The 57,671-nt window shown below is 62.1% G+C and carries 49 protein-coding genes (1 of these 49 running past the window's edge); 32 read left to right on the plus strand and 17 right to left on the minus strand.

Annotation, left to right across the window (positions count from 1 at the left end; genetic code table 11):
- Positions 1-44: 44 nt before the first annotated feature.
- From KL786_RS12555 to KL786_RS12580, 6 genes are all read right to left on the minus strand, one after another.
- On the minus strand, positions 45-227 hold the full coding sequence (locus KL786_RS12555) for a hypothetical protein (protein ID WP_215517791.1): 183 nt from the start codon (positions 225-227) through the stop codon (positions 45-47).
- Between the two features lie 329 nt (positions 228-556).
- Entirely contained in the window at positions 557-934 is a 378-nt protein-coding gene (locus tag KL786_RS12560; protein WP_215517792.1) for a response regulator, read from the minus strand.
- 78 nt (positions 935-1,012) lie between these two features.
- Complete coding sequence (locus KL786_RS12565) at positions 1,013-2,206, minus strand: hybrid sensor histidine kinase/response regulator (protein WP_215517793.1); 1,194 nt, start codon at positions 2,204-2,206, stop codon at positions 1,013-1,015.
- Positions 2,200-2,805, minus strand: coding sequence for a chemotaxis protein CheB (locus KL786_RS12570; RefSeq protein WP_215517794.1), 606 nt, complete (start codon positions 2,803-2,805; stop codon positions 2,200-2,202). The genes KL786_RS12565 and KL786_RS12570 overlap by 7 nt, the downstream gene beginning before the upstream one ends.
- Positions 2,802-3,617 (minus strand): CheR family methyltransferase, encoded by an 816-nt coding sequence (locus KL786_RS12575; RefSeq protein ID WP_032860542.1) that lies wholly within the window; start codon positions 3,615-3,617, stop codon positions 2,802-2,804. The genes KL786_RS12570 and KL786_RS12575 overlap by 4 nt, the downstream gene beginning before the upstream one ends.
- A 15-nt stretch (positions 3,618-3,632) precedes the next feature.
- Positions 3,633-7,133 carry a response regulator gene (locus KL786_RS12580; protein WP_215517795.1) on the minus strand — a complete coding sequence of 1,167 codons (3,501 nt, stop codon included), beginning with the start codon at positions 7,131-7,133 and terminating at the stop codon, positions 3,633-3,635.
- A 223-nt stretch (positions 7,134-7,356) separates the two neighbouring features.
- Between KL786_RS12580 and KL786_RS12585 the strand changes: the two genes are divergently transcribed.
- The 16 genes from KL786_RS12585 to KL786_RS12660 all read left to right on the plus strand — a co-directional run bounded on the left by KL786_RS12585 (position 7,357) and on the right by KL786_RS12660 (position 25,067).
- Entirely contained in the window at positions 7,357-7,719 is a 363-nt protein-coding gene (locus tag KL786_RS12585; RefSeq protein ID WP_252193711.1) for a response regulator, read from the plus strand.
- A 225-nt stretch (positions 7,720-7,944) separates the two neighbouring features.
- Positions 7,945-8,706, plus strand: coding sequence for a hypothetical protein (locus KL786_RS12590; protein ID WP_215517796.1), 762 nt, complete (start codon positions 7,945-7,947; stop codon positions 8,704-8,706).
- A gap of 11 nt (positions 8,707-8,717) precedes the next feature.
- Positions 8,718-10,169 (plus strand): DUF1254 domain-containing protein, encoded by a 1,452-nt coding sequence (locus KL786_RS12595; RefSeq protein ID WP_215517797.1) that lies wholly within the window; start codon positions 8,718-8,720, stop codon positions 10,167-10,169.
- Between the two features lie 21 nt (positions 10,170-10,190).
- Positions 10,191-11,591: a DUF1254 domain-containing protein gene (locus KL786_RS12600; RefSeq protein ID WP_215517798.1), complete on the plus strand. Its 1,401-nt coding sequence runs from the start codon at positions 10,191-10,193 to the stop codon at positions 11,589-11,591.
- 45 nt (positions 11,592-11,636) lie between these two features.
- A complete protein-coding gene (locus KL786_RS12605) occupies positions 11,637-12,542 on the plus strand; it encodes a transporter (protein WP_032860547.1) in 906 nt (301 codons plus the stop codon).
- A 20-nt stretch (positions 12,543-12,562) separates the two neighbouring features.
- Positions 12,563-13,303 carry a DUF2092 domain-containing protein gene (locus KL786_RS12610; protein WP_215517799.1) on the plus strand — a complete coding sequence of 247 codons (741 nt, stop codon included), beginning with the start codon at positions 12,563-12,565 and terminating at the stop codon, positions 13,301-13,303.
- Complete coding sequence (locus KL786_RS12615; RefSeq protein WP_032860549.1) at positions 13,300-13,851, plus strand: hypothetical protein; 552 nt, start codon at positions 13,300-13,302, stop codon at positions 13,849-13,851. The genes KL786_RS12610 and KL786_RS12615 overlap by 4 nt, the downstream gene beginning before the upstream one ends.
- 24 nt (positions 13,852-13,875) lie before the next feature.
- A complete protein-coding gene (locus KL786_RS12620; RefSeq protein ID WP_215517800.1) occupies positions 13,876-14,850 on the plus strand; it encodes an AAA family ATPase in 975 nt (324 codons plus the stop codon).
- Positions 14,847-15,770: a DUF58 domain-containing protein gene (locus tag KL786_RS12625; RefSeq protein WP_215517801.1), complete on the plus strand. Its 924-nt coding sequence runs from the start codon at positions 14,847-14,849 to the stop codon at positions 15,768-15,770. The genes KL786_RS12620 and KL786_RS12625 overlap by 4 nt, the downstream gene beginning before the upstream one ends.
- Positions 15,767-16,237 carry a DUF4381 domain-containing protein gene (locus KL786_RS12630; protein WP_215517802.1) on the plus strand — a complete coding sequence of 157 codons (471 nt, stop codon included), beginning with the start codon at positions 15,767-15,769 and terminating at the stop codon, positions 16,235-16,237. The genes KL786_RS12625 and KL786_RS12630 overlap by 4 nt, the downstream gene beginning before the upstream one ends.
- Complete coding sequence (locus KL786_RS12635; protein WP_215517803.1) at positions 16,224-17,225, plus strand: vWA domain-containing protein; 1,002 nt, start codon at positions 16,224-16,226, stop codon at positions 17,223-17,225. The genes KL786_RS12630 and KL786_RS12635 overlap by 14 nt, the downstream gene beginning before the upstream one ends.
- The gene (locus tag KL786_RS12640) at positions 17,206-18,717 is read left to right on the plus strand and encodes a VWA domain-containing protein (RefSeq protein ID WP_215517804.1); all 1,512 of its coding nucleotides are present in this window, start codon (positions 17,206-17,208) and stop codon (positions 18,715-18,717) included. The genes KL786_RS12635 and KL786_RS12640 overlap by 20 nt, the downstream gene beginning before the upstream one ends.
- Positions 18,710-19,765 (plus strand): BatD family protein, encoded by a 1,056-nt coding sequence (locus tag KL786_RS12645; protein ID WP_215517805.1) that lies wholly within the window; start codon positions 18,710-18,712, stop codon positions 19,763-19,765. Before KL786_RS12640 ends, KL786_RS12645 begins: the two co-directional genes overlap by 8 nt.
- Positions 19,762-20,763, plus strand: coding sequence for an HAD family hydrolase (locus tag KL786_RS12650; protein WP_215517806.1), 1,002 nt, complete (start codon positions 19,762-19,764; stop codon positions 20,761-20,763). Before KL786_RS12645 ends, KL786_RS12650 begins: the two co-directional genes overlap by 4 nt.
- A 76-nt stretch (positions 20,764-20,839) precedes the next feature.
- Positions 20,840-22,426 carry an arylsulfatase gene (locus KL786_RS12655; protein ID WP_215517807.1) on the plus strand — a complete coding sequence of 529 codons (1,587 nt, stop codon included), beginning with the start codon at positions 20,840-20,842 and terminating at the stop codon, positions 22,424-22,426.
- 154 nt (positions 22,427-22,580) lie between these two features.
- Positions 22,581-25,067: a fused MFS/spermidine synthase gene (locus KL786_RS12660; protein WP_215517808.1), complete on the plus strand. Its 2,487-nt coding sequence runs from the start codon at positions 22,581-22,583 to the stop codon at positions 25,065-25,067.
- A 41-nt stretch (positions 25,068-25,108) separates the two neighbouring features.
- Here the strand turns inward: KL786_RS12660 and KL786_RS12665 are convergent, their stop codons facing one another.
- Positions 25,109-25,780, minus strand: a complete 672-nt coding sequence (locus KL786_RS12665; RefSeq protein WP_215517809.1) for a DUF3313 domain-containing protein — start codon at positions 25,778-25,780, stop codon at positions 25,109-25,111.
- A gap of 193 nt (positions 25,781-25,973) precedes the next feature.
- Here KL786_RS12665 and KL786_RS12670 point away from each other — a divergent pair, with 193 nt between their 5' ends.
- From KL786_RS12670 to KL786_RS12680, 3 genes are all read left to right on the plus strand, one after another.
- The gene (locus KL786_RS12670; RefSeq protein ID WP_215517810.1) at positions 25,974-28,277 is read left to right on the plus strand and encodes a tetratricopeptide repeat protein; all 2,304 of its coding nucleotides are present in this window, start codon (positions 25,974-25,976) and stop codon (positions 28,275-28,277) included.
- A 283-nt stretch (positions 28,278-28,560) separates the two neighbouring features.
- Positions 28,561-29,988 (plus strand): cytochrome-c oxidase, cbb3-type subunit I, encoded by a 1,428-nt coding sequence (ccoN, locus tag KL786_RS12675; protein ID WP_215517811.1) that lies wholly within the window; start codon positions 28,561-28,563, stop codon positions 29,986-29,988.
- Positions 29,988-30,209 carry a cbb3-type cytochrome c oxidase subunit 3 gene (locus tag KL786_RS12680; RefSeq protein WP_215517812.1) on the plus strand — a complete coding sequence of 74 codons (222 nt, stop codon included), beginning with the start codon at positions 29,988-29,990 and terminating at the stop codon, positions 30,207-30,209. The genes ccoN and KL786_RS12680 overlap by 1 nt, the downstream gene beginning before the upstream one ends.
- A 54-nt stretch (positions 30,210-30,263) precedes the next feature.
- Here KL786_RS12680 and KL786_RS12685 read toward each other — a convergent pair whose 3' ends face one another.
- Positions 30,264-30,758, minus strand: coding sequence for a hypothetical protein (locus KL786_RS12685; protein ID WP_032860567.1), 495 nt, complete (start codon positions 30,756-30,758; stop codon positions 30,264-30,266).
- A 119-nt stretch (positions 30,759-30,877) separates the two neighbouring features.
- Here KL786_RS12685 and KL786_RS12690 point away from each other — a divergent pair, with 119 nt between their 5' ends.
- Positions 30,878-31,579, plus strand: a complete 702-nt coding sequence (locus tag KL786_RS12690) for an aspartate/glutamate racemase family protein (protein WP_215517813.1) — start codon at positions 30,878-30,880, stop codon at positions 31,577-31,579.
- Here KL786_RS12690 and KL786_RS12695 read toward each other — a convergent pair.
- The 3 genes from KL786_RS12695 to KL786_RS12705 form a co-directional block, all read right to left on the minus strand.
- On the minus strand, positions 31,567-32,079 hold the full coding sequence (locus KL786_RS12695; protein WP_215517814.1) for a GNAT family N-acetyltransferase: 513 nt from the start codon (positions 32,077-32,079) through the stop codon (positions 31,567-31,569). The two genes, KL786_RS12690 and KL786_RS12695, sit on opposite strands and share 13 nt — an antisense overlap.
- Positions 32,080-32,139: 60 nt before the next feature.
- On the minus strand, positions 32,140-33,288 hold the full coding sequence (locus KL786_RS12700) for a glycerate kinase (protein WP_215517815.1): 1,149 nt from the start codon (positions 33,286-33,288) through the stop codon (positions 32,140-32,142).
- Positions 33,289-33,403: 115 nt separating this feature from the next.
- Positions 33,404-34,504, minus strand: a complete 1,101-nt coding sequence (locus tag KL786_RS12705; RefSeq protein WP_032860574.1) for a sugar diacid recognition domain-containing protein — start codon at positions 34,502-34,504, stop codon at positions 33,404-33,406.
- A 170-nt stretch (positions 34,505-34,674) separates the two neighbouring features.
- On the opposite strand from KL786_RS12705, the gene KL786_RS12710 reads away from it, so the two are divergent.
- The 10 genes from KL786_RS12710 to KL786_RS12755 all read left to right on the plus strand — a co-directional run bounded on the left by KL786_RS12710 (position 34,675) and on the right by KL786_RS12755 (position 48,671).
- A complete protein-coding gene (locus KL786_RS12710) occupies positions 34,675-35,985 on the plus strand; it encodes an MFS transporter (RefSeq protein WP_215517816.1) in 1,311 nt (436 codons plus the stop codon).
- 413 nt (positions 35,986-36,398) lie between these two features.
- Positions 36,399-38,528: a TonB-dependent receptor family protein gene (locus tag KL786_RS12715; RefSeq protein ID WP_252193708.1), complete on the plus strand. Its 2,130-nt coding sequence runs from the start codon at positions 36,399-36,401 to the stop codon at positions 38,526-38,528.
- 16 nt (positions 38,529-38,544) lie between these two features.
- The gene (locus KL786_RS12720; protein ID WP_215517817.1) at positions 38,545-40,257 is read left to right on the plus strand and encodes an ABC transporter substrate-binding protein; all 1,713 of its coding nucleotides are present in this window, start codon (positions 38,545-38,547) and stop codon (positions 40,255-40,257) included.
- A complete protein-coding gene (locus KL786_RS12725; protein ID WP_154841079.1) occupies positions 40,254-41,177 on the plus strand; it encodes an ABC transporter permease in 924 nt (307 codons plus the stop codon). The genes KL786_RS12720 and KL786_RS12725 overlap by 4 nt, the downstream gene beginning before the upstream one ends.
- 178 nt (positions 41,178-41,355) lie before the next feature.
- Positions 41,356-42,597, plus strand: a complete 1,242-nt coding sequence (locus tag KL786_RS12730; protein ID WP_215517818.1) for an acyl-CoA dehydrogenase family protein — start codon at positions 41,356-41,358, stop codon at positions 42,595-42,597.
- Between the two features lie 14 nt (positions 42,598-42,611).
- Positions 42,612-43,940, plus strand: coding sequence for an LLM class flavin-dependent oxidoreductase (locus KL786_RS12735; RefSeq protein ID WP_215517819.1), 1,329 nt, complete (start codon positions 42,612-42,614; stop codon positions 43,938-43,940).
- Positions 43,937-44,788, plus strand: coding sequence for an ABC transporter permease (locus KL786_RS12740; RefSeq protein WP_215517820.1), 852 nt, complete (start codon positions 43,937-43,939; stop codon positions 44,786-44,788). The genes KL786_RS12735 and KL786_RS12740 overlap by 4 nt, the downstream gene beginning before the upstream one ends.
- Positions 44,785-46,425, plus strand: coding sequence for a dipeptide ABC transporter ATP-binding protein (locus KL786_RS12745; protein ID WP_215517821.1), 1,641 nt, complete (start codon positions 44,785-44,787; stop codon positions 46,423-46,425). The genes KL786_RS12740 and KL786_RS12745 overlap by 4 nt, the downstream gene beginning before the upstream one ends.
- 8 nt (positions 46,426-46,433) lie before the next feature.
- A complete protein-coding gene (locus KL786_RS12750) occupies positions 46,434-47,606 on the plus strand; it encodes an acyl-CoA dehydrogenase family protein (RefSeq protein ID WP_215517822.1) in 1,173 nt (390 codons plus the stop codon).
- Positions 47,607-47,660: 54 nt separating this feature from the next.
- Positions 47,661-48,671, plus strand: coding sequence for an aldo/keto reductase (locus tag KL786_RS12755; RefSeq protein WP_215517823.1), 1,011 nt, complete (start codon positions 47,661-47,663; stop codon positions 48,669-48,671).
- Between the two features lie 118 nt (positions 48,672-48,789).
- Here KL786_RS12755 and KL786_RS12760 read toward each other — a convergent pair whose 3' ends face one another.
- Positions 48,790-49,266 carry an Lrp/AsnC family transcriptional regulator gene (locus KL786_RS12760; RefSeq protein ID WP_215517824.1) on the minus strand — a complete coding sequence of 159 codons (477 nt, stop codon included), beginning with the start codon at positions 49,264-49,266 and terminating at the stop codon, positions 48,790-48,792.
- A 133-nt stretch (positions 49,267-49,399) separates the two neighbouring features.
- Between KL786_RS12760 and rarD the strand changes: the two genes are divergently transcribed.
- The gene (rarD, locus tag KL786_RS12765) at positions 49,400-50,281 is read left to right on the plus strand and encodes an EamA family transporter RarD (RefSeq protein ID WP_215517825.1); all 882 of its coding nucleotides are present in this window, start codon (positions 49,400-49,402) and stop codon (positions 50,279-50,281) included.
- Between the two features lie 47 nt (positions 50,282-50,328).
- Here rarD and hppD read toward each other — a convergent pair whose 3' ends face one another.
- The gene (gene hppD, locus KL786_RS12770) at positions 50,329-51,405 is read right to left on the minus strand and encodes a 4-hydroxyphenylpyruvate dioxygenase (RefSeq protein ID WP_032860588.1); all 1,077 of its coding nucleotides are present in this window, start codon (positions 51,403-51,405) and stop codon (positions 50,329-50,331) included.
- A gap of 269 nt (positions 51,406-51,674) precedes the next feature.
- Positions 51,675-52,604 carry a DMT family transporter gene (locus KL786_RS12775; protein WP_215517826.1) on the minus strand — a complete coding sequence of 310 codons (930 nt, stop codon included), beginning with the start codon at positions 52,602-52,604 and terminating at the stop codon, positions 51,675-51,677.
- A 78-nt stretch (positions 52,605-52,682) separates the two neighbouring features.
- Between KL786_RS12775 and KL786_RS12780 the strand changes: the two genes are divergently transcribed.
- On the plus strand, positions 52,683-53,570 hold the full coding sequence (locus KL786_RS12780) for a LysR family transcriptional regulator (protein ID WP_215517827.1): 888 nt from the start codon (positions 52,683-52,685) through the stop codon (positions 53,568-53,570).
- A 61-nt stretch (positions 53,571-53,631) separates the two neighbouring features.
- Here KL786_RS12780 and KL786_RS12785 read toward each other — a convergent pair whose 3' ends face one another.
- The 3 genes in view from KL786_RS12785 to KL786_RS12795 are tightly spaced (each overlapping or abutting the next) and all read right to left on the minus strand, a layout consistent with a single transcriptional unit that may run on beyond the window.
- Positions 53,632-54,354 carry a fimbrial biogenesis chaperone gene (locus tag KL786_RS12785; RefSeq protein ID WP_215517828.1) on the minus strand — a complete coding sequence of 241 codons (723 nt, stop codon included), beginning with the start codon at positions 54,352-54,354 and terminating at the stop codon, positions 53,632-53,634.
- Positions 54,351-55,391, minus strand: a complete 1,041-nt coding sequence (locus KL786_RS12790; protein WP_215517829.1) for a fimbrial protein — start codon at positions 55,389-55,391, stop codon at positions 54,351-54,353. The genes KL786_RS12785 and KL786_RS12790 overlap by 4 nt, the downstream gene beginning before the upstream one ends.
- Positions 55,388-57,671, minus strand: partial view of a fimbria/pilus outer membrane usher protein gene (locus KL786_RS12795; RefSeq protein ID WP_215517830.1) — the 3' portion only. The gene runs 338 nt beyond the window's last position; 2,284 of the gene's 2,622 nt are visible here — the last part of the coding sequence; its start codon lies beyond the right edge, outside the window; its stop codon occupies positions 55,388-55,390. Before KL786_RS12795 ends, KL786_RS12790 begins: the two co-directional genes overlap by 4 nt.

Raw genomic sequence — 57,671 nt, forward strand, 5'->3', positions numbered from 1 at the left:
CGGTGGGTGGGGTCGCGGTATTTTGCCAAATCAGAAAGTCTTTTTCAGAGTTTCCCTTGCGCGTAAAGTTCTGCCATCGCCGTTTCGGCGGGGTTTGTGGCAAGACTCTGAGGGATTCTATCGGGGCTGGCGGGTGCACGCTTTTTACGTAAAGCGTGTTGTACTGGGCCAGCATCTGAGAATAAAGAATAACCTAAAAAGGAAATAGCAGTACTGGAATCAATCATAGATGACCTCAATCATTTAACTGCCTCAAGTATTAAGCCAGGACATCTCCAACACAAAATATCCAATAGAAAAACAATGCACCATGTGAGCCTATCCATCTCCGATAGATAGAACTTTTCCGGACAGCACCGCAAAATCACTTAAGAAAGACTATTTTAAAGAGTTAGTTCTTGAGTCGCCCAGTACAGAAACTTGGTTCAATGAAAAATATAAAAGGATGTAAGTAGTGCCTTACCGTTGACGCGAACTGCGCTGGCCAAGTAGGTCTTGCTCAGGCCGGGGATCAAGCTCTGCAACAGCCTGATCCCCCACGGTTACTGTCAAATGCTCAGGCCAGCAATCTTTGGATATGTTCTTGCAACGTATCCAGATCAAATGGCTTGGCCAGGATCGGTGCATTACGCGTGATCGGGCTGTTGCAGTCGAGGATCTCCTGCGGGTACCCGCTGATAAAGATCACCTTCAACTCAGGCCGCAACTTGATCGCCGGCTCGGCAATCTGCACCCCGGAAATCCCGCCAGGCAGACGATAGTCGGTGACCATCAAGTCCAGGTGCGGCTTGGAGGCGAGGATTTCAAAAGCCTGCTCGCCGTCGACCGCCTTGAGTACCCGATACCCCAGGCCTGCGAGGTACTCGCCCAGCACGAACATGATCGACTCGTCATCCTCGACGATCAGTACAACATCTTGTGCATCTTCACTCATGGGAAGCCTTTGTCCGGTCAATTGCTGCTGTTACGACCATCGGGTCACGCAGAGGTTGCGTCAGGGCGACGATTGATTTCACGCCCCAGGTCCCAGGGGCAGGCACACTCGAAACAATGCGCCCTCGCCTATCCGGCTCTCGACTTCAATAGTGCCACCGTGGGCCGCCACAATCTGCTCGGAAATAAACAGACCCAGGCCAAGCCCTGCCACCGCATGGTTGGCAGACACCCGCTCGAACTGCTGGAAAATTCGCCTCTGATTGTCTTCGCTGATGCCAATCCCGCGGTCCTGCACTTCAACCCGCGCCTCCTCATGTTCAACATACACTCGGACATCCACCGGGCTCTTGGCACCGTAGCGAAGGGCGTTGGTCAACAGGTTGGAAACCACTTGCTCAATGCGAAATTCATCCCAGTTACCCTCTACCGGCTGGGGCGCATCCAGTTGCACCGACGATTCGGCTGCCGCCACTTGCGGGGCAAAGTTCTCCAGCAGGTTGCGCACCAGGTTCGCCAGGTCAAAATGCCCGGGGCGGATCGACAGCTTGCCGGTGCGGATCCGCGACACGTCGAGCATGTCCTCGATCAGGCGGATCAGGCTCTGGATCTGCCGTTCGTCGCGGTCGACCATGGCGTGCATCTTGTCCAGGGTAAAGGCGGCGGCGTTGTCCCGGGCCAGGTGCATCTTGCGCAACTGGGTTTCCAGGATCAGGCCGTTGAGGGGCGTACGCACCTCGTGGGCGACGATAGACATAAAGTCATCGCGCATGCGCACCGCCTGCTCCAGTTGCGCCTGGGTCGCCTGCAGGCGGTTGAGCAACAGTTCCTGCTCGCGCCGACTCTGCTCCAGGGCTTCGACCTGCAACTTCATGGCCTTGCTCTGGCGAAACAGGTCGACAAATACATTGACCTTGCTCTTGACCGCATGGATATCCAGCGGCTTGTGCAGGAAGTCCACCGCGCCGCTCTCGTAGCCCTTGAAGGCATAGTTGAGCTCACGGCCTGCCGCGCTGACAAACACGATCGGGATGTTCTTGGTCTTTTCGGTGCCGCGCATCATTTCGGCCAACTCGAAGCCATTCATGCCGGGCATCTGCACGTCGAGAATCGCCATGGCGAACTCGTGCTCCAGCAGCAGCGACAAGGCCTCGTCGGCACTCAAGGCCTTGTAGACCTGACGGTCCTCGCGCTTGATCAGCGCTTCAAGGGCCAGCAGGTTTTCCGGCAGATCGTCGACGATCAGCAGTTTGGCCTGGATAGTACTTAACATGGGGAAGATTCCAGGGAAGCCAGCAAATCGCCAATGCGGCTCAAGGTAAGGATGTGGTCAGGTGTATGCAGCGCCAGGGCCGCCTTGGGCATTACGTCCACTCGCGCATCCGAAGGGTCCTGCACCACGGTGATGCCGCCACGCTGTTTGACGTGGGCCAGGCCCCGCGCACCGTCCTGGTTGGCACCGGTCAGCAGGATTGCCAGCAGGTTCGGGCCATAGGCGTCGGCAGCAGACTCAAACAGATAATCAATGGCCGGGCGCGAGTGATGAACGCGCTCTTCCTGGCTCAGCGACAGGCTGCGGTCGTGTTCCACTGATAAGTGATAGCCAGGGCCCGCAAAGTAGAGTGTACCGGGCTGGATCTGCTCCTTGTCCCGTGCTTCCACCACCGTCATCGCCACGCGCCGGTCAAACACCTCGGCCAACTGGCTGCGGCGCTCATCCGGCAGGTGCAGCACGGCGATGATCGGCAGGCTGAACCCTGGCGCCAAGGCACCAAAAATGCTCAACAACGCCTCGACCCCTCCGGCTGATGCGCCAACGACAATGGCTTGGACACCCGACACACGCGCCAGGCTGGCAGCAGTTTCATTCATGATTTGCGGTAGATCCGTTCTTGCTTGACCAGGGGTTCGAACTGTTTGCTGTAGGCGGAAAAATCCAGGGTTTCCTTACTGCCCAACACCAGGAATCCGCGATGGCACAGCGACTCATGAAACAGTCCAAACGCTCGATCCTGCAACTTTTTATTGAAATAAATCAGAACGTTACGACATGAAATCAATTGTGTTTCCGAGAACACACTGTCGGTTGCCAGGCTATGGTCGGCAAACGTCACGTTTTCCCGCAGCGTCTTGTCAAAGATCGCGTAATCGTAGGCCGCGGTGTAGTAGTCGGCAAACGACTGTTTCCCACCGGCCTGCTGATAATTGTGGGTATAGGCACGGACGTTTTCCAGGGAAAAAATCCCCTGCTTGGCCTTGTCCAGGGAGTTGGGGTTGATATCGGTGGCATAGATGATAGTGCGTTCGAGCAAACCCTCCTCGCGCAACAAAATGGCCATGGAATACACTTCTTCTCCGGTGCTGCAACCGGCGATCCAGATCTTGATCGACGGGTAAGTCTTGAGCAAAGGCACCACTTCCTGGCGAATCGCCAGGAAGTGCGACGGGTCGCGAAACATCTCGCTGACCGGGATGGTCAGGAACTGCAGCAACTGCATGAACGCCGTGGGATCGTGCAGCACCCGCTCCTGCAACGCCGAAATCGTCTTGCAGTCGAACTGGCGCAAGGCATGGGCCACGCGACGCTTGACCGAAGCCCCGGAATAGTCACGAAAGTCATAGCTGTACTTGAGGTAAATCGCCTCGATCAGCAAGCGCAGTTCAATATCAGTACTTCGATCCACTTAGTGTATTTCCACTTAAATGCGTTCCATCTTGGGCAACCACACTCGAATCAGCGAGAACAGCCGGTCCAGGTCGATGGGCTTGGCCAGGTAATCGTTGGAGCCCGCAGCGAGGCAGCGCTCCTGATCGTCCTTCATCGCCTTGGCCGTCACCGCAATGATCGGCAACTTGCGCCAGCGCGGGTCCTGGCGGATCAAGGCGGTCGCCTCGTAGCCATCCATCTCCGGCATCATCACGTCCATCAACACCAGGTCGATGTCCTCGACTTCATTGAGTCTTTCGATGGCTTCACGACCATTACGGCCAATCACCACAATCGCCCCCTTGTGTTCCAGGGCGCTGGTAAGGGCGAAAATGTTGCGTACATCGTCGTCCACCAGCAACACCTTGCGGCCTTCGAAGACCTTGTCTCGGCTGCGGGCGGTCTTGAGCATCTTCTGCCGCTCCTGGGACAGCTGGGATTCGACTTTGTGCAAAAACAGTGTCACTTCGTCCAGCAACCGTTCAGGTGAGCGGGCACCCTTGATGATGATGGAACGCGAATACTTGCGCAGTTCCGCCTCTTCATCCCGGGTCAGGTTGCGCCCGGTATAGACAATCACCGGCGGGAACGAACAGATGTCCTCGGTGGCCATGCGCTTGAGCAACTCGTTACCGAGCATGTCCGGCAACTTGAGATCGATGATCATGCAGTCGTATACCGTGCTGCGCAGCAGATCCAGGGCCTCCTGGGCGAAACCAACGGCGGTGATTTCGATGTCTTCGTCGCCGATCAGGCGGGCAATGCTGTCGCGCTGCAAATCGTCGTCTTCCACCAGCAGGATGCGTTTGACCTTCTGCGTCAACTTGGCTTCCAGGCGCGCAAACACGTCCTTGAGCTCTTCGCGGGTGGTGGGCTTGACGGCATAACCGATGGCGCCCATGTGCATGGCGGCTTCGACACGGTCCTCGACGGAAATCACATGCACCGGAATATGCCGGGTCTGGGCGTGCTCCTTGAGGCGTTGCAGCACAGTGAGACCAGAGTGGTCCGGCAGGCGCATGTCCAGCAGGATCGCATCGGGCAGGTACTGTTCGGCCAGGGTGTAGCCCTCGTCCGCACCGTGGGCCACCAGGCAGTGATAACCCAGCTCATGGGCCAGGTCGAAGAGGATCCGCGCAAAGTTCGGCTCGTCTTCCACCACCAGGATGCAGCGGGTAGTGAATGGGGCTTGCTCGCGGTCGTCGGCAAAGCGCGGGATCAACGCTTCGTCGGCCACCGGCAATGGCGACACCTTGATTGGCTTCACAGGCGCCGGGGCAATCATGGCTGCGCGCGGACGCTCGATGGCGGGCGCGTCTTCATCGCGTTCAACGTACTGCTCCGGCAGCACCAGGGTAAAGATGCTGCCCTGGCCCGGCTCACTGGTGACGTTGATATAGCCGCCCAGCAAGGTGGCCAAGTCGCGGGAAATGGACAGCCCGAGACCGGTACCGCCATAACGACGGTTGGTGGTGCCATCGGCCTGGCGGAAGGCTTCAAAGATGCTTTCCTGCTGGTCCGGGGCGATACCGATACCCGAGTCGCGCACGGTAAAGGCAATGCCCTCCCCCGGCTGGCGGGAAATGGTCAGGCTGACTTGGCCCTTCTCGGTGAACTTGACTGCATTGGACAGCAGGTTCTTGAGGATCTGCTCCAGGCGCTGGCGGTCGGTGAACAACATCAGCGGCGCACCGGCCTGAACCTCCACCTGGAATCCAAGCTTGCGATCCGCCGCCAATGGCTCGAACATCCCGCGCAAACCATCGGCCAGGCGTGCGACGCTGGTGTTTTCCGGGCGCATATCGAGCTTGCCAGCCTCAACCTTGGCAATATCCAGGATGTCATTGATCAGGTTGAGCAGATCGTTGCCGGCCGAGTAGATCGACTCGGCAAACTTGACTTGTTCGGCGCTGAGGTTTTCCTCGGAGTTCTCCGCCAGCAACTTGGCCAGGATCAGCGAACTGTTGAGCGGCGTGCGCAACTCATGGGACATGTTGGCGAGGAACTCGGACTTGTACTTGCTGGAGCGCTGCAACTCATCGGCGCGGTCCTCCAGCTCGACCTGGGCGCGGTTGAGTTCAACGTTCTTGCGGTCCATGGCATCGCGCTGGTCGGCGAGGACCTGGGTCTGCTCGGCCAATTGCTCGTTGGTCTGTTCCAGCTCCGCCTGCTGGGTTTCCAGGTGAGCCTGGGATTCCTTGAGGATGCGTGACTGCTCTTCCAGTTCCTCGTTGGCGGTCTTGAGCTCTTCCTGCTGCACTTGCAGCTCTTCATTGAGTTGCTGGGTCTCGGCCAGCACTTCCTGCAACCGCTGGCGATAGCGCGCGGCTTCAATGGAGGTGCCGATATTGCCGGCAATCAGTTCCAGCAGTTCCACATCACGCTCGTCCAGCGGGCGCAAGAAGCCCAGCTCAATCACCCCATTGACCCGATCATCATCGCTGGTCGGCACCACCAGCACGCTGCGCGGTGCACCCTCACCCAGGCCGGAGCTGACCTTGAAATAGTCCACCGGCACATCGTCCAGGCGAATCAAGCGGTGCTGCTGAGCGGCCTGGCCAACAATTCCCTCGTCGCGGTAGATCGCCTGTTCCTGCTGCTCCTGCTCCCGGGAGAAGCCATACGCGGCCACGCGCTTGAGACCGCCGTGTTCTTCACGCACATACAGTGCAGCCACCACCGAACCCATGTATTGGGCACAGAATTGCAGGATATTGCGCCCCAGCAGGTTCAGCGTCAGTTGGCCGAGCACCTGTTCAGCCAATTCGGTCTGGCCGTTGCGCAGCCAGGCCTGCTGTTCCAGGCGCTTGGCGATCTTCATTTGCGATGCCAGGTTGGCGCTGTAACTGTCTGAAAGAACAAGTAGATTTTTTCTGCCTGCATAGGCCAGGAAACCACTCAGGCCCAGCACAAACAGCAAGTAAAGCGTCACGCTGAGCACAGTGGTGCGGGTCACGTCCTCATTACGATCGAGCCGGAACTGCTGCTCCATCGCAATCGCTGCATCGTATTCCTTGCGGATCTCATCGGTCAGGCGCTTGCCCCGCCCGGCTTTCACTGCGCCACGGTAATCGCCGTTCTGGCGTTGCAGGTCAATCATCGTCTGGGCGTAGTTGTTCCACTCCAGCTGCAACGACTCCAGACGCTTGAGGCGCTCCACTTGCTGGGGGTTATCCGCCACCAGAGCCTGTAAATTGCGCAAATCGGCAATGATCCGTGGCTTGGCCACTTCGTAGGGATCGAGGAAATGCTCGTCCCCGGTGATCAGGAAACCACGCATGCCGGTTTCCTGGTCAACCGTCAGTTTCGCGGTTTCATTGAGGTTGTTGATCACTCGGTCCGTATGCTCCACCCACTGGATCACCGACAACAGGTAGGTGATCAGGCACACGAAAAACACCGCGCTGAGCACTCCCACACCGAGCGGCAACGCCACGTTGCGGCTCAAGAGTTTGCGGAAGCTGTTTTCATCGACTGACGAAGCGGGAGTCATGGGCGTGCCTTGGCCAAGTACGGAAAAACCGGAAGTTTGCCCCAAAATCGACGACGACGGCTATGTTTCTACCGTATTTCAACGACACACCCAGGACATTGCGCCTGATTATCGGCACAATGCCCGCACCGTTTCGGGAACTTGCCGGGATCGACGCGACTCATTAGAGGATGGTCTTTCAGCTGATCAAGACCTGTACCTCCACTTCTTGGGAACCCTCATTATGTCCGGTGAATCCACCATCCTTGTAGTCGAAGACGATGCCATCGTGCGCATGCTGATCGTCGATGTGCTCGAAGAACTGGAGTTCAAGGTGCTGGAGGCTGAACACGCCGAAGCTGCGCAGGCATTCATAGAAGACAGCGCAAAAGTGATCGACCTGATGATGACCGACTGGGGCTTGCCGGGTATGAATGGCAAGGAACTGGCGGAAAAAACCCGAGAACTGCGCCCAACCCTACCCATCTTGCTTGCCAGTGGCTATGCCGAAAACATCGACTTGCCCGCGGGCGTGCAAATGATTGCCAAGCCATTCTCCATCGATCAACTGCGCGATAAAGTCAAAGGCATGCTGGGGAGTCGCTGATAGCTGCGCCCCTGACACCCCCTCCAAAAAACCGTGATTGCCCCCACACAAAGTCACTAATTCATTCGAATGACTAGCGAGTCTGAATTTAGCTGCTAGCTTCTAACGACACGTCCTACAGATTTTCGAATAAGGACCACCGGCAGCCCATACAAAGCGCTATCGGGTCAGTGACCAAGGAACTGGGGAAGCATGATGTTCACGCCAGCGCGACTTCCAGCATTTATGTTGGCCGCTCTACTGTTGCCCGCGTTTTCTGCCCAGGCCGATAACGCCGACACAGCGAACAAGAGCAATAACCCGCTCAACCTGGCACCGGGGGCCAACCTGCAGGACTACTACACCCCCAAGTTGTACGACAGCGATGCCCATACCAATGACCTGTTGTTGCGCGGCACGCTGCCCATTGCCCCATCAGACTTTATCGGTGTGCCGCAACTGCTGCGCGCCACCCTGCCCCTGAGTACCCGACCTGATCCACACAGTGGCTACAGCACCGGTATCGGCGACCTGAACCTGTTCGATATTTTCCTGCTCAAGACCGATGGCGTGCAGTTGGGCATCGGCCCGCAGATAACCGCGCCCACCGCCGAGCACGATGAACTGGGCACAGGCAAATGGCAGGCAGGCCTGGCCGCCATCGCCATCGACGCGTCGCCCCGTGGCCTGCTGGGCGCACTGGTGCAGTACCAGAGCTCGTTTGCCGGCGATCGGGATCGGGCGCACGTGGAAAGTGCCACTTTCCAACCGTTCATCATCCATAACCTGCCCAAGGGCTGGTACCTGCGCTCCACCGGCACCTGGACCTTTGACCTGAAGAACGACACCCACTACATCCCCATCGGGCTCGGTGCAGGCAAGGCATGGAAAGCCGGCAGCAATATTCTCAACGCATTTATCGAGCCGCAGTGGACGGTAGCGCGCAAAGGCGATGGGTTGCCGCAGTTCACCCTGTTCGCAGGCATCAACGTCACTTTTGGCAAATAAGGATATTGACCATGGGTCTGTTGCTTCGTAGCGCTGTTGTCAGTCTGCTCGCCCTGGCCATCAGCCCGGGTGCGCACGCCCAAACCCTCGACACCCGCATCGGCCCGATCACCATGGAAGGTGAGCTGCCAGCCCACAGTGAGATCGCCAAGCTGTATGGCGAACTGGATTTCCAGCAGGCTACCCAGAGTTTTCTCTGGGCACTGCCACTGGTGTCCTACGCCCAATGGCAGGACGAATTCAGCACCAAGCTGGGGGCGCGAAGTGGCGACCTGATGGTGCTCGACACCTACGAAGACAAACTCGGGGTGATCACCGCCAATGCCACCACCCCGTATATCCTGGGGTTTGTCGACCTCAACGAGACCGGCCCGCTGGTGATCGAGTTGCCCCCAGGGCCGACCGCCGGCGGCATTGGCGACTTCTGGCAACGGGCGATCATCGACATGGGCCAGACCGGTCCGGACCAAGGCAAGGGCGGCAAGTACCTGGTCCTGCCGCCAGGTCACGAACCACCGGCCGATGCGGGTAAGTATTACCTGGCCAAATCTGAAACCATGAATGTGCTGGTGGGTTTTCGCGTCCTCGACCCCGATCCTGCCAAAGGCAAGGCTCTGGTCGAGCAATTCAAGATGTACCCCTACGCCCAGCGTGCCACACCCGGTAAAACCCGCCTGCTGTCGCCCGCAGGCAAATCCTGGTCTGGCACCCAGCCACGCGGTATGGCGTACTGGGAGCGGCTGCACGGGATCATCCAGAAGGAACCGGTCAACGAGCGCGACCGTTTCTACATGGCCATGCTGGCCAGCCTCGGCATCGAAAAGGGCCAGCCGCTCAACCCCAACGAACACCAGCGCCAGGCCCTGGAGCAAGGCGCGCAAATGGGCGAGCTGATAGCCAAGGCCAACACCTTCGCCAAGCGTTTCCCCCAGGCCCAGTACTGGCCTGATCGCCAATGGGACATCGTGCTGAACATCGCCGAGCCATCGCAGCGCGTGGCCTTCTACGACCAATTGTGGGAGCGCACGGCCTGGTTCTATGAAGCCGTGACCAACACCAAGGGCATGGTCTCGAAGACCCCTGGCCTGGGCCAGACCTACCTCGGTGCCTACACCGACCAGAAGGGCCAATGGCTGGACGGCGCCAAGCATTACAAACTCCACGTGGCCGCCAACCCACCGGCCAAGCAGTTCTGGTCAATGACCGTGTACGACATCGACAGCCGCTGCCTGATCGACAACCCACAACGCAAGGCCGACCTGTCCTCACGCCAGGACCTGAAGAAAAATCCCGACGGCTCGGTGGATTTGTACTTTGGCCCCACAGCACCAAAAGATTTCGAGAACAACTGGGTGCAAACTCTGCCGGGTAAACACTGGTTCAGCTACTTCCGCTTGTACGGCCCTACCGAGGCGTACTTTGACAAGCGCTGGAAGCTCGACGACATCACCTTTGTTCCCTGACGTATTAAAGGACGCACCAACATGATTGGAAAACCGACGCGCCTGCTGTTGGCGAGCCTCTCGATAGTGCTGAGCACCGGCGCCTGGGCGGACTTTACCGCCACCCCCAGCGAAGCCCGGGCCATTGCCAAGGAAGCCTATCTGTATGGCTTCCCGGTGGTGGAAATGTACAAGACCCTCTACACCCAGGCGGTGGACAAGGGCGGCGTCAACTTCAAGGCGCTGTTCAATAAAATCGGCAATACCGCCAAGGTTTTCACGCCCAAGGACACGGCATTCGTCACCCCCAATTCGGACACGCCCTACTCCTTTGTCTGGCTGGACCTGCGCCGTGAACCGGTGGTGCTGACCCTGCCGAAAATCGAGGACAGCCGTTACTACTCCGTGCAGTTGATCGACCTCTATACCCAGAACTTCGCCTACCTGGGCACCCGCAGCACCGGCAACAATGGCGGGCACTACATGGTCGCCGGGCCCGACTGGAAGGGCCAGCAGCCGGTGGATGTGGACCGTGTGGTCTACAGTGAAGGCAATATTGCCTATGCGCTGTATCGCACCCAGTTGTTCGACGACAAGGACCTGGCCAAGGTCAAGCAGATCCAGAGCGGCTACAAGGTCCAGCCCCTGAGCAGCTACGTCAAACAGGCCGCACCTGCCAAGGTGCCGAAGATCGAATGGCCCAAGCCGGTCGCCGACATGAGCGACAGCCCGCAACTGTTCCGCTACCTGAACTTCATGCTGGCCTTCGCGGCGCCCCAGGACAGTGAAAAAGACCTGCTGGCACGCTTTGCCAAGATCGGTATCGCCCCCGGTGCGCCGTTCAAGGTCGCGCAGCTCAGCGCCGAACAACGCAAGGCCCTGGAAGATGGCATCGCCGATGGCAAGGCCGAGTTCGCGACTTTTAAAAAGGACAAAGTCGACACCCATCAAATCACCAGCGGCGATCTGTTCGGCAGCCGCGATCACCTGAAAAACAACTACCTGTACCGCTACGCCGGTGCCGACATGGGAATTTTTGGCAACTCCACCGATGAAGCAGCCTACATGGGCTACTTCGTCGACAGTGAGGGCAAGCCGGCCAACGGTGCGAAGCACAGCTACACGCTGCATTTCGCCAAGGACCAGTTGCCGCCCGCCGACGCGTTCTGGTCGCTGACCCTGTACAACGGCAAAAACAAGCTACTGGTGGCCAACCACAAGAAACGCTACCTGATCAACTCGCGGATGTTGCCCGAGCTCAAGCTTGATGCCGATGGAGGCTTGACCCTCAAGGTCCAGCACCACGAGCCCCCGAAAGCCGAACAAAGCAACTGGCTGCCGGCGCCCCCCGGCCCGTTCTACGCGATCCTGCGCATTTACCTGCCCAAGCCTGAGGTGGGTAACGGCCAGTGGAAGCTACCGGCGCTGACCCCGGTGAAATAACCGCCCAACTATCCCTGACATCAGGCCGGAACAAGGAGTAGAGCCATGGTTTCACGCAGTCAACTGAGTGCATTCGCTACCGCCACGCTGGCGCTGATGCCAGGGATGGGGTTTGCCGACAACGCCAGGGATTGGCAGAACACCCCCACCGACCTGAATATGCTGTTCGGTTACTACAACCGGGTCGACACCAACACGCCCATCGACACCACGTTGCCGATCGATGGTTTGTCGCTCAACGCCGATGTGTATCTGTTGCGTTACGCCCGCTCGTTCGGCATCGACGGGCGCAACAGTGCCATCCAGCTTATCCAACCCTATGCCGACGTTTCGGCATCCTTCGACAACGCGCGCTTCTTCGATGGCACCAAGCACAACGGCGGAATGGGCGATGCCCAGGTGGTGTTCGCGCACAATATCTTCGGCGGCCCGGCGCTGACCGCTGCGGAGTTTGCCAACTGGAAACCCGAAACCTTCCTCACCGGCGCCGTGTGGCTCACTGTGCCGACTGGCGACTATGACAAGGACCGCGTGATCAACATCGGCGCCAACCGCTGGGTGGTCAAGCCGGAGCTGGGTTTCGGCACGCCGTTCGGCCCCACCTGGCTGGAGATCAATACCTGGGTCTCGCTGTTTGGCGACAACGACGAGTACCACGGCAACAGCAAGCTGGAACAAAAGCCGCTGTACGCCATCGAGGGCCACTACAGCTACACCATCAACCGCGCGCTTTGGGCGTCGCTGGATGCCACCTACAGCCGTGGCGGCGAAAGCAAGATCGACGGCATCTGGCAGGACAACAAGCAGGAAAACGGCCTGTTGGGGGCCAGTCTCGGTTTTATGCTCACGCCGCAGTTCGGTGGGCTGCTGGCCTATTCCGACACGATTGCCGAGCGACGCGGTTCGCCAGACGTGAACACCTGGACCTTGCGCATGCAATACGTGTGGTAATCGCCCCAGTGAGGTAAGCCATGTTGCGCTTTCATCGCATACACCGGGTACTGCTTGGCTTGCTGCTCGTCAGCGGTGGCGCCGTGGCCGCTGAACTGGAGCCCAAGGCCCTGGCTGCCCTGGAGCAGATGGGCAGCTACCTGCGTGGTTTGCAGCAGTTGCGTATCGACGCCGACAGCCGCACCGACCAGGTCCTGGAGAACGGCCAGGTCATCGAGTTCAACCACCGGACTCACCTGCTGGCCAGGCGGCCCGATAAATTGCGGGTACAGGTCGAACGCGATGGCAACCGCCGCAGCCTGTTCTACAACGGCCAGCGCTTTACCCTTTACGACAGCCGCAGCGGTTACTTCACCGAACAAGCCGCCCCCACGGACATCGCCAGCTTGCTCGCGCAATTGAGCGAGCGCTACGGCATCGAACTGCCCCTGGCCGACCTGTTCCGCTGGGACGCCAATACCGCCAAGGTCGCAGGCCTGAGTGATGCCCTGTGGATCGATCAGCAAACCCTCGACGGCCAGGTGTGCGATCACTATGCGTACCGGCAACCGGATATCGACTGGCAACTGTGGATTCGCCAGGGCCCGCAGCCACTGCCGTGCCGCCTGGTGATCAGCCGCCGCGACAGCGCCGAACAGCCACGCCACAGCGTTGACTACCGCTGGCAACTCGACGCCCCGAGCAACGATCAGGACTTTGAGTTCACCCCACCGGCCGGCGCCCGGGCAATCCCCCTGGCCCCCGCAGGAGCCCAGCCATGAAGCCCACGGCAGCGGTGCTCACCGCCAGTTTGCTGCTGACGCTGTTCGACCCGCTGGCCGCCCAGGCCTGGCAGATGCGTGGCGGCGGTGGCGCACGGACATTCGTGGTGCCCCATGGTGGTGGCGGCTTCCATCCGCCGCCGCCCCACCCCATGCCGGCTCCCCGGCCACTGCCGCCCCATCCTGAGCCGCACCCACAACCGGGGCCACACCCTTATCCGGGGCCGCAGCCACATCCTCCGCCACCGCCGGGGCCACACCCACAACCTTATCCGGGGCCTGGGCCGCATCCCTATCCGATGCCGCCCCCGCCTCCGCCACCACCACCGCCGCCAGATGACTGGTATCACCCCTGGGCTACGGCCGCCGTGATTGGCGCCACCACCGCCACGGTCCTGGCCATCGGTACACGGGTCAACAGCGTGCCGGTGGACTGCGTGTCGGTCGTCGCCAATGGCGTGGCCTACCAGCATTGCGGGCCGACCTGGTACCAGCCGCATTACGTCGGCAGCTCCGTGCAGTACATCGTGGTCGCCGCACCCTGGTGATCCCTTGCCTCAAGGACGATTGTGATGACAGCGCTCAACGATCTAAACGCCCTGCAAGCCAGCATCGCCGAAAGCGTGCTGGGCCAGGACCAGGTTATCCGGCAGATCCTCCTGGGCCTGCTGGCCAACGGTCACCTGCTGCTGGAAAGCCTTCCGGGGCTGGCCAAGACCCGCACGGTCAAGGCCCTGGCCAGGCACCTGGACGCAAAAATGAGCCGGATCCAGTTCACCCCCGACCTGCTGCCCTCGGACATCACCGGGGCCGAGGTCCTGCACCAGGTGGATGGGCAGAACCAGATCCGCTTCCAGCCCGGCCCGCTGTTCGGCAACCTGATCCTTGCCGATGAAATCAACCGCGCCCCGGCCAAAGTCCAGGCCGCCCTGCTCGAAGCCATGGAAGAGCGGCAAATCACCGTGGCTGGCGCCAGTCATGCACTGCCCGAGCTGTTTATCGTGGTCGCGACCCAGAACCCCATCGAGCAGGAAGGCACCTACCCGTTGCCGGAAGCGCAGATGGACCGGTTCGTGATGAAAATCCTCCTCGACTACCCCAGCGCCGATGATGAAAGCCAGGTGTTGCGCCTGCTGCGTGCGGAAGAACAGGCCGTCGACAGCTCCGTCACCCAGGGTTTCAATCTGGCGCAGGAGGTGATCTTCGCCGCTCGCAAGGAAGTCAGCGCGGTACAGGTCTCACCTGCCATCGACCGCTACCTGATCGACCTGATCAATGCCACCCGCCACCCCGGCGATTACGATGCGGACCTGGCGCGCTGGATCAGCCTCGGCGCCAGCCCTCGGGGCGGTATCGGCCTGGACCGCTGCGCGCGTGCCGACGCCTGGTTACAGGGGCAGGCGTTCGTGACGCCAGCCAACGTGCAAGCCGTGGTCCACCCGGTGTTGCGTCATCGCCTGCAACTGAGCTACGACGCCGTGGCCGATGGCGTCAACGCCGATCAGGTGCTGGACCGGCTCCTGGCCAAAGTGGCGCTCCCGGCATGAACGCCGACGGCCAGGTCTACGTGTCCCTCGGGCAGTTGATGGCCCTGCAGTTCCAGGCACGGGGCTTGAGTTTCATTGCGCGCCAACCCCGGGGCAGCCTCCTGGCGGGCAACCATGCCTCCAGGCTGCGCGGGCGCGGCCTGAACTTCGACGAGCTGCGGCGCTATCAACCCGGCGACGATTTGCGTCACCTCGACTGGCGGGCGTCCCTGCGCACCGGCAAGCCGGTGGTGCGGTCCTTTACCGAGGAACGCGACCGCCCGGCCTTGATCGTGGTCGACCAACGCATGTCGATGTTCTTTGGTTCGGTGCGCAGCTTCAAATCGGCAGTCGCCGCCGAGTTGGGGGCGCTGGCGGCGTGGATGGTATTCGACGCAGGCGACCGGGTTGGCGGCGTAGTGTTCAACGATGAGCGCATCGACGCCGTGGCCCCGCTGCGCAGCCGCAAGCGGGTCGAAGCCCTGTGCAGCTGCATCGTGCAACATAACCAGGCGCTCAACGCCAGCAATCCCGACCATGAAGGCGACGGGCAACTGGACAAGGTCTTGCAGCAGTGCCTGGCCCTGGCCGGGCATGACCATTTGATCTGCATCGTTAGCGACTTTGCCGGCGCCGGGCCGCGCACCCTGCAGCTGTTGCGGCAACTGTCGGCCCACAATGATGTGATCGCCCTGCAAGTCTACGATCCACTGGCCCTCAACGTGCCCAGAACCGGCCAACTACGCGTGACCCAAGGCCAATTGCAAGTGGAACTGGCGGTGCAGAAACAGCAGGTGCGCCAACCCTTGGGGGATTTTCTGGGCGGGCGCCTGAAGGATGTTGCCAGCCTGTTGCGCCGCAGCCAGGTGCCGTTGCTGATGTTCAGCACCGCGCTGCCCGCCGCCGATCAGTTGCGTGACGAACTGGGCAGGCGTCGTTGAACAGTCAGGTGCCGAGCATCGAACAGTTGCAAGAGCTGGGCTTGCCCGCGCCCGTCAGCTATTGGCCGCAGACCTGGGGCTGGTGGGTCCTGCTGGGGCTGCTGGTCCTGGGCCTGTTGGCGTGGGCAGCACGGGCCTGGTTGAAATGGCGACGCAATGCCTATCGCCGTGAAGCCCTGGCGCGACTGGATGCCCTGGACGATCTACGCGAGCTGCCAACGCTGCTCAAGCGCGTGGCCCTGTCGATGCCCTTGGCACCCGAGGAGCAGCAACGCGTGCCGACCCTCAATGGCGCCCAGTGGCAAGCCTTCCTGCAACGCCATGGCGGCGCAGATGTGCCGGCAGACCTCAGCCGGCAACTGGCCGAGTTGGCTTACGCCCCGGTCGACGCGCTATCGCCGGAACAACGCACGCGCCTGTTGGCCCAATGCCGAACCTGGGTGGAGGGCCATCATGTGGCAGCTTGATTACCCCTGGCTGTTGCTCCTGCTGCCATTGCCCTGGCTGGCCTGGCGCTACCTGCCCGACTACCGCGAGGCCCGCAGCGCCGTACGTGTACCGTTTTTTACAGGCATGAGCCGTGCTGTGGGGCAAAAACCTGCGGCCACTGGCAGCCAAGGCAATCGCGCGCAACTGATGCTCAACCTGTTGGTGTGGGGCCTGCTGGTGCTGGCCATCGCCCGCCCGGTCTGGGTCGAAAAACCCATCGAACACCAACAGCCGGTGCGCGACCTGATGCTCGCCATCGACATATCCCAGTCCATGCAGACCGAGGATTTCACCGACGCCAGTGGCCAGAAAATCGACCGTCTGACGGCGGTCAAGCAAGTGGTGCAGGGGTTTATCCAGCGCCGCAAGGATGATCGCCTGGGCCTGATCCTGTTCGGCAGCGGCGCCTATCCCCAGGCGCCATTGACCCTGGACCACGCCAGCCTGGCGCTGTTGCTCGATGACAGCGGCATCGGCATGGCCGGGCCCAACACCGCAATTGGCGATGCCATCGGCTTGAGCCTGAAACTGCTGGACGCGGCCCACGAACAGGAAAAAGTGCTGATCCTGCTCACCGACGGCAACGACACCAGCAGCGCCATCACCCCGGAACACGCGGCCAGCATGGCGGCAGCCAAAGGTGTGGTGATCCATACCATCGGCATTGGCGACCCGAGTGCGTCGGGCGAAGCCAAGGTCAACCTCAGTGCCTTACAGCAGATTGCCGAAACCACGGGCGGACGTTATTTGCGTGCCGAAAACCGCGACACCCTGGACCAGGTCTACGCCACCCTGGACCAACTCACCCCTCATCAAGTGAAAACCCTCAGCCACCAGCCCAAGCGCGATCTGTTCTGGCTGCCGCTGACCGCGGCCCTGAGCCTGTTTGCGCTGTATCACCTGATTGCCGCGGCATGGCCGCACCGCCCAAGACGGGAGGCCGCTGATGGCGTTCAACCTCAGTGACTTGCACTTGCTGCGCCCGGCCTGGCTGTTGCTGGCGCTGATCGGAGTGCTGTTGCCGATGCTGTGGCGGCGCAGCCGCGATCTGCAACACCGTCTGCGCGGCAATATTGCGCCCCATCTGTTACCACATCTGCTGTTGATGCCCAGCGACCCCCACCGCCTGCGGCCCGTACATCTGGCCAGTGCACTGTTGGTGCTCGGCGCCCTCGCCGCCGCCGGGCCGACCTGGGAACAGGACCGCCCGAACTTCCTGGAAAACCGTGCGCCGTTGATCATTGCCCTCGACCTGTCGCCGTCCATGGACACCATCGACGTGCCACCCACCCGCCTGGAAGCGGCCAAGCACACATTGCACGACCTGATTGCGCGCCGCAGCGGCGCGCGCACCGCGCTGATCGTCTACGCCGGCAGTGCGCACCTGGTGTTGCCGCCCACCGATGACCCGGCGTTGCTGGACAGCTTTATCCAGGCCTTGAGCAGCGACTTGCTCACCCGGCCGGGCAAGGACGTGGCCAGGGTTATCGCGCAGGCCAAGCGCCTGCTGGCGGCAGAACAAGCCCCCGGTACCCTGCTGCTGATAAGTGACGGTGCCGACGCCACGCAACTGCCGCGCCTCAAGGCGTTATTGGCCGACAGCCCGCTGCAAGTACTGATCCTGGCCGTAGGCAGCAATCCCGCCAGCTTTGACGCCCCGGCCCTGAAACAACTGGCCGCGGCCACCGACGCACCACTGGGCAGCCTGACCCTCAATGACGACGACCTGGACTGGGTGGAGTTGCACGCCCAGCAGCATTTCCAGGATGTCGATGAGCAACAGCGCGCCCTGCAATGGAAAGACGCCGGTTACTGGCTCTGCTGGCCGCTGTTGCTGGTGGCGCTGCTGTGCATTCGTCGCGGCTGGAGCCTGAACTGGGTTGCCGTGTTACTGCTGGGGCTGCTCCTGCCACCCCAGCCTGCCCAGGCCAATGCCCTGGCCGATGCGTTCCTCACTGCCGATCAACAAGGGCGCTGGGCCTTTGAGCACCATCACTACCCCGCCGCCGCCCAACTGTTTGTCGACCCCTACTGGAAAGGCATCGCCGCCTACAACGCTGCCGACTATGACCTGGCCCTGGCCACCTTCGCCCAACTCGACACCGCGCAGGCAGCGTTCTACCAGGGCAATATCTACGTGCGCCGCTTCAAGTTCGACGAGGCCATCAGCGCCTATCAGCAAGCCTTGCAGCATCAGCCGGACTTTCCCCAGGCCAGCGCCAACCTGGCATTGGCCATGGCCTTGAAAAAAGACACCGAAAGCGCAGCCGACAACACCCCCGAGGTCAAGCCCGACGCCCTCAAGTTCGACAAGACGCCCGGCAAGGGCCAGACCAAGACGGTGCAGACCGAACAGGCCAGCAGTGATGCCTTGTGGCTGCAGAACCTGAGCACTTCGCCGGCCAATTTCCTGCGACGTAAATTCAGCCTGCAGGATCAAGGTGCGGGCCATGAATAAGTACGCCCTGCTCGGCCTGCTGTGCTGCGCCCCGCTCTGGGCGGGCGAGCCGCAACTCAAGGTGCAAGTGCAACTGCTGCCCGGCCCGCAGGTGGTGGTGGGCGAACAAGTGCAGTTGCAGGTCGATGTGCTTACCGACACCTGGTTCACTGCCGCCGCCAGCCTGCCAGCCTTGCAATTACCGGGGGCGCGGGTGGATGCACCGGGCGGCGAGTCCGAGCACCTGACCCAGGTGATCGACGGCCAGACCTTCTTTGGCATGCGCTACCGCTACCGGATCACCCCCAATGTGGCCCAGGACTTCAACGTGCCCTCCCTGACCATCAGCGCCCAGCCGGGCCAGGCCAGCGCCCCTTTGATCGCCCACAGCACGCCACTGGCCTTCAAGGCCTCGCGACCGCCCGGTTTCGCCCCCGGCGAACACCTGCTGGTGGCCGCCGGCGTGCGCCTGGCACAACAGCTCAGCACCTCGGCGAGCCCTTTGCACGTCGGCGACAGCCTGACCCGCACCGTCACCCTGCAAGCCGACAACACCCCGGCGCTGTCCTTGGCCGGGCCACCCCAGGCCACGATTCAAGGCCTGCGTGCTTACCCCCAGGCGCCCATTATCAGCAACCTGGATGACGGGCGCGGCACGCTCACTGGCGGGCAGCGCGTGGATCGCTGGGTGTACCGGGTCGAACAGGCGGGGCATTACCAACTACCCGCGATCCGCGTGAAATGGTGGGACAGCCGCAACCATCGCCTGCAAGTGGCGCAGTTGCCGGCCATCAACGTCGAAGCCCTGGCCGGTAGCACCTACGCCCCGACCTTTTCCATCGCCCAAGACCTCAAGGACCTCGGCCAGCACAGCCGCTGGCAACTGTCGCGCCATGCCCTGGCCTGGAGCGCGGCGCTGGTGCTGCTGGCGCTCGCCGGCTACCTGCTCCGCGTGCTGTGGCCACGGGTTCCCCCTCTGTGGCGACGGGCCTGGACAACATTGCGTTGGGTCTGCCGTCAACTACGCTTGCAACCACTGAACCCTCGTCGCGAAAAGGATTTCCCATGACATCTCTGCGCCGCTCCCTGCCATTGCTGCTGCTCCTGAGCTTCCCGGTGCTGGGCGCCGACCCACTGCCTTCCTGGAATGAGGGCCCGAGCAAACAGCACATCATCGAATTCGTCCAGGCGGTGACCACCGAGGGTTCGACGGACTACGTCAAACCAGCCGAGCGCATCGCCGTATTCGACAACGACGGCACCCTGTGGACCGAGCAACCGGCGTATTTCCAGGTGCTGTTCGCGTTCGATGAAATCAAACGCCTGGCGCCCCAGCATCCGGACTGGCACACCACCCAGCCCTTCAAGGCAGTGCTGGAAAACGACCATCAGGCCCTGGCCCAGAGCGGCATGGACGGCCTGCTGAAAATCATCGGCGCGACCCATACCGGGATCAGCACCGAGACCTTTATCGCCAATGCCAAGGCCTGGCTGACCCAGGCACGCCACCCGAAAACCGGCAAACCCTACACCGAGATGATCTACCAGCCGATGCTGGAAATGCTCGACTACCTGCGCAGCCAGCAATTCAAGACCTACATCGTTTCCGGTGGCGACACCGCATTCATGCGCGCCTTTGCCGAAGTGGTCTACGGCGTGCCGCCGGAACAGGTGATCGGCAGCACCTTCGTGACCCAGTTCCAGATCACCGACGGTACCCCACAAATCCTGCGCACTGCCAAGTTGGCCCACAACGACGATGGCCCGGGCAAGCCGGAAAGCATCGACGCGATCATCGGCCGACGCCCGATCCTGGCGTTCGGCAACTCCGACGGCGACCTGCAGATGCTGCAGTGGACGGCCGCTGGCAAAGGCAAACGCTTGATGGGGTTGGTGCACCACACCGACGCCACGCGCGAGTGGGCCTATGACCGCAAATCTTCCGTCGGGCGCCTGGACAAGGCGCTGGATGAGGCAAACACCCAAGGTTGGACCGTGGTGGATATGGCCGCCGAATGGCGCCGTATCTACCCCTTCGAGCCGGTGGTGCAACAGCAGGTGCAATAAGAAAAGACGTCGCGATGGACTGTACTAAACGTTGGTCGCAGGTACTGCGGCTCAAGCCGATAAAGGAGCAGGTCTTATGACTCGCATACGCAAGTGGCTACCGAAGCTGGCCCTGGTGGCGGTTTCAGTGATGGGGGCCGGGGCAACCGCCTTGGCCGCCGAAAAGCCGAATATCCTGGTGATATTCGGCGATGACATCGGGCAAACCAATATCAGCGCCTATTCCATGGGCGTGGTGGGCTACAAGACCCCGAATATCGACCGCATCGCCAAAGAAGGCATGATGTTCACCGATTACTACGCGGAGAACAGCTGTACCGCCGGGCGTTCATCCTTTATCACGGGCCAGACGCCGTTGCGCACGGGCTTGTCGAAGGTCGGCGCACCGGGCGCATCGGTGGGCCTGCAAAAGCGCGATATCACCATCGCCCAGGCCCTCAAGTCACTGGGCTATGCCACCGGCCAGTTCGGCAAGAACCACTTGGGTGACAAAGACGAATACCTGCCGACCAACCACGGTTTCGACGAGTTTTTCGGCAACCTCTATCACCTCAATGCTGAAGAGGAACCCGAGCGGCCCTATTGGCCCAAGGATGACCCTGACTTCGTCAAGGCCAACTCGCCGCGTGGGGTGATCCACAGTTTTGCCGACGGCAAGATCGAGGACACCGGCGCCTTGACCACCAAGCGCATGGAGACCATCGACGACGAAACCACCGCCGCCGCCCAGGCGTTCATCAAGAAACAGGCCGAGGCCGACAAGCCGTTCTTTGTGTGGATGAACACCACCCGCATGCACTTGTTCACCCATGTGCGTGAGTCGATGAAGGGCCAGAGCGGCATGCCCGGCAACGAGTACGCCGATGGCATGCTGGAGCATGACGGCGACGTCGGTAAACTCCTGCAAACCCTCGACGACCTGAAAATCGCCGACAACACCATCGTGGTCTACACCACTGATAACGGGCCGAACCAGTTCTCCTGGCCAGATGCGGCGACCACGCCGTTTCGCAACGAGAAGAACTCCAACTGGGAAGGTGCCTATCGCGTGCCGGCGATGATTCGCTGGCCGGGCAAGATCAAGCCAGCCGAGGTCTCCAACGAGATGTTCTCGGGCATGGACTGGTTCCCGACCCTGCTCGCGGCTGCGGGTGATGCCGAGGTCAAGGACAAGCTCCTCAAAGGCTGGGCGCCCACCGCAGGCGGTGGCAATTTCAAGGTGCACCTGGATGGTTTCAACCAACTGCCGTACCTGACAGGCCAGCAACCCAAGGGCGCACGCGACGAGTTCTACTACTTCAACGATGACGGGGTGCTGGTTTCGGCGCGCTTTGGCAACTGGAAAGCCGTGTACTGCGAACAGCGCGCACCCGGTGGGTTCAAGGTGTGGAGCGAGCCGTTCGTGTGTCTGCGGGTACCGAAGATCTTCAACTTGCGCATGGACCCGTTTGAGCGGGCAGACATCGTCTCTGATCAGTATTACGACTGGAGCACGAAAAACGTCTACCTGGTTGCGGTAGCGGTGACCAAATCGGCGAAGTTCCTCCAAACCTTTGTCGAATACCCACCGAGCCAGAAACCGGCGAGCTTCAGCATCGACCAGATTCGTGCAGCGGTGGATGCGAAGATTGCCGAGAAGGCTAAAGCACAGCCTGCACAATAAAGGGCTGAACGCCGCTCACCCAGGGTGAGCGGCATTTTTATGTAGGAGCGAGCTTGCTCGCGAAAAATGCAAGCGCGCCGCGTTTATCCAGAATATGCGCGTAATCGTTGGCGTTTTTCGCGAGCAAGCTCGTTCCTACAGGGGGCTCCACTCAATGTCTTCACGCTCCGCTGCCATGGTTCAAACTCAAATCACCTCCACCCTGCTGATCCCCGCCCTGCTGCTGTTCACCTCCGGCGCCGCCGCCCTGGTGTATCAGGTGCTATGGATCAAGCAGCTGTCGCTGGTGGTCGGGGTCGAGGTCTATGCCATTACCACTGGGATCAGTGCGTTCTTTGCCGGGCTGGCCCTGGGCAGCCTGCTGTTTGGCCGCTGGGCCGACCGTCTCGCCCGGCCGCTGGTGCTGTACGCGGCACTGGAAATTTTTGTCGCCGTGCTGGGGGTCAGCGCCACGCTGGCCCTGGGCATGGCCGCCAGCCCGTTTGCCTGGCTGGAGCAACGCATCGGCCTGTTGGCCTGGATCCTGCCCTTCGTCCTGGTCGGTTTGCCCGCCTTGTTGATGGGCGGCACCCTGCCGGTACTGGTACGCGCCCTCAACGTCGATGCCAAGGACCTGGGCCAGGCCGGTGGCCGACTGTATGCCGCGAACACCGCCGGGGCGATCGTCGGCACCTTGCTCACCGCCTTTGTGCTGATCGCCACCTTTGGCGTGCGCGGCAGTGCCCTAGTGGCCGCCCTGCTCAACCTGCTGGCCGCCGTCGGCGCGTTGTTGTATGTGCGTCATCGCGCGACGGCGGCCAGCGTCCCGTCCAAGACGCAGCCGGCGCGCCTGGCACTGGTGCTGTATGCCATCGCCGGTGGCGTGGCCCTGGGTTACGAAGTGGTCTGGTCGCAATCGATCGTGCAGTTCATGAGCACCCGCACCTACGCCTTTGCGGTGGTGTTGGCCACCTACCTGGCCGGGTTGTTTATCGGCAGTCAGCTCATGGCACGCCGGGTCGAGCGCCTTCGCGATCCCTGGGGCGTGTTCGGCCTGTTGATCGCCGGGGCCGGGCTGGTGGCCCTGCTGGAAATCGCCCTGCTGGGCCGTTGGCTGGTGCTGTTGCAAACCCAGGCCGAGGCACTGGTGCTGAGCCTGGGCGGCCTTGAGTTGGCGGGCATGAGCGCGCGTTTTGCGATGGCCGCCCTGTGCATTGTGTTTGTACCCACCCTGTTGCTGGGCGCGGCGTTTCCCCTGGCGCTGCGCCTGAGTGTGGGCAGCGCGCATGTGGGCCGGGATGTGGGCGCGGTGGTGGCGTTCAACACCCTGGGCGGGATTGTCGGGGTGATGCTCTGCGGTTTTGTGCTGATTCCCTGGCTGGGTCTGGTGCACACCCTGGGCCTGCTGGCAGTGATTGCCGGCGCAGTGGGTTACATCGCAGTACGGCGTGGGCATGCGGTGAAAAAAGGTCGGCGCCAGGCAGTGGCAGCTCTGGGCCTGTTGTCGCTGGCCATGGCCCTGCTGACCCCGGTAGACCGCCTGGCCAACCTGCTGCCCGGCGCACGCAATGCCAGCCTCAAGTTTTACCAGGAAGGACGCGGTGCCACGGTCGCCGTGGTGACCCAGGGCAAAGGTGCGCGGGCCTTTCAACGCCTGTATATCCAGGGTGTCTCCAATACCGGCGACGCCATGCCATCCCTGCGTTATATGCGCATCCAGGCCCTGCTGCCGCTGCTGATCCATAACGGTGAACCCCACTCAGCGCTGGTAATCGGCTTTGGCACCGGCATCACCGCGGGCGCACTGTTGCGCTATCCGGGGCTGGAGCAACGGGTGGTCGCCGAACTGCTGCCGGCGGTAGTGCAAGCGGCCCCCCTGTTCAAGGGCAACTACAACGCCGCCAGCGATCCCGGCGTACAAGTGCGCTTACGCGACGGTCGCCAGGAACTGCTGCGCAGCCCCCAGGCCTACGACTTGATCACCCTGGAGCCGCCACCACCCTCCGCCGCCGGCGTGGTCAACCTGTATTCGCGCGACTTCTATCAATTGGCCGCGCGCCGCCTGGAGAAACACGGACTGCTGGCCCAATGGCTGCCACTGCCGACACAGAACATCGAAGATTCGCAGTCATTGGTGCGCAGCTTTCTCGATGTGTTCCCCTACGCCAGCCTGTGGACCAGCGAATTCCACGAAATGCTGCTGGTGGGTTCCATGGAGCCTATCGAGCTGGACGCCGCGCGCATCCGCCAGCGCTTTGAACAAGCCCCGGTACGCAGTGCCCTGGCCGAGGTCGGCATTGATTCGGCACCGACCTTGCTGGCCACCTGGGTCACCGATCGCAATGGGCTGGAGCGTTTTGCCGGGCAGGCCCTGGCGGTCACCGATGATCAACCGCGCATCGAATATGCACCGTGGGTGCGCAGCCAGGAGATCAAGCGGGTGTTGCCGGCATTATTGGATTTGCGGGTGAGCGTACCGCTGCGCAATGCCGACCTGGCATTCTCGCGGACCCTGGACGCAGAGCAGCAACGCCTGATGCAGTTCTACCGCGCCAGCCTGCATGCCTACGAGGGTGATCGCGCGGCGTGGGGGCGGGATATCCGGCAAGTGTTGCAGGAAGATGGCGCCAACCCGTATTACCGCTGGTTTTTCGGCGATTGACGTGTAGGAGCTGGCTTGCCAGCTCCTACCGTGAGGGCGGGTTATTTGGTTTTGAGCTTGACGTACGACTGATGCAGGTCCGCCGCCCAGCCATCCATCACAGCCTTCACGTCGGCTGCTTTCATGACCTGGGTATCGTTGTCCAAAGGTTTGCCCGTGCCTTTACGCACGACTTGGGCAATCACGCGGCCGCTGTCGCCATCGAGAAACTGCGCCTCGGTGCCCAGGGTGGTTTCCTGATCGCGAATCCCGGTGCCGGTGCTGACCGCTGCCGCCACCAGGGCGACCGGAATGAATTCGTAGGGCTTGAGGCCTTCAGTCTTGCGACTGACAGCAGTAATGGCCGCCCGCACCACAATCACCCCAGGGCCCGGTGCATTGGCCAGTGGCAGTGACTTGACCAGCTCACGCTTGAGCGCCTGGTTGTAGTACTCGTTGATGCTGCGCAAAGTGTCTTCGGGAATCTGCGCCGTGGCCTGGGGCTTGGGGAAGAACTGGGTCGGCTCGATGTACACCGAGGTGTAGCGGTTCAGATTCAGCTTGGGATCGACCCAGCGCATCACCTCTGCGCCCGACGGCGACTTGGCTTCGCGTAAATGACTGTAGTCCGAGAGAAAGCCCGAGTATTCGTCCGGCTGGGGGACTTTACTCGCGCACCCGGCAACCCCGAGTGAGGCAATACACAGTGTGCTGATCATTAGCCCTAGCTTCATGGTGCGACTCCTTGGTGTTTATCGTCGAAACGTGAAGTTACAGGTATAGCCAACTCTTGGGAAATAACCTGCCGGTTGCGCGCATGTGCGGCTTATTTCACAACATCGATTTGACAGGCATCCAACCTGCGTCAAAGCTGCACACAGCTAAAGCACGCCGTAGAGCGTCAACGCATCGGACATCGGAAGTCGCATGCCCAAAGTTACCCACCGTGATTCACCCCGTCGTTATCTCTACCCACTGTTGATTGCCGTTGTGCTGCTGGCGATGGCCGGGATCTGGCTGTTCCTCCAGGCCAGTACGCCCAGGCTGCCATTACCGGCGCCTGCACCTGTGGCAGCGGTGGCCAAACCGGTGGCGCTGCCACCTGCGCAAATGGTCGACGAGCAACAGTGCCAGGCTTGCCATCAACCCCAGGCCAAGGACTGGCAAGGGTCGCACCATCAACTGGCGATGCAGCAGGCAACGCCTGCAACAGTGCCGGCGGACTTCAATAATGCAGCGTTCCAGGGCGAAGGCGAGACCACCCGGTTCTTTCGCCGGGGCGATGAATTCTGGGTCAACACCCCTGGTGGCGACGGCAAGGCCATGGACTTCAAGGTCGCCTACACCTTCGGCATCGCACCCTTGCAGCAATACCTGATCGACGTCGGCGGTGGACGTTTGCAGGCCCTGGGCGTGGCCTGGGATACCGAAAAAAACCGCTGGTTCCACCTCTATCCAGGCCAAGGCGTGAACTTCAAGAACCCGCTGCACTGGAGCAAACCGAGCCAGAACGCCAATTTCATGTGCGTGGAATGCCACACCACCGGCTATAAACGCAACTTCGATGCGGCCAGCAACACCTTCGACAGCCAATGGAACAGCCTCGGCGTCGGCTGCCAGGCCTGCCATGGACCAGCGTCCAACCATGTGCAATGGGCGGCAAAAAAAGGCGACCTGCTGCACGCCGGTTTTACCGTGGACTTGAAGGACAAGGACGCCACTGTCGAACTCGAAACCTGCTCCCGCTGCCACGCCCGTCGTGCACCATTGGGTGACGGTTATACCGTGGGCATGCGCCTGATGGACGACTACCTGCCCAGCGCCCTCACCCGCGAACTGTATGCCCTGGACGGCAAGATCAAGGACGAGGTGTTTGAGCACGGCTCCTTCGCCCAGAGCAAGATGGCCGACAAAGGCGTACGTTGCACCGACTGCCACAACCCCCATAGCAACCAACTGAAGGCCCCCGGCAATGGCGTGTGCCTGCAATGCCACAACACGGCGGGCAAGGCCGCTGTTGCCTCGGTAGATGGCCGGGGTTTGCAGGCCAAGAACTACGAAGCACCGGAGCACACGCGTCATGTCGCCGGGCAACCCGGGTCGTTTTGCGTCGATTGCCATATGCCCGGCAAGTTCTACATGGGCAATGACTTTCGCCATGACCACAGCTTCAGCATTCCCAACCCCGAGCGCGCCGCCAGGCTCGGTACCCCGGACGCTTGCCTGGCCTGCCACCAGGGCAAGGCCGGCGACAGGGTTACTGCGCAATTCAAACTGTGGGACCACAGCCAGGCACTCCAGGCCCCGCGTTACGATGAAAGCCTGGCGTTGATTCGCGGCGGCCAGCCGGGCGCTGCACAAGCGCTGTATGAGCAGTTGGCGCGCAATAATCTGCCGGCGATCCAACGCGCCACGCTGCTGGCCGAATTGGTCAACTACCCGAGCGAACAGGCGCTGAAACTGGCGACCAAGGACCTGGGCAACCCTGCCCCACAGGTGCGCGAGAGTGCGCTACGGGCGGTCAGCGCCTTTGTGCCACCCGCCGAGCGCGTCACGCTGTATGCCCCCCTGCTAAATGACCCGGTGCGTGCGGTGCGCATCCTCGCCGCGCGGGATCTGCTCAGTGTCGCGACGCAAGGCCTGGGCCCGGCCTGGGAGCAGGCCATCGGTGAGTATGAAAACGTGCAACTGAGCCTGCAGGAACGCGCCGAAGCCAACCTCAACCTGGCCATGCTGTACCAGGCCAGCGGCCGCGCCAGTCAGGTCGAAGCCCAACTGCGCACCGCACTGCTGCGCGATCCGGACTTCTACCCGGCACTGGTGACCCTCGCACAGTGGCTGGAGGCCAACGGCCGTGGCGAAGAAGCCCGGCGCCTGGTGGCCGATAACCTCAAGCAGCATCCCGAGGCCGCGCTGCTGCAACACACCCAGGGGCTGATGCTGATTCGCCAGGGCAAGACGGCACCGGCACTGACGCACTTGCGTGAGGCGGCCCGCCTGGAACCGGGCAACGGGCAGTACAGCTTTGTGCTGGCGGTGGCGTTGCACGACGGTGGCCAGGTCGACAAGGCCTGCCAGCAGTTGGAAGACCTGCTCAAGCGCCAACCGTACAACCGTAATGCACGGTTGTCGCTGATCCAGTACTACCTGGAGAACGGCCAGGAACCCAAGGCGCAGGTGGTGATGCAATCGTGGAAGCAGTTGAATCCACAAGACCCGGCCTTGAAATAACTAGGCCTGCACTTCAAGGGGGGTAGTGAGATACAGCCGAACGGTGAACCGAACCCCGGTTGATCTAAGCGCCATAGTCGATGGTGAGCGATTTCGCTTTCGGCAGTTTGTTGTTTTAAAACGCTACAGACCAAGATAAAAACCATAAAACCATATCAGCCGAGGAATACCCGCTGTTTTATGGCATAAATTCTGATCCGTATTAATGTAGTTTTTCTGAGTCTGTTTTGTTTTCCATGGGTTTCCTACAGTGCCCGGGACTTGAAACCGTGGAAGACTGACCATGAGCACAGCATCAACCGGGCAGGCCTATAACTATAAGGTTGTCCGTCAATTCGTCATCGCCACCGTGGTGTGGGGCGTCATCGGCATGGCCATGGGGGTGTGGATCGCCTCGCAACTGGTGTGGCCGGAGATGAACCTGGACTTGCCCTGGACCACCTTTGGCCGGTTGCGGCCGTTGCACACCAGCCTGGTGATTTTCGGCTTTGCCGGCAGCGCGCAATTTGCCGCCAGCTACTACGCGGTACAACGTACCTGCCAGGTGCGCCTGTACTCCGATTGGCTTGCCGCTTTCACGTTCTGGGGCTGGCAATCGGTGATTGTGATCATGCTGGTCACCTTGCCCCTGGGCTACACCACCACCAAGGAATACGCCGAGATCGAATTCTCCGGTGCGGTGTGGATGACCGTGGTGTGGGTGGCCTACGCCATCGTGTTCTTCACCACCGTGGTGCAGCGCAAGACCCAGCACATCTACGTCGGCAACTGGTTCTTCGGCGCGTTTATCGTGGTGATCGCCATGCTGCACGTGGTCAACCACCTGTCGATCCCGGTGGACTGGTTCAAGTCCTATCCGGTGTATTCCGGCGCTACCGACGCCATGGTGCAGTGGTGGTACGGGCATAACGCGGTGGGGTTTTTCCTGACCACCGGGTTCCTGGGAATGATGTATTACTTCGTGCCCAAGCAGGTCGGGCGGCCGGTGTATTCCTATCGCCTGTCCATCGTGCATTTCTGGGCGTTGATCACTCTGTATATCTGGGCCGGCCCTCACCACCTGCACTACACCGCGCTGCCGGACTGGGCCCAATCGTTGGGCATGGCCATGTCGCTGATCCTGCTGGCGCCCAGTTGGGGCGGGATGATCAACGGCATGATGACCCTCTCGGGCGCCTGGCATAAATTGCGCACCGACCCGATCCTGCGGTTTTTGGTGCTGTCGCTGGCGTTCTATGGCATGTCGACCTTTGAAGGGCCGATGATGGCGATCAAGACGGTCAACGCCCTGTCCCACTACACCGACTGGACCATCGGCCACGTCCACGCAGGCGCCCTGGGCTGGGTGGCGATGATCACCTTTGGCTCGCTGTACCACATGATCCCCAAAGTCTTTGGCCGCGAGCAGATGTACAGCGTGCCGCTGATCAACCTGCACTTCTGGCTGGCCACCATCGGCACGGTGCTGTACATCGCCTCGATGTGGGTCAACGGCATCACCCAGGGCCTGATGTGGCGGGCAGTCAACGACGACGGCACCCTCACCTACTCCTTCGTCGAAGCCTTGCAGGCCAGCCACCCGGGGTTTGTGGTGCGGTTTGCCGGCGGCGTGTTCTTCCTCGGCGGCATGTTGCTGATGGCCTACAACACCTGGCGCACGGTGCGGGTCGCGGACTTGAAGGTGGCGCACCGTGATGCGCAGATCGCCTGATGTGGGAGGTTATCTTTAACCTGGCGGCGGTGATCTGCCTGTATGGCACCGTGGAATATTGCCTTCGGGACCAGTCGGGAGAAGCCTTGGATGAGGCCAGTCTGATTCCGTTTGCCGACGACCCGGAAGTGGCACGCCGGGTGGAGTTGGCGACGGGCAAACAGGTCAAGGCGGTGGCGCCTGAGGAGGCCAAGCCCGGTTGGGGCAACGTAGAGGTCTGAAGGTCTGTTGGGCTTTGTGTGGGAGCGAGCAAGCCCGCTCCCACATTTGATGAATCAGCCGCGCTCGCGAGGGATCAGGCTCTGCAACTGCAAGGCCAGGAAGTTGGCATCAAAGGCAAAGGTGTCCGGGTCTTTCAGGCCATTGGTTTTCTTCCACAGCCAATCATTGGACCCCGGCAGCAATACCAGAGAAATACTGCCGTAGCGCGCAGCGGTCAGCCCCATCACCGACAACGAAATCAAGCCACCCGCCCCCATCACATCCGGCACGAACTCCACCGGTTTACCGGCAATATGAATGGTCAACTTCTCAGTCTTGAAGGTCGAAGTCTCCACCGGCACGCTCGGCCCGGACGCCACATAGGCCTCACGCTGCACCTCCAGCAAGCCATCACTCTTGACCGGCGCCAGCCATTGCTCGATCTGGCCGTACAGCTCGGTGATTTTCTGGGTCCAGTGGGCTGACTGCACCTCGAACTGCTGGCGCTTGTGCGCTTCGCTGTCGGCGTAATGACGAAGCATCTCGCCCAGTTGCTGTACATCGTCCATTGCGGTGTTCCTCGGGGACTGCAAACAACGATCATGGCAGATGCCGCACCGCCGCGTATGACTAACGCACCCGTGTTGGGTAAGGTGTGCCTTTCGCCTAACAGTTTGAGGAGCTTGGCATGCGTACCATCGGCCTAATCGGCGGCATGAGCTGGGAGTCCAGCGCCGAGTATTACCGGATCATCAACCAGCAGGTCCGCGACCGGTTGGGGCCGCTGCGCTCGGCACAAATCCTGCTGTACAGCGTCGACTTCGGCCCGGTGGAACAGGCCCAGCACGCCGGGCGCTGGGATGACGCGGCGCAGATCCTGCAAGACGCCGCACGCCGTCTGCAAGCCGGTGGCGCCGACTGCATTGTGCTGTGTACCAACACCATGCATTTGGTGGCACCGCAGATCGAAGCCGCCGTGTCGGTACCGTTCCTGCACATTGCCGATGCCGCGGGCGCGGCGGCAGTCAAGGCCAATACCCTGACCGTCGGCCTGCTGGGCACAGCGTTCACCATGGAACAGGATTTTCTCAAGGCGCGCCTGGCGGCCCAGGGCTTGAACGTACTGGTGCCTGACGCCGACGAGCGCCGCGCCGTGCACCGGATCATCTATGAAGAGTTGTGCGTCGGGGTGATCAGCGAGGCGTCACGCCAGGTTTACCAACAGGCCATCGCGAACCTCGCGGCCCGTGGCGCCCAGGCGATTATCCTGGGATGTACCGAGATTGGCCTGTTGATCAAGCCCGAGCACAGCGATCTGCCCTTGCTCGACACCACCGAGCTGCATGCGCAGGCTGCGGTGGCGTTTGCCCTGGGGGATCAGGCGGTCTGACGCAGGCGAGCCATGCTCAGGGCATCGACAAATACGCCGTCACGCACGGCGTAATCGCGCAACCGGCCTTCGGTCTCGAAACCGAACTTGCGGTACAGCGCCTGGGCCGGCTCGTTGTCGGCATACACCGTCAGTTCCACCCGGTGCAGGTTCATCCAGTTGTCGGCCACCTCCAGCGCCGCACCCAGTAACTGGGTGCCCACGCCCCGACCCTGCCAGGCCACAGCCACTCCCATGCCGATACCGCCGACATGGCTTTGGCGACTGCGCGAATACTGCTCCAGGGTGCAATTGCCAATCACCTCACCGGCCTGCACCGCCACCAGCCTGAGCAGTCGCTCATTGGTATCCGCCAGGCGTTTGCGCCAGACCTCCAGTGATTGGAACGGCATCTGCAGCACCTGTCGGCACACGGCCGGCTCGTTGTAGAGCGCATGCATGCCTTCGAGATGGGTTTCGGCAAAGCGCTGGATCACGATCTTGGAGTCAGGTGCAGGCATTGTGTTTCATCCTTTGAAAGACAAGTGGCCGACCAGTGTAGGCAGCGATAGCACGCGCTGTCATCCGCGACTGCGTTGCGCGCCCAGCCGCCACACCCGCGCAATATCCGCCGCCCGCTCACGCAACAACCTCGGCGCTTCGCTGCAGGCCTGCTCCAGGCTCATCGGCCCGCCAGGCAAGGCAAACGCGGCGTCGACGCCATGGGCGTACATCTGCTCGTAGCCGTCGCCCAAGGTGCCTGCGATCACGATGACGGGTACACCGTGCTGCTTGGCTACCCGTGCCACGCCAAACGGGGTTTTGCCGCGCAGGGTCTGGGCATCGAAACGGCCTTCGCCGGTGATTACCAGGTCGGCACCGCGCACCGCATCGTCCAAGCCCACCAGTTCGGCGACCACGTCCACACCTGCGCGAAACTGCGCGCCGAGGAAGGCTTTGGCGGCAAAACCCAGGCCGCCTGCCGCGCCGCTGCCCGGCTCGTCACGCACGTCCCGGGGCAAGACCTCGGCGCAGTGGTCGGCGAAGTGACCCAGGGCCTGGTCCAGTTGCGCGACTTGTTGTGGATTGGCGCCTTTTTGCGGGCCGAAAATCGCCGAGGCGCCGTGGGGGCCGCACAGGGGGTTGTTGACGTCGGCGGCGATCTCGAAGCGCACTTGGGCCAGCCGCGAGTCCATTGATTCAAGATTGATGCGGGCCAACTGCGCCAGGGCCAGGCCGCCGTGCGCCAGCGTTGCACCTTGGGCGTCGAGCAGTTGCACGCCAAGGGCCTGCATGGCGCCGGCGCCGCCGTCATTGGTGGCGCTGCCGCCAATCGCCAGGATGATCCGCTGGGCACCCGCGTCCAGGGCGGCGCGGATCAGTTCACCAGTACCGAAGGTGCTACTGGCACAGGCATCGCGTTGCCCTGGCTGGACCAGTTGCAAGCCACTGGCTTCGGCCATTTCGATAATCGCCGTGGCACTCTCGGCCAACCAGCCCCAGCGCGCCTCAACGGTGCCGCCCAACGGGCCTTGCACGGTGCAACTGCGCAATTGGCCATGGCAGGCCGCGAGTACCGAGTCCACCGTGCCTTCACCACCGTCCGCCATCGGGCACTTGATCAGTTCGGCATCGGGCCAGACCTGAGCCAACCCTTGGGCAATGGCCTGGGCCACGCCTTCGGCACTCAGGCTGTCCTTGAACGAGTCGGGGGCGATGATGACTTTCATGGGCTTTCTCCGGTTTTTATGACGCCCATGCTGCCAGTTGGCACCGGCAATGACGCCTGTCCGATGCACAAGCGTGGCTGGGGTTTGTTGTTCATTTCGACAAAAGCACCGGCGCCTACGGGGTTGGGGGCAGCAGTTGCACTCCCAGGTACAACGCGAGCATGCCATCAAGGGTCAACGGGTCGACACCGCTCAATTCGGCGATGCGTTCCATGCGGTAGCGCAGGCTGTTGCGGTGGATGCCCAAGGCGTCGGCGCAGGCCTGGCTTTGTCCGTCGTGCTCGCACCAACTGCGCAGCGTGGCCTGCAACTGGCCGTTGCTGTCCTTGGCCAGGACCTTGCGCAACGGGTTGAGCAGTTCGTCGAGGGCATCGTCGTTGCGATGGCGCCAGAGCATTACCGGCAACCGGTAGCGATTGAGGGTCAGCAGGCGCGACTGGGGCAGCACGTCGCGGCCATAGGCGAGCAAGTCCGCCACGCGCCGATAGCAGCGGCGCAAGCCCGTCAATCCATCGGCCTGGCCACCCACAGCCACCCGCAGGACGTTCCAGCCGCAGGCATCGAGCTTTTCCAGCAGGCGCGGGTTGTCCATCGGCACCGACGCCGGGCGGCACCACAGCAACGAAAACTGCGCGGAGCTGACGCACCAGCTGTCCGGGTAACGCGATGCCAGCCAGGCTGCCAGCGCTTCGGCGGTCTGTCCCGGGCCCAATTCAAACAGGTAAGGAGTGCGCGGCAACTGCGGCTTGAGCCCCAGTTGCTGGGCCTCATCCACCAGGCGCGGCGATTCACCGCTATCGGCCAGCAGCAACGCCAGCAGGTCATCACAGCGCTGGCGCCGCCATTGCTGCTCCGCCTGCTGGTGGCGCTGGCTGACCAGCATCTCGGCGGTCATCCGCACCAGTTCGGCATAGGTGCGCAGCAACTGCGGTTCACCACTGATGCCCAGCACGCCGATCAGACGCTGGTCATGCAGCAACGGTAGGTTGATCCCCGGCGCCACGCCCTTGAGGTGCTTGGCGGTCTGGCTGTCGATTTCCACCACGCGACCGTTGGCCAGCACCAATTGCGCGCCTTCATGGCGGGTATTGATCCGCTCCGGTTCGCCGCTGCCGAGGATCAGGCCCTGGCTGTCCATGACGTTGACGTTATAGGGCAAAATGGCCATCGTGCGATTGACGATATCCTGCGCCAGGTCATGATCGAGTTCGAACATGGGGCTAAATTCCTTGAAAGCGCTGCATTACGCAATTGTTCAAAGGCACAGCGCAATGGATCGATCGCTGTGCGGGGGCACAAAGACACGGCACCGTCCCGTGACCGAGACTCTTGGGGCGATCAACGTTACCCTCGCATCGCGAAAAATCATAATAAAGAGAGAACGCCATGTCACAGAGCGCCGCCGCTACCCTGGCCAACGATGACGACAAAAACGCCGTCTACAAGCGCATCACCCTGCGCCTGATCCCCTTCATTTTCATCTGCTACCTGTTTAACTACCTGGACCGCGTCAACGTCGGCTTTGCCAAGTTGCAGATGCTCGACGCCTTGAAGTTCAGCGAGACCGTGTACGGCCTCGGTGCCGGGATCTTCTTTATCGGCTACGTGCTGTGTGGTGTGCCGAGCAACCTGGCACTGACCAAGTTCGGGCCACGGCGCTGGATTGCGCTGATGATGATCACCTGGGGCACCCTGTCCACCTGCCTGTTGTTTGTGACCACGCCGACGCACTTCTACACCTTGCGCCTGTTTACCGGTGCCGCTGAAGCGGGTTTCTTCCCGGGCGTGGTGCTGTACCTCTCGCAGTGGTTCCCGACGTTCCGTCGTGGGCGGATCATGGCGCTGTTCATGTCGGCGATCCCGGTGTCCGGCTTGCTCGGCAGCCCGTTCTCTGGCTGGATCCTCAACCACTTCGCCGCAGGCCAGGGTGGCCTGGCGGGCTGGCAGTGGATGTTCCTGCTGCAAGGCGTGCCGACCGTGATCCTCGGCGCTCTCGCCTACTTCCTGCTCAGCGACAGCTTCGCCAACGCCAAATGGCTGACCGCCCATGAACGCGCAGTGCTTGAAGCCGACCAGGCCACCGACCTGGCCAACAAACCCAAGACCACCAGCGATTCGCTGCTGGAAGTGTTCAAGAACCCGGCGATCTGGGCGTTCGGCCTGATCTACTTCTGCATCCAGAGCGGCGTGTACGCCATCAACTTCTGGCTGCCGTCGATCATCAAGAACATGGGCTTTTCCGATAACCTGGTGATTGGCTGGCTCAGTGCGATTCCGTATCTGCTGGCCGCGGTGTTCATGTTGTTGGTAGGCCGCTCTGCCGACCTGCGCAAGGAACGGCGCTGGCATTTGGTGGTGCCGATGCTGATGGGCGCTGTCGGCCTGATCATCGCAGTGAACTTCGCCACCACTCCGGCCATTGCCATCCTCGGCCTGACCATCGCCACCATGGGCGCCCTCACCGGCCTGCCGATGTTCTGGCCGGTGCCCACCGCCATGCTCAGCGCCGGCGCTGCAGCGGGCGGCCTGGCGTTGATCAACTCCATGGGGCAGATGGCGGGCTTCTTGAGCCCGTATGTGGTGGGTTTTGTGAAAGATGCCACTGGATCCACCGACCTGGCGCTGTATCTGCTGGCAGCGGTGATTGTCGCGGGTAGCGTGTTGGCATTGCGCATGACCCGTACCCTGAAGGCCTGACGCGGTCAAAAAATGTAGGAGCAGCTTTTTGTGGGAGCGGGCTTGCTCGCGAAGACGGCGTCTCAGTCAATACACAGGTTGACTGATCCACCGCTTTCGCGAGCAAGCCCGCTCCCACATCTGGTTCGGTGTTTACAGCAGGCCGCCGCTGTCGAGGCCGGTGATAGCTGTGTCGAATGATCTAACCCTATAACCAAAACCCCTCTAGCCCGGGCTTTTCAGCACTGTTCAAAATCGAACAGCAGTTCAACACAGGTGTCGTTTTTTGGCATAAGCGACACGCTGATTAAAACCAAATACCCCACAACAACGCCCTTCTGGTCTTGGCATGCTTTCTGCTCTATCCCTGCCAGAGATTGACTATACGAATAGAAACTCGCCTCCACTCGTAGCCAATCACAGGGAATGCACAATTGAAGCTGATCTCAAGGCCTCTGCCTCAACTCTCCTCCAGCTCGTTTAAAACCGTCAGTGCCCTGACCTTGATCCTCGCCTCCCAATGGGCCCACGCCGAGGAATCACGCCTGCAGACCGTGACGGTGCAGGCCAGCAAGGTCACCGCCAGCGAAGAAGCCCAGCTCAAGCTCGACGAGGTGGCCGGCGGCGTCAGCCTGGTCAAGGCCGCCGATGTCGAACGCGGCCGCTCGGCGACCCTGGAAGACACCCTCGCCTATCAGCCCGGCGTGTACGCGCAGTCTGCGGGCGGCAACGATGCGATCAAGATTTCCATTCGCGGCTCCGGGGCCAATACCTCGCCTGGGTATTTTCGCGAAGGCACCAAGTTCCTGTTCGACGGCCTGGCCCTGACCGGCTCCGGCGGCACGCCCTATGAGCTGCTGGAAACCCAGGGCCTGGACTACACCGAAGTGCTGCGCGGGGCCAATGCCTTCCAGTACGGCGCGCTGTCGTTGGGTGGCGCGATCAATATGGTGACCCACTCTGGCCTGACTGCACCGGGCAATCACGCGCGCTTCGAGGCCGGCAGCTTTGGCTGGCGCAAACAGCAACTGAGTACCGGCGGCGTGGTGGACAACGGTGACTACTACGTCAGCCTGAGCAACTCCGAACGCGACGGTTACCAGGACTGGACCTTCACCAAGGCCAAGGGCGTGGTGACCAACTTCGGCTACCGTTTCAACCCCAAGCTGGAAACCCGGCTGTTCGTGCGCTACCGCGAGGAATATCACGAAAGCTCCGGCACCCTGACCAAGGCCCAGCTCAAGCACAACTCGTCGCAAACCAACCCGGTGGCCCTGGCCAGCCGCGATGATTCGACCAAGCGCGGGTCGACCTGGGTCGGCAGCAAGACCACCTATACCTTCGACGATGACGCCACCCTGGATTTTGGCCTGGTCTACCACAACTACCCGCAGGTGCTGTACCGCAAGAGCACGGTCAACCCCAACTACTGGGACTGGCGCGACCTGAACCTGTCGCTGACCTACAACCGCAGCGACCAGATCCAGGGCCATACCAGCAACACGTCCCTGAGCCTGACCAGCACCCAGCACCTGCAGGCCGGGGTCAAGACCTACAACGGCAACCCCGCTTCCAGCACCTACGGCGCCCTGCAGAAACAGGCGCGCTACACCGGCTCGTTCGACCGTGTGTTTGCCGCCGGCAACGACCTGCAACTGACCGATCGCCTATGGCTATCCACCGGCCTGTCGCTGAGCCAGATCAAGCGCGATATCGAAGTGCGCTACTCGGACCGCGCCAATACTTCGCCCTACCCTGACCACTACAACTACGACAGCTGGAATGTCGCGCCACGCCTGGGCTTGCGCTACGAAATCACGCCGGACTTCCAGGTATTCGGCAACGTCAGCCGCTCCATCGACCCGCCCAGCAGTTGGTCGTCTTCAGGCTCTGGGGTGGTCAGCAACTACGCCAAGACCCTCACCGAGCAGAAGGCCAATACCGTCGAGTTTGGCGTGCGCGGCAAAGCCGGGATTTTCGACGGCAGCCTCGCGGTGTACCGCTCGTGGATCAAGGATGAACTGCTCACCGTCGAAGTGATTCCAGCCACCCGTACCACAGCAGCGGTCAACTCGACGTCCAACGCCAGCCCGACCATCCACCAGGGCATCGAAGCCGGCCTGGACACCGAGCTGTGGCAAAGCGCGCGTGGCGAAAAAGTCAGCCTGCGCCAGGCCTACACCCTCAACGACTTCTACTACCGCAACGACGCGCGCTTTGGTTCCAACGAGCTGCCGGGGCTGCCCAAGCACGTGTACCAGGCCGAGCTGCAATACCGCCATCCCGACGGGTTCTATGCCGGGGTCAATGTGCGCTCGGTATCGAGTACCGCCGTGGACTACGCCAACACCCTGTATGCGCCCTCCTACACGATCTTCGGCGCCAAGCTGGGGTATGAAGCCCCGAGCAAGAAATGGCAGGTGTACCTGGACGTGAAAAACCTCACCGACCAGAACTACGTTACTGCCATCCAGCCGATCTACGACGCCCAGGGCAAAGACGTTGCCGCGCTGTATCCAGGGGACGGCTTTGGCGCCTTCACCGGTGTGGCGTTCAACTTCTAAGGTGGGAGCCTTCACGATGCCGATCAATCACTGGGGCAGGTTCGGCCTGCTCCTGGGGTTGCTGCTGGTGAGCGCCTGCTCGCCGGACGCCCCACCGCCCAGCTCGGTGCAGCGGGTCGACGGGCACCTGGACGCCCAGGGCCTGCTCAGCTATGACCCCAGCGACTACCACGAAACCCGCCAGGGCACGCCGGGCGGCACCCTGCGCATGTCGGCGGCGCTGGATACCGGCACCTTTGATGTGCATTCCAGCTACCACGGCAACGTGCAATGGCTGGCGCGGATCGTCTACGACTGCCTGCTGTATCAGGACGAGAACGGCAAGATTTCGCCCTGGCTGGCCAAGTCCTGGGACGTGTCCGAAGACGGCAAGACCTACACCTTCCACCTGCGCGACGACGTGACCTTCAGCGACGGCGCAAAATTCAATGCCGAGGCGTTGCGGATCAACCTGGAACATATGCGTGACCCGGCGACCAAATCACCGCTGGCCGCCGCGTATATCGCGCCTTACATCGATGGCAGGATCATCGACGAGTACACCTTCGAGGCGCACTTGCGCGAGCCCTACTCGCCGTTCCTGTATGTGTTGGCGCAGTCCTGGCTGAGCATGGTCTCGCCCAAACAGATCCGCGAAGCGCCCAAGAGCATCGCCGAGCACCCCATCGGTTCCGGGCCATTCGTGCTGCAAAGCTATACCCGCGAACAAGGTGCGACCTTTATCAAGCGCGCCGACTATCACTGGGCACCACCGGTTACCCGGCACATCGGCCCGGCCTACCTGGACCGTATCGAGCTGAGCATCGTCCCCGAGGCCATGACCCGCTACAGCACCCTGCAATCCAAGCGTTCGGACTTCACCCTGGATGCCCCGGCGCAAAATACCGCAGCAATGCGCGCCTCGCAGAACCTGGTGGTACGCAACCGGATTCGCATGGCCAGCCCGTATCGCAGTGTCACCTTCAACACCCTGCGCTTTCCATTCGACGATGTGCGCGTGCGCAAGGCCATCGCCCAGGCCATCGACCGTGACGGCCTGGCCTGGATTGCCGGGTTCGGCGAGCTTTTAGCGAAAAGCGATTACCTGGCGGTGAACACACCGTTCTACGACCCGGCCTACCGCGATGTACTGAAATACGACGTCGACGCCGCCAACCGCCAACTGGACGAAGCCGGCTGGACCCAGCGCGATACCCAGGGCTATCGGGTCAAGGACGGCCGACGCCTGTCGGCGCAACTGCTGGGCTTCGAAAGCCCGTCATTCCCCAGCAATGTCGCGGTTGCCGTGCAGGCGGACGTGAAGAAAGTCGGCATGCAACTGAGCATTCAAATGATGCCCCTGGCCCAGCTCACCGACCGTCGTACCGCTGGCAATTATGACGCCATCGGCGGCGGCTATTGGCACACCAACACCCCCGACGGCCTGTACATCCTGTACCACAGCGACTCGCGGGCCTCGCCCACCAAAAGCGGCAACAACCTCAGCAACCTCAGCGACCCGCACCTGGACCAACTGCTCGGCGCAGCTCGCCGCTCCCATGACCCGGTCGAACTGCAGGCCCTGTACAGCGCCGCGCAACAACGCCTGACCGAAGTGGTGCCAGCGGTACCGGACTTCGAGAGCCAGGTGCTGATCGCCTATCGCACGGCGGTCAAGGGGTTGATCTTCGACGCCGTGCACAACACCCCATTCTTTACCAGCGTGTGGCTGGACCAGGAGGCACCATGAAACAGCTTGCCGCTCGACTACTGGCCGGCGTGGGCGTGCTGTGGGGCGCGGCCACCCTGACCTTCGTCGCCATTCATTTCAGTGCCGGCGACCCGGTGCTGGCGATTCTCGGCGGGCCGGACGCCATCCCCACCCCGCAGCAACTGGCTCAGGTTCGCGAGGAATACGGCTTTGACCAGCCGCTGTGGGTGCAATACGGGCGCTACGTGGGTCGGATTGCCCACGGCGATTTTGGCGAGTCATACCGTCTGCGTATTCCCGTCACCGAGGCGATTGGCAAGCAGATCGGCGCCACCTTGCAACTGGCCCTGAGCGCTGCACTGTTGGCCATCGGCCTGGCGCTGGCCAGCGCCGTGCTCACCGCCAAGCGCAACCCCTGGGTACGCCGCGTGGCTTCAGCCAGCGAGCTGGTGCTGTCGTCATCGCCGTCGTTCGTGCTGGGGATTTTGCTGTTGCTGGTGTTTTCCTTCCAGTGGCCGGTATTGCCGCCGGCAGGCTCCAACGGCTGGCAAACCCTGATCCTGCCGACCATCGCCCTGGCGTTGCCGATTGCCGGGATGCTCAGCCAGGTGCTGCGCCAAGAGCTGGAAGACATCCTCGAACAACCCTTTATCGCCATGGCCCGCGCGCGCGGCCTGTCGCAGACCGCCGTGCGCCTGCGCCATGCCTTGCGCCATGCCCTGGTGCCGCTGGTGACCCTGTCCGGGTTCATCTTCGCCAGCCTGTTGGGGGGAGCCGTGGTCACCGAAATGCTGTTCGCCCGCCAGGGGATCGGGCGAATGATGCTGGATGCGGCCGTGGCCAAGGATGCGCCGGTGGTGCTGGGGATCACCTTGTTGGCGGCGCTGGTTTATGTGGTGGTGAACCTGTTGGTGGATGTGCTGAACGGGTTGATTGATCCACGGGTTAAACCGCGATGACGGCTGGTTCACACCATCTGCTTTATGTGGGAGCGGGCTTGCTCGCGAAGGCGGAGGGTCAGTTGATAAATATTTGACTGATACGCCCCCTTCGCGAGCAAGCCCGCTCCCACAAAAGCCCGCTCCCACAGTGGATCACCGACAGCTTCAAATACTGTATTCAAGTAAGGAACCGAACATGAGCGACACCCAACTGCACGAACGCTTCGCCCCGGTTTTCCAGCGCATTGCCCAGGGCGCGGTGCAACGTGAGCAGGAGCGTACCCTGGCATTCGACGCCGTCGCCTGGCTGAAAGACGCCGATTTCGGCGCCCTGCGCGTACCGCGCAGCCAGGGCGGCCTGGGCGCGACCCTGCCTGAGCTGTTCGCCTTGCTGATCGAGCTGGGCAGTGCCGATTCGAACCTGCCACAGATCGTGCGCGCGCATTTTGGCTTTGTCGAAGGCCGGCTTGTGAGCCAGGACAGTGACTCCCAGGCGTACTGGTTTCCCAAGGTCGTCGCCGGGCAATTGTGGGGCGCAGCCATGGCCGAGCGCAGTGATACCACCACCAACTCGGTGACGCTCAAGCCCACCGCCGCAGGCTGGCAACTGGACGGCCAGAAGTATTACTGCACCGGCACCTTGTATGCCGACTGGATCGCCGTGGCCGCCGCCGACGGTGCCGACTTTATCAGCGTGGTGGTGCCCACCGATGCGCCCGGCGTGACCCGCGTAGATGACTGGGATGGTTTTGGCCAGCGCCTGAGCGGCAGCGGCACCACGCGCTTCGACCGGGTAGCCGTGCCCGAACATCAGGTACTGCGACGCTTCAAGCCCGGCGAATTGCGGGCCGAGTCATATATCTCGGCGTTCTACCAGTTGTTCCACCTCGCGACCCTGGCCGGGATCGCCCGGGCCGCGTTGCGCGATGCCGTGGAGTTCGTCCAGGGCCGCACCCGCGCGTTCGGTATTCCCGGGCAATCCAGCCCGCGCCTGGACCCGCTGGTACAACGGGTGATCGGCAAGCTGTCGAGCCTGTCCTATGCCGCCGACAGCCTGGTACAGGCCACCGCGCAGGTGCTGCAAACCACCCATGAGGCCGTGCTCGACGGCTCCATCAACGAAGCGCAATACGTCGACGCGGATGTGCGCACCTATCAGGCCCAGCAAGTGATCCTGCCGCTGGTATTGGAAGCCACCAGCCTGCTGTTCGAAGTCGGCGGTGCCTCGGCCACCAGCCAGGTGCGGCGCCTTGACCGGCATTGGCGCAATGCCCGCACCCTGGCCTCGCACAACCCGGCGATCTACCGCGAACGGGCCCTCGGCGACTTCTACCTCAACGAGGTCAGCCCCGCTGCCGCCTGGCGCGCCGCCCAGGAACAGGCGGTGGCTGACCACCCCGAGCATGCCAGCGCCCGCGATGAAGCCAGCGCCGTCTAACCCAAGGAACTTGCATGAAAGCGCAAATGAGCATTGGCATGAACATCCTCGGTTTCGGCGCGCACGCGGCGGCCTGGCGGGTCGGCGAAGTGCCGGCGGATGCCTATCTGGATGTGGAGTACTACCGCAATATCGCGCGCATTTCCGAGCGCGGCACCCTCGACGCGATCTTCCTCGCCGACGGCCCAGCCCTGGCGGGCGATGTGGCCACGCAGCCGGTGGGCCGCCTGGAGCCGACCATCTTGCTGACTGCCGTAGCCCTGGCCACGCAGCACATCGGCGTGATCGCCACCGCCTCCAGCACCTATAACGACCCCTACAACCTGGCCCGGCGCTTTGCCTCCCTGGACCACATCAGCGCGGGCCGCGCGGCCTGGAATGTGGTGACCAACGCCACCGACGCCGCCGCGCAGAATTTCGGCCTGGCCAACCAGTTGCAGCACGGGGAGCGCTATGCCCGCGCCGAGGAGTTTATCGATATCGCATTCAAGCTCTGGGATAGCTGGGAGGACGACGCGATCATCGGCGATGCCAGCAACGGGCGCTACGCACACCCCGGCAAGATCCACACCCAGGACTTTGTCGGCCAGCACTTTTCCATCAAGGGCCCGCTGAACCTGCCCCGCTCGCCCCAGGGTCGCCCGGTGCTGGTGCAGGCCGGTTCGTCGGAGGGCGGCAAGGCCCTGGGCTCACGGTATGCCGATGCGATTTTCACCACCCAGACCAGCCTGGAAGATGGCCAGCACTTCTACCGCGACATGAAGCAACGCGCTCGGCAATGGGGGCGCAACCCCGAGCACCTGAAAATCATGCCGGGCCTGTCCACGGTGATCGGCAGCAGCGAGGCCGAAGCCCATGCGCGCTTTGATCAACTCAATGCCTACCACGGCGAACATGGCCTGATCCAGCAAGTGGCCGCGCGGATCGGCATCCCGGCCGAGGAGCTGGCGCTGGATGCGCCGCTGCCGTGGGCGCGGATCGGTGAAGTGGGCACTTATGAGAAAGGCTCCCAAGGGTTTCTCGAAGCCCAGCTCAACCTGGCCCGCCGCGAAGGCTTGACGGTGCGCGAACTGTCACGGCGCATCCTGGTCGGCCATCGGTTGCTGGTGGGCACCCCGGAACAAGTGGCTGACAGCCTGGAGCACTGGTTTCTTGCGGGCGCGGCCGATGGCTTCAACATCATGCCGGACATGTTTCCTTCAGGGGTCGAGGTGTTTGTCGATGAGGTGGTGCCGCTGCTGCGCAAGCGCGGGGTGTTCCGCCATGAGTACAGCGGCAGCACGTTGCGTGAGCACCTGGGGTTGCCGTATCCGCAGAGTCAGTATGCGAGGAGCCTGGCATGAGCACCTATATAGCTCCCTGGCGCTTTACCCTGGCCTTGCCGAACACCTTTCGCCCCGGCCTGTCACTGGCCTGGCTGTTTGTGATCGGCTTGTTGGTCGCGGCGCTCGTGCCGCACTGGCTGACCGGCGTCGACCCACTGGCTGCCGCCGCCCGCAACGCCTACCTGCCGCCCAGCAGCAGCCACTGGCTGGGCACCGATGAAAACGGTCGCGATGTACTCGCCCGCCTGATCCACGGGGTGCGCCCTTCACTGTTGATGGGCCTGGTGTCCACGGCCATCGGCCTGGGCGCCGGGATCATCCTCGGCTTGGCGGCAGGCCTTGGCCCGCGCCTGGTGGATGGCGCGATCATGCGCTTGATCGATGTATTGCTGGCGTTTCCCGACTTGCTGCTGGCCCTGGTGATCATCACGTTCTGGGGCCAGGGCCTGTGGATCACGCTGATCGCGGTGGGCGTGGCGAGCATCCCGCGCTTTGCGCGAATGGTGCGTGCGCAGACCCTGGTGGTGCGCGATGCGCCCTACGTCGAAGCCGCCACCACCCTCGGCCGGCATCGTGCAGCCGTGGTGTTTAGGCATGTGCTACCCAATGCGATCAAGCCGATCCTGATCCTCGCCACCATCGGTATCGGTCACAACATCATCACCGGCGCGGCCTTGAGCTTCTTAGGCTTTGGCGCTTCGCCGCCCGCGCCGGAATGGGGCTCGATGCTCGCCATGGGCCGCAACTACCTGGCCAACGCCTGGTGGCTGGTGGCCTGGCCGAGCGTGGCAATCATCCTGAGCGTGGTGTCAATCACCGCCATTGGCCGTGACTGGCTGGCGCGCAGCGAGGGTAAATCCCGATGAGTACGTTAGTGGATGTGCAAAACCTGCGGGTGCAGTTTGGCCACACACCGGTTATCAAGGGTATATCGTTCAGCCTGGCCGCCGGTGAATGCCTGGCGTTGGTGGGCGAGTCTGGCTCGGGCAAGACTGTGACCTCACGCACCCTCAGCGGCCTGAGCGGCGCCGGATCAAAGGTGCAGGCCGAGCGCCTGGCGTTTGCCGGCACTGACCTGCGCCAGTTGGATGACCGTGCCTGGCAGGCCCTGCGCGGTGCGCAGATCGGCTTTGTGATGCAGGACGCCCTCGGCTCCCTCGACCCCCTGCGCCCGGTGGGCAAGGAAATTGCCGAACCGTTGCGCCTGCATACTGAGCTGGGTCGCGCTGAGCGCCAGGCACGGGTCATCGAGTTGCTACGTTCGGTGGGTGTCCCACAACCGGAACTACGCGCGTTGCAGTACCCCCATCAACTCTCGGGCGGGCTGCGACAGCGGGCCTTGATTGCCTCGGCGATTGCCGCAGGCCCGCGCCTGTTGATTGCCGATGAGCCGACCACGGCGCTGGACGCCACGGTACAGGCCCAAGTCCTGGCGCTGCTGGAGTCCTTGCGTTCGCAAGCCATGGCGATGCTGGTGGTCAGCCATGACCTGGCGGTCGTGTCGCGCCTGGCGGACCGGGTGGCGGTGATGCATCACGGGGTGATTGTCGAGCAAGGCCCGGTGGAGGCGATCCTGCATGATCCGCAGCACCCTTACACCCAATCGCTGCTGCGGGCCGGGCGCGCCGTGCATTTCCAGCGTCCGGCCCGGGCAGCGCCGAAGCTGGCGCGTGTCGAGCGCTTCGACCTGCCATTGATCGAGGCGCGTCACCTGCAAAAAACCTTTATTGGCCCCGACGGTCAGCCCCATGTCGCGGTGCACAACGCCAGCTTCAGCCTGCGGGCCGGGGAAACCCTGGGGATTGTCGGCGAGTCTGGCAGCGGCAAGACCACCCTCACCCGCATGCTGCTGGGGCTGGAGCGCCCGGACGCCGGCGATGTGTGGCTTAACGGGCGGCCCTGGAGCGCGCTCAACGGTCAACAACGACGCCAGTTGCGCCAGCGCATTCAGGTGGTGTTCCAGGACCCGCAAAGCTCGTTCGACCCGCGCTACACCGTGGCCCGGGTGCTTAACGAGGCGCTGCAAGTGGCGGGTTTGCCACGCCAGGACTGGCCGGCGCGCACCCTGGAACTGCTGGAGCTGGTGCGCCTGGATGCCAGCGTACTCAGTCGCCGTCCCCTGGAGCTTTCCGGCGGCCAGCGCCAACGTATCGCCATTGCCCGGGCGCTGGCGCCCAACCCCCAGGTGCTGGTGTGCGACGAGCCGGTGTCAGCCCTGGATGTGTCGGTGCAGGCGCAGATCCTCGCGCTGCTGGCCGACCTCAAGACCCGCCTGAAACTGGCCTGCCTGTTCATCTCCCACGACCTGGGCGTGATCAACCAGGTCAGCGAACGGGTGCTGGTGATGAAGGACGGCGAGGTGGTGGAAAGCGGCACTGTGCGTGACGTATTTGACCATCCCCAGCATGCCTACACCCGCGCCCTGCTCGACGCCATCCCGCAGATCGACCGGCCGGCCCCGGTGCTCGAACACCACTTCATTACCTACGCCATTGCCATATAAGGATTGTCATGAGCTTTTTGTCCGTGCCAGAACTGTTGCAGCGCGCCGCCGTGTTATTGCCGCAGATCGCCGAGGGGGCCGCCGCACGCGAGCGCACCCGGCAACTGCCCCATGAGCAGATCCGCCAGTTGGCGGCGGCGCGCCTGCTGACCCTGCGCATACCCCAGCGCTACGGCGGTAGCGAGTCCAGCGTGCGCGAGGTGGTGCAGTTCGTGATCGACCTGGCGGCAGTGGATTCCAATATCGCCCAGTCGCTGCGCCCCAGCTTTGCCTTTGTCGAAAGCCTGCTGGTGCAAAAGTCCGAAGCCGAGCGCCAGTTGTGCTTTGCCCACTACCTGCGGGGCGAAGTGTTCGGCAACGCCGGCTGGGAAATCGGCGGCGCCAACGGCCAGGTCAGCGCGCGGCTTGTGCCTGAGGGCGAGCACTTTCGCGCCAATGGCAGCAAGTACTACAGCACTGGCGCGCTATATGCCGACTGGGTCAGCGCGGTTGCGCTGGATGAGAACGAGGAACCGGTATCGTTCGTGGTGCCCCGCGACCGCGAAGGCCTGGAGCTGGTGGATGACTTCGACGCCATGGGCCAGCGCCTGACCGCCAGCGGCACCACACGCCTGAACAACGTGCTGGTGCGCCGCGAGGAAATCCGCACGCGGGTGGTGGAGGAAGGCCAGCGTTCGATCATCACGCCGTTCCTGCAACTGTTCCTCGGCGCGGTGCAGGCCGGTATCGCGCGCAATGCCTTGAACGATGCGGTGGCCTTCGCAAAGGAACATGCGCGGCCAATCAAGCACAGCAGCGCCAGCCGCTCGGTGGATGATCCCTATGTGGAGCTTTCCGTGGGCGAGATCTCGGCCCGCGCGTTTGCCGCCGAAGCGGTGGTGTTGCGGGCCGCTGACAGCATCGACGCGGCCTGGGCCCACGACCTGGATCACGATGCGGTGACCCGCGCAGCCATCGACGTGGCCCAGGCGCAATACATCGCCGCCGAGTCCGCACTCAAGGCCGCCGAACTGCTGTTTGACGTGGGCGGCGCTTCCACTACCGGACGCAGCCATAACCTCGACCGACACTGGCGCAATGCGCGCACCGTGGCTAACCACAATCCACGGCACTGGAAGGCCGCAGTGGTCGGCGCCTATCGGCTCAAGGGCAGCGAGCCACCGACGTCGGGCTTGTTCTAGAGCCTTGCTCTCTGGTATTGCATAGCAACTGTCTGCGCTTTTAAGGAGTTCTCCATGATTTACCGCACACTGGGCCAGTCCGGGCTCAAGGTCAGCGCACTGACCCTAGGTACGATGATGTTTGGCGAACAGACCAACACCGAAGATTCGCTGCGCATCATCGACAAAGCCTGGGACCAGGGCATCAACTTCATCGACACCGCCGACGTCTACACCGGCGGGCGCTCGGAAGAAATTGTCGGCGAAGCCATCGGCCGCCATCGCGCCGATTGGGTCGTGGCCTCCAAAGTCGGCTTCGGCCCGCCGGACGGCCTGCCCAACCGCAGCGGCCTGAACCGCAAGCGTATTTTCAACGCGCTGGAAGCCAGCCTCACCCGCCTCGACACCGACTACCTGGACATCTACTACCTGCACCGTGAAGACCACGACACGCCGCTGGAAGTCACGATTTCGGCGATTGGCGACCTGATCCGCCAGGGCAAGATCCGTTACTGGGGGCTGTCCAACTACCGGGGCTGGCGCATTGCCGAAGTGGTACGCGTGGCCGAACGCCTGGGGGTCGACCGCCCGATCATCAGCCAGCCGCTGTACAACATCGTCAACCGCCAGGCCGAGGTGGAACAGATCACCGCTGCAGCAGCCTATGGCCTGGGCGTGGTGCCTTACAGCCCGCTGGCCCGTGGCGTGCTCAGTGGCAAGTACGCGCCGGATATCACCCCCCAAGCGGGTAGCCGTGCCGCACGCCAGGACAAACGCATCCTGGAAACCGAATGGCGCGTGGAGTCGCTGCGCATTGCCCAGCAGATCCAGCAGTACACCCAGGGGCGTGGCGTGGGGATTGTCGAGTTTGCGATTGCCTGGGTGTTGAACAACCAGGCGGTCAGCTCGGCGATTGTCGGGCCGCGTACGGAGGCGCAGTGGGATGCCTATACCGGGGCGCTTGAGGTGAAGATCAGTGCTGAGGATGAAGCGTTTATTGATTCGCTGGTGACGCCGGGGCATGCGTCGACACCGGGGTTCAATGATGTGGGGCACTTTGTCTCCGGGCGTATCCACCGTCCCTGAGAACACCCCCTGTAGGAGCTGGCTTGCCTGCGATAGCGTCGACGCGGTGTATCTGCTAGACCGAGTCGATGCTATCGCAGGCAAGCCAGCTCCTACACGTTTTCAAGGGTGTGATCATTCAGTCCAGCGGCACATCCAGGCTGACCTTGACCCGGTCCATCACCACAATGCTGCGAAACCATTTGATATTGCGGTTCTCGTAGAACAGCGTGCGGGCCAGGGTTTCGTAGGCCTTCATGGTTTCCACCACGACCACCAGCATGAAGTCCGCATCGCCGGTGACGTAATAGCACTGCTGCACTTGTGGGATCGACATCTGCACCTTGAGCACGTCGAGGTCTTCGATATGGGTGCGCTCGGCGTGCACCTCCACCAGGATCGTGATCGGCTTGCCTACCGCGTCCTGATTGACCACCGCCGTATTGGCGCTGATCGCCCCGCCCTGTTCCATGCGCTTGATACGCCGCTGTACAGCTGCGGTCGACAGGTTGACCTGTTCGCCAATCACCCGCAGCGCGGTGGTGTTGTCGCGTTGCAGGTGCTTGAGAATCGCGCGGTCGAAATCATCCAGGAGCGGTTGGGGGCTGACGGGCATGCTGGCGAACCTTGGGCGTGAGAAAATTTCCCATAAGATGCCGTAAAACAGAGCAAACGTCTCACCTCAAAAGCAATATATTCCCACCTGAAATTCCCCCCTCTTTCGTTTGAATCGGTTTCGCGAGGATCGCGTGTCTAAAGGTGTTGTTTTATCGGTATTGGCCTCGGTGTTGTTTGCCGTGATGTATTACTTCACATCGCTGCTCACGCCGTTGAGTGGACTGGAAATTTTCGGCTGGCGCATGCTGCTGACCGTGCCGTGCATGACCGTTTTCATGGTGCTCAGCAGTGAGTGGCGCCAGGTCTGGGCGCTGCTGCAGCGCCTGGCGGGCGAGCCACGGCTGATCGGCGCAATTGTGCTGTCATCGGTGCTGCTGGGTGTGCAGCTGTGGCTGTTCATGTGGGCGCCGCTCAACGGCCGCAGCCTGGATGTGTCCCTGGGCTACTTCCTGTTGCCGCTGACCATGGCCCTGACCGGGCGCCTGGTGTATGGCGAACAGCTGTCGCGGCTGCAATGGATCGCGGTGGTGTTTGCCACGATAGGCGTGCTTAACGAGCTGTACCAGGTGGGCGGGTTCTCCTGGGCGACGCTGCTGGTGATCATTGGCTACCCCATCTACTTCGTGCTGCGCAAACGCCTGGCCACCGACCACCTGGGCGGGTTATGGCTGGACATGGCGCTGATGCTGCCGGTGGCGTTCTGGTTTGTACAAAGTGGCGAACAGGGCTTCGCCGTGCTGGATGCCCATAAAGGCTTGTACGCCTTGATCCCGATGCTCGGGTTGATCAGTGCTTCGGCGCTGGTGTGCTACATCATCGCCAGCCGGCTGCTGGCGTTCAGCCTGTTCGGCCTGCTCAGCTATGTGGAGCCGGTGCTGTTGCTGGGGGTGGCGTTGCTGCTGGGGGAAAGTATCGGGCCGGGTGAATGGCTGACTTATATCCCGATCTGGTTGGCGGTGATGGTGTTGGTGTTTGAAGGGTTCAAGCACCTGATGCGTCAGCGCAGAGCCTGACCCAATAACTGTAGGAGCGAGCAAGCTCGCTCCTACAAAAAACCATGTCAGTCGGTGGTCAGCACGCCACGACGGACCTGGTCACGCTCGATCGACTCAAACAGGGCCTTGAAGTTGCCTTCGCCGAAGCCATCATCGCCCTTGCGCTGGATGAACTCGAAGAATACCGGGCCCATCAGGGTTTCCGAGAAAATCTGCAACAGCAGGCGCTTGTCGCCGGCGACGGACGAACCGTCCAGCAAAATACCCCGGGCCTGCAATTGGTCCACCGGTTCGCCGTGGTTTGGCAGGCGGCCTTCGAGCATTTCGTAGTAGGTGTCCGGCGGCGCCGTCATGAAGCGCATGCCGATCTTCTTCAACGCATCCCAGGTCTTGACCAGGTCTTCGGTGAGGAAGGCCACGTGCTGGATGCCTTCGCCGTTGAACTGCATCAGGAACTCTTCGATCTGGCCTGCGCCCTTGGACGACTCTTCGTTCAACGGGATGCGGATCATGCCATCCGGGGCGCTCATGGCCTTGGAGGTCAGGCCGGTGTATTCGCCCTTGATGTCGAAGTAGCGCGCTTCGCGGAAGTTGAACAGCTTCTCGTAGAAGTTCGCCCAGTAGGCCATGCGCCCGCGATAGACGTTGTGGGTCAAATGGTCGATGACCTTCAGGCCTGCGCCCACCGGGTTGCGGTCCACACCGTCGATAAACACGAAGTCGATATCGTAGATCGAGCTGCCTTCACCGAAACGATCGATCAGGTACAGCGGCGCACCGCCGATGCCCTTGATGGCCGGCAGGTTCAGCTCCATCGGGCCGGTTTCGATGTGGATCGGCTGGGCACCCAGTTCCAGGGCGCGGGTGTAGGCCTGCTGCGAATCCTTGACGCGGAACGCCATGCCACACACCGATGGACCGTGCTCGGCGGCAAAGTACGAAGCGATGCTGTTGGGTTCGTTGTTGAGGATCAGGTTGATCCCGCCCTGGCGGTACAAGTGCACGTTTTTCGAGCGGTGGCTCGCCACCTGGGTGAACCCCATGATCTCGAAGATCGGCTCAAGGGTGCCCGGGGTCGGCGATGCAAATTCAATGAATTCAAAGCCCATCAGGCCCATTGGGTTTTCGTATAGATCTGCCATGATTTGGCGCCTCATCATCTTTTTAGAATTAAATTAATTAATTGCCAGCAAGGATGAGGTGGGCAGGTGGCGCACAGGAAATGCCCCGCACGCTGCGGGCGAGGAAGTCACCGTAGATGAGTTGGAACCCGAGTAGCTTCATGGTTGGATCATTCTCTTACGGGCGTCTCTGACGGACGAGGCCTGCGGGATGCCAGGCGCTTATTCTTGTATGCGTAAACCGATTCTACACAGCGTAAACAGCTTTGTCCGTATTCCTTATCAAATCCCTATGCCCTGGCGGGCGCAAGGGGTTTATTGCACAGGTAGATGCCCAGCAGGATCAACGCCCCACCGAGGAACATCGCAGTGCTGAGCTGTTCGTCCAGCAGCAACGCACCACACACCACGGCCGTCAGCGGGTTGAGGGCGATAAACACGCCCGCGCGGGTCGCACCGATACGCCGGATACCGTCGTAATACCCGATGTAGGCCAGGGCCGAGCCCAATACGCCGAGGTAAAGCAGGCCCAACAGATGCGGCCAATGGATGGCATCCAGCGCTTGCACCGTCAACCGGCCACTCACCAGGGTGGTGAGGCATAGCATCAAGGTGCCCAGCAGCACCGACCAGGTCACCGTCTGCAAGGGGCCAAGGCTATGGTTCAACTTGCGCGAACCCAGGGAATACACGCCCCAACTCAGCACACAGCCAAAAATCAACAGGTCGCCAACCCACGCATCAGCCCTGCCCTGCAACAGCAATGGGTTGCGGCTGACAATCACACACGCGGCCCCGCCCAGGCACAGCGCGATACCCAACACTTGGCTGCGCCCCAAGCGCTCCTTGAACCACCAGCATGACGCCAGGCCAATCACCGCCGGGTTGAGGGCCACAATCAAGGAGGCGCGCGAGGCATTGATAAAATGCAGGCCATAGAAAAAGCACAGGTTGTAGAAAAAAATCCCGAAAAAGCCCAGCAGCACTAACCGCGCCATTTGCGCAGGCGTCGGACACGCCAGGGGGATCCGGGCAAAGGCCATGAACAGCAGCAACGCCAGGCTCGCCAGGATAAAGCGCAGGCTTGCCGTCAGCAGCGGGTCCAGATCCGCGGCGAGGAATCGCCCAGCAACAAAAGTGCCACCCCAGATCATGGTTACGGCCGCGAGCTTGGCATAGGTCAGGCGGTCACCAGCAAGCACAAAGGTTGAACCGGGCATAAGGATCCTGAGTATTTGGGAGGCGGTTTGGCGTATTATTTTCCTAATGCCAAGTCATCGTAAAATGAGTAAAACCTCATGACCCTCACGCAATTGGAAATTTTCTCGCTGGTGGCACAACTCCAGGGGTTCACCAGCGCTGCCCATCGCCTGGGCATCAGCCAGTCGGCGGTGTCCCATGCCATCAAGTCTTTGGAGCTGGAGCTGGGGGTGGAACTGTTTCGCCGCCAACAGTCACGGGTCGAACTCAGTGATATCGGCCAGCAACTGCTGCTGCGGGCACGGGCGATGCTGGGGCTGGCCACTACGCTGCAACAGGAAGCGGCCGATGCCCGAGGAATGAAAAGCGGTACCTTGCGCATCGGCTCCTTCGGGCCAACGGCATCCATTCGCCTGCTGCCCAGGATCCTCGAACACTTTCGCCAGGCCCATCCGGGGATCGAGGTACATGTGGATGAAGGCCCCGACCGCCAAGTGCTGCAGTGGCTCGAAGAGCGGCGCATTGACGTGGGCTTTGTGGTGCTGGAGCAGGAGCGCTTGGACACCGTTGCACTGTTCGAAGACCAGATGGTCGCCCTGCTGCCCGAGGGCCATGCCCTCGCCCATCAAGCCAGCGTCAAGCTCAAGGACTTGTGTCACGACCCGTTTGTCCTGACTGAGGCGGGCTCCTCGGAGTTGGTGGAGCGCCTGTTCCACAGTGCCCGACTCAAGCCCAATGTGCGCTATCGCTGCTCGCAACTGCTCAGCACCCTGGATACCGTCAGCCGGGGTGCGGGCGTGAGTGTGGTGGCCCAGGCCTCATTGCCGCAGGACGGCCAGCCACGCTACGTACAGCGGCCGTTATCGCCCAAGGTCGCGCGGCAGATCGGTTTGGCGGTGCTGGACCGACGCCAGTCCTCGCCGGCGACCCTGGCTTTTATCCAAATGGCGCAGCAACTGTTCCCTTTATCTCGAAAGGCTGTGTAGGAGCCGGCTTGCCGGCGAAGAACCAGAGAGCAACGTGGGGCTTTCACTGACAAGCCAACGCCTACAGGGGGCTGAGCGGCGCTTCATGAGTGCGGGTGTTGCCATGATCGTCCAGGGTGGTGAATTGCACCAACGCCCCGCTCGCCCCACTACCCGACGGCCCATGCAGGGTGACGGTAGCGGTGGAACGGGGGGCAAGCATCGGTGGGTCATCATTGCGGTACTGACGGCCATCGGCACCCAGCACAACGCTGGCCAGGCTCACGTGATAAGCACTGGGGTTGTGCACCTGCAGGGCGTTGCCCTTGAGCAAGCGCCATCTCAAGCCCTGGGCCGCCTCCTGCGCTTGCCCTGGCAACAGCGGCGCACGCAAAAACAGTTTGATCCGGCTGCGAAACGCGAGCTGCAGCGCATGGCTTGCGTCCGTCGCCGGTCGGATGCCCAGCACATTCAGCCAATAGACTTGCTCCACATCCGCCGATGCTGGCTCCCCGTGATAAACCACTCTTAGCGCCTGGCCTTGACCTGCGTCCATGCGCAGGATCGGCGGAGTCACGGTAAAGGGGGCATCACTGTACTCAGGGCGCACCTGGGGATCACCCGCGTCAATCCAGACCTGCACCAGCCTCGGGCTATTCGCCTGATTCGTCAGGTTGAGCGTGACTTGGCCCGAGGCGGCCGGGTAAATCAGACGGGTCCGGTCAATCACGATCTCAGCGCGGGCACTCCACACCACCAGCCCGCCCAATACCCCCAGCGCCAGACGTACCCAGGCCCAGCTCATCGGTAGCTCAAGGTAAAGGTGGCCAGGCCATTGGCCGTGCCGGGATGAACCGTCGGCTCGGTTTGCAGGTAACGCGCCGTCAGCGTTATCTGGAAGGTGCCATTGCCGGTGCTGCCGGCCTGCCATTGATTGGGGTTACCCGGCGTATTGGAGTCCGCGCCATAACTCAATACGGCGTTGCCATGGAGCAGTTGCAGGGCGACGCCGGTGGCGGTCGAATCGCCCGTCAACGTCAGGCGATCGCTGCGGTTGGCCGGTTGGATCTGGTCGGTTAGCGTCAGCAGTACATCTTGGCTGCCGCCCGTCCCTCCCGCACATTGCAACTGAATATCGCGGCTGGCACTGCCGGCGACACTGCCCACGCCCCTGAACTGCGTAGCTGCCACAGCGTCCAGATTGATCGGAACCGAAGGCGTGGACACCGAGCAGGTAGGTTTGAGGGGCGGCCCGACAACGATAGACCCGAAGGTGAATAAATGGGGGGAGTTGAAGTCTGGATGTACCCTGAACTCTGCGAAGGGCTGCGAAAACAGCGCCCCGCCGCTAATCGTGCCGGTCACGAAGAACACCACTCGAACGCGCACGCCCCAGGTTGCGAGGCCGGGCCGAATGGGGCCACGCAGGATCGTGACGCCCTGGCTGATGCTCTTCCACTCGCCGCCGTCACGGTCCTGTGCCATCAAACCAAAACCTACACCAACCGTGCCCGTCGTATAGATCGGCAGCGACAACCCGGAATGGCCAAAATACTTGCCAGTGAACCGCATGTTCCTGGCCACGCTCAGGTACGACCAGTGATCGAAGACGATGCCCGCGGCATAGGAACAACTCACGGCGTTGAGGGCATCGAGCGCATAACCCTGGGGGTTGCCCAATACCTGCCCCATCCGCGGGCTGGCCGGCACACTGATGGACTCGATGGAAAGCGCCACAGGAGGCTCGGGATAGCAACTGACATTGGCCTGCACGTCGCAGGCAGCCAATGCCGCAACGAACATCAGTGTGACTAGAAACAACTGGCGCATATTACAGCTCATCGCGCGGTCACCTCTCGACCAGCCCTGACTCCCACGCATTTTCCCTGCACCAGCTCGGCACGGGCCTGGCGCCCAACTGCCTGGGGTGGCAAGCGGTAGTGGATATAGCAACGGTCGGCGGCGGTCTCACTCCACTTGACGGTGAGCGTGCCCTGATCGGCAATGCCCCTGACAAATGCCTTGCTGGCCTGGCCAATCACCCCGACTTCGCTGCCTTGCTCATCAAATACCTGGGCGGCGAATGGCAACGGCTTGCCGCTTTCCCGCAGGGCCTTGACCACCACCGCCCGGCCCGCCACGGTAGCGAAGCGCAGGCGCGAGACAGCCCCTGAGGTGGGCACGATATGCTGCGTGGTCTCCTGGAGTTCCACGTCATACGCACTGCCGTCCGGATCGACGCCCACGGTATTGGTCTGGAACGCCCGCAGCGACGGCACCACGGCATAGCCGTTGCGATCAACCCGCAGGTGGTGACCGTTGCTCAACCGTGCCCCCTGGGCATCAGGCACGTGAACCAGGGCCGCCGCTTCGCCGAGGTAGTGCGAGAACGTCACACCCTCGTCGTGTACCACCAGGCCGCCGTCGGCACTCAACGAGAGCTGGCTGCTGTCATGACTCTGTCCATAACCCACCCGCCATGCCGCCGTGCTCGCGTTGTAGCCGGCATGGGCGTTGAAACTGCCTTCGGCGGCGCCCTGGGCTGACGCGCGGCTGCCAGAGAGGCCATAGTTGAGCGTCGCGTTTTCATCCAGCATGCCGTTAATAGCGATCTGTTGCTGGCTGCTGCGGCTGTCGCCGGTACTACGGCTCAAGGTGCTGCTGAGGCTAGGTGCGCGTGGACTGCTGTCCAATGGCAGGGACAACGTCATCATCAGGCGGTTGTCGACATGGCCGGCGTTGTCCGAGCGGGCAAAGAACACCCGGTCGCTTTCTTCCTGATGGTTGGCCGGATGATGGGCTTCGACTCGCGAGCGCTGGGCACTGAGGTTCCAGTTGAGCCGGCGCCAGGTGTTGCCATAGCTCAGGTTGTAAGAGGTCTCCCGTCCCAGGCGTGAGCCCCAGTACTGGGTAGAGCTGGCATAGAAGCCCAGCGTGCCGGCCCCCACTTGCTGGCTGACGGTCAGGTCGATACGACTTTTCTGTCGGGCATAGGTGCCAATGTCCAGGCCTTGGCGCCCCAACTCCCGCACGTTGACCGCATCCGTCAGGTTCAGATAGCCCACCGTGGAAAAACGATAGGCCCCCAACACCAGGTGGGTGCCTGTCTGGGCCAGTTGCCTGTTGTAACCCACGCCATAATTGCGCCCCGACAGCACATCGTGCCCCGGGATCCGCGTGCGGGAGCCGGTGGTGTCCAGCGAGAACGCACCCAGGGCGGTATTGAGTGCCAACCCGGCCTTACCCTGGACATAACCTTGGGCAAAACTGCTCCCGCCATACAGCGTCAGGTCATCCAGCACGCCATGCTGCAGCGCCCCTTGAAACGCCAGGGGAGCCTGGCCCTCAACACCATTTTGGCGGACTTGGCCGAACGTCATGCCGTAGCGACTGGCATGGCGGCGCAGCAGTTGCGGCGCCACGGAGAAAGGCACGCTATAGCTGTATTGGCGACCATCGACTTCCCTGACACTGACACTCAGATCCCCACCACCTGAGGGGTACAAATCACTGATCACAAATGGGCCGGGCGCCACCGTGGTCTCGTAGAGCGTATAGCCGTTCTGGCTGACGGTAACGGTTGCATTGCTGTCGGCAATCCCCCGCACCACCGGCGCGTAGCCTTGCTGTGAAGGCGCCAGCATTTGCTCGTCGGTGCCCAGGCTGATGCCCCGCATGCGGGTACTTTCCAGGATCTGGCCACTGCTGAAGCTGTCACCGACGGTCAGGCGTGATTGCCAGGCCGCCAGACTGCGTTGCGCGTAGATGGCCGTATTCTGATAAGGCTGGGCACCATCACGCGAATCCCATGCCTGCGCGCCCTGGTGCCGCAAGCGCCAACTGCCCAGGTTGATACCACTGTTCAGGCCCAGGTAGGCACGGTCTTCGCCACTGCCCGCTGTCATGGTCGCGGCACTGAAGTTGTAGCTGAGCAACCCGGCATCGATGCCCTCGTCCCACTGGCTCGGGTCGACGGTATCGCGCGCAGTCGGCGCCAGGTAGACCTGGGGTACGCTGAGCGCCAGTTGCAAGGCACCGGGATCGACGCTGCTGGAGGCCATGGGAATCCACTGCGAGAGACCCCCACACAGCGGGCCTGGGGCTGCGGGCCGGTCAGTTTCA

Origin of the sequence: Pseudomonas sp. TAE6080, assembly GCF_018732265.1 — a bacterium.
GTDB lineage: Bacteria > Pseudomonadota > Gammaproteobacteria > Pseudomonadales > Pseudomonadaceae > Aquipseudomonas > Aquipseudomonas brenneri.

Excerpts from the sequence above, each read along its gene's own strand:
- KL786_RS12595 (WP_215517797.1), top strand. The coding sequence starts at position 8,718 with ATGGGTCTGTTGCTTCGTAGCGCTGTTGTCAGTCTGCTCGCCCTGGCC.
- KL786_RS12620 (WP_215517800.1), top strand. The coding sequence starts at position 13,876 with ATGACAGCGCTCAACGATCTAAACGCCCTGCAAGCCAGCATCGCCGAA.
- hppD (WP_032860588.1), bottom strand. The coding sequence starts at position 51,405 with ATGGCAGATCTATACGAAAACCCAATGGGCCTGATGGGCTTTGAATTC.
- KL786_RS12685 (WP_032860567.1), bottom strand. The coding sequence starts at position 30,758 with ATGGACGATGTACAGCAACTGGGCGAGATGCTTCGTCATTACGCCGAC.
- KL786_RS12720 (WP_215517817.1), top strand. The coding sequence starts at position 38,545 with ATGCCGATCAATCACTGGGGCAGGTTCGGCCTGCTCCTGGGGTTGCTG.
- KL786_RS12735 (WP_215517819.1), top strand. The coding sequence starts at position 42,612 with ATGAAAGCGCAAATGAGCATTGGCATGAACATCCTCGGTTTCGGCGCG.
- KL786_RS12645 (WP_215517805.1), top strand. The coding sequence starts at position 18,710 with ATGAATAAGTACGCCCTGCTCGGCCTGCTGTGCTGCGCCCCGCTCTGG.
- KL786_RS12710 (WP_215517816.1), top strand. The coding sequence starts at position 34,675 with ATGTCACAGAGCGCCGCCGCTACCCTGGCCAACGATGACGACAAAAAC.
- KL786_RS12605 (WP_032860547.1), top strand. The coding sequence starts at position 11,637 with ATGGTTTCACGCAGTCAACTGAGTGCATTCGCTACCGCCACGCTGGCG.
- KL786_RS12650 (WP_215517806.1), top strand. The coding sequence starts at position 19,762 with ATGACATCTCTGCGCCGCTCCCTGCCATTGCTGCTGCTCCTGAGCTTC.
- KL786_RS12705 (WP_032860574.1), bottom strand. The coding sequence starts at position 34,504 with ATGTTCGAACTCGATCATGACCTGGCGCAGGATATCGTCAATCGCACG.
- KL786_RS12730 (WP_215517818.1), top strand. The coding sequence starts at position 41,356 with ATGAGCGACACCCAACTGCACGAACGCTTCGCCCCGGTTTTCCAGCGC.
- KL786_RS12785 (WP_215517828.1), bottom strand. The coding sequence starts at position 54,354 with ATGAGCTGGGCCTGGGTACGTCTGGCGCTGGGGGTATTGGGCGGGCTG.
- KL786_RS12695 (WP_215517814.1), bottom strand. The coding sequence starts at position 32,079 with ATGCCTGCACCTGACTCCAAGATCGTGATCCAGCGCTTTGCCGAAACC.
- KL786_RS12740 (WP_215517820.1), top strand. The coding sequence starts at position 43,937 with ATGAGCACCTATATAGCTCCCTGGCGCTTTACCCTGGCCTTGCCGAAC.
- KL786_RS12670 (WP_215517810.1), top strand. The coding sequence starts at position 25,974 with ATGCCCAAAGTTACCCACCGTGATTCACCCCGTCGTTATCTCTACCCA.
- KL786_RS12560 (WP_215517792.1), bottom strand. The coding sequence starts at position 934 with ATGAGTGAAGATGCACAAGATGTTGTACTGATCGTCGAGGATGACGAG.
- KL786_RS12665 (WP_215517809.1), bottom strand. The coding sequence starts at position 25,780 with ATGAAGCTAGGGCTAATGATCAGCACACTGTGTATTGCCTCACTCGGG.
- KL786_RS12635 (WP_215517803.1), top strand. The coding sequence starts at position 16,224 with ATGTGGCAGCTTGATTACCCCTGGCTGTTGCTCCTGCTGCCATTGCCC.
- KL786_RS12625 (WP_215517801.1), top strand. The coding sequence starts at position 14,847 with ATGAACGCCGACGGCCAGGTCTACGTGTCCCTCGGGCAGTTGATGGCC.
- KL786_RS12655 (WP_215517807.1), top strand. The coding sequence starts at position 20,840 with ATGACTCGCATACGCAAGTGGCTACCGAAGCTGGCCCTGGTGGCGGTT.
- KL786_RS12725 (WP_154841079.1), top strand. The coding sequence starts at position 40,254 with ATGAAACAGCTTGCCGCTCGACTACTGGCCGGCGTGGGCGTGCTGTGG.
- KL786_RS12775 (WP_215517826.1), bottom strand. The coding sequence starts at position 52,604 with ATGCCCGGTTCAACCTTTGTGCTTGCTGGTGACCGCCTGACCTATGCC.
- KL786_RS12600 (WP_215517798.1), top strand. The coding sequence starts at position 10,191 with ATGATTGGAAAACCGACGCGCCTGCTGTTGGCGAGCCTCTCGATAGTG.
- KL786_RS12640 (WP_215517804.1), top strand. The coding sequence starts at position 17,206 with ATGGCGTTCAACCTCAGTGACTTGCACTTGCTGCGCCCGGCCTGGCTG.
- KL786_RS12780 (WP_215517827.1), top strand. The coding sequence starts at position 52,683 with ATGACCCTCACGCAATTGGAAATTTTCTCGCTGGTGGCACAACTCCAG.
- KL786_RS12690 (WP_215517813.1), top strand. The coding sequence starts at position 30,878 with ATGCGTACCATCGGCCTAATCGGCGGCATGAGCTGGGAGTCCAGCGCC.
- KL786_RS12660 (WP_215517808.1), top strand. The coding sequence starts at position 22,581 with ATGTCTTCACGCTCCGCTGCCATGGTTCAAACTCAAATCACCTCCACC.
- KL786_RS12680 (WP_215517812.1), top strand. The coding sequence starts at position 29,988 with ATGTGGGAGGTTATCTTTAACCTGGCGGCGGTGATCTGCCTGTATGGC.
- KL786_RS12615 (WP_032860549.1), top strand. The coding sequence starts at position 13,300 with ATGAAGCCCACGGCAGCGGTGCTCACCGCCAGTTTGCTGCTGACGCTG.
- KL786_RS12570 (WP_215517794.1), bottom strand. The coding sequence starts at position 2,805 with ATGAATGAAACTGCTGCCAGCCTGGCGCGTGTGTCGGGTGTCCAAGCC.
- ccoN (WP_215517811.1), top strand. The coding sequence starts at position 28,561 with ATGAGCACAGCATCAACCGGGCAGGCCTATAACTATAAGGTTGTCCGT.
- KL786_RS12745 (WP_215517821.1), top strand. The coding sequence starts at position 44,785 with ATGAGTACGTTAGTGGATGTGCAAAACCTGCGGGTGCAGTTTGGCCAC.
- KL786_RS12565 (WP_215517793.1), bottom strand. The coding sequence starts at position 2,206 with ATGTTAAGTACTATCCAGGCCAAACTGCTGATCGTCGACGATCTGCCG.
- KL786_RS12610 (WP_215517799.1), top strand. The coding sequence starts at position 12,563 with ATGTTGCGCTTTCATCGCATACACCGGGTACTGCTTGGCTTGCTGCTC.
- KL786_RS12755 (WP_215517823.1), top strand. The coding sequence starts at position 47,661 with ATGATTTACCGCACACTGGGCCAGTCCGGGCTCAAGGTCAGCGCACTG.
- KL786_RS12790 (WP_215517829.1), bottom strand. The coding sequence starts at position 55,391 with ATGAGCTGTAATATGCGCCAGTTGTTTCTAGTCACACTGATGTTCGTT.
- KL786_RS12585 (WP_252193711.1), top strand. The coding sequence starts at position 7,357 with ATGTCCGGTGAATCCACCATCCTTGTAGTCGAAGACGATGCCATCGTG.
- KL786_RS12750 (WP_215517822.1), top strand. The coding sequence starts at position 46,434 with ATGAGCTTTTTGTCCGTGCCAGAACTGTTGCAGCGCGCCGCCGTGTTA.
- KL786_RS12590 (WP_215517796.1), top strand. The coding sequence starts at position 7,945 with ATGTTGGCCGCTCTACTGTTGCCCGCGTTTTCTGCCCAGGCCGATAAC.
- KL786_RS12555 (WP_215517791.1), bottom strand. The coding sequence starts at position 227 with ATGATTGATTCCAGTACTGCTATTTCCTTTTTAGGTTATTCTTTATTC.
- KL786_RS12760 (WP_215517824.1), bottom strand. The coding sequence starts at position 49,266 with ATGCCCGTCAGCCCCCAACCGCTCCTGGATGATTTCGACCGCGCGATT.
- KL786_RS12580 (WP_215517795.1), bottom strand. The coding sequence starts at position 7,133 with ATGACTCCCGCTTCGTCAGTCGATGAAAACAGCTTCCGCAAACTCTTG.
- KL786_RS12700 (WP_215517815.1), bottom strand. The coding sequence starts at position 33,288 with ATGAAAGTCATCATCGCCCCCGACTCGTTCAAGGACAGCCTGAGTGCC.